Origin of the sequence: Allgaiera indica (assembly GCF_900106675.1) — a bacterium.
Taxonomy (GTDB): domain Bacteria; phylum Pseudomonadota; class Alphaproteobacteria; order Rhodobacterales; family Rhodobacteraceae; genus Acidimangrovimonas; species Acidimangrovimonas indica.
In genome coordinates this window covers 114,170-168,119 of record NZ_FNOB01000009.1, presented here as the reverse complement: position 1 = coordinate 168,119, position 53,950 = coordinate 114,170, and the positions used below count along the sequence as shown (strand labels likewise).

The following is a 53,950-nucleotide window of genomic DNA, read 5'->3' as shown; positions in this document are numbered from 1 at the left end:
TTCGACATGTTCCTCTCCCTCTTCCCTGGCTTCCCTAATCGCCGATCTCTTCGCCCGCCCGGCGCTTCGCCGCCATCAGCGCCATCAGCCGCCGGTCGCGCCAGACCTGGCGCTCGTGCAGATCCGCCTCGGGCAGCAATTCGCGCCGCGCGGCCTCGATCCGGTCCATCAGCGGGCCGGACCATTCCACCCGGCGCTGCATCTGCGGGAACATGTTCCTGTAGATCCCCTCGTAGCGCGCGGCATAGTCCCGGATGCCGCCCGGGGCGTTCAGGTCGATCGTCTCGAACGGCCCCATGAAGGCCCAGCGCAGCGCCAACCCGTCGCGAATGCCGATATCCACGTCCTCGATCGTCGCATAGCCGTCTGCGACCAGGCGAAACGCCTCTTCCAGAAGCGCGCCCTGCATCCGGTTCATCACGAAGCCGTCGAGTTCGCGCTGCATCACGATCGGCGCATGGCCCGCGCTGACCAGGAAGGCGCGGGTGCGCGCGATCACCTCTGCGTCGGTCCAGGGCGCAGGCACGACCTCGGCCGCGGGCACCAGGTAGGGCGGGTTGATCGGATGCACGACAAGGCAGCGATGCCGCCCCTTGAGACCTTCGGTGAAGGCCGAGGGCAGGATCGCCGAGGTCGAACTGGCCAGCACCGCCCCCGCGGGCGCCGCCGCGTCGAGCCGGGCGAAGACCTCGCGCTTCACCTCGACCTTCTCGGGGGTGTTCTCCTGCACATGCTCGGCCCCCTCCAGCGCCGCCTCCAGCTGCGCGCGGTGGCTGATCCGGTCCAGAAGTGCTTCGGGCGTGGAGCCGCCCATCAGGTCATTCGCCTGCAGGTCGGGCAACACGCCCGCGATATAGTCCTTGGCCTTGCCGGCGGCGGCGGGGTCGGCATCCCACAGCACCACCCTGTGGCCCGCACGGGCGTAGCTGATCGCCCAGGCCCGGCCGATGAATCCGCTTCCGATGATCGCGACTTGGGTCATGTTGCCTCACAAGGTTTCGACATTGCCGTCCACGGCCAGCGACTGGCCCGAGATATTCGCCCCCGCCCGCGACAAAAGGAACGCCACCGTGGTGGCGACGTCGTGCTGGGGGACCATGCGGCGCAGCGAGATGCGGTTCAGATAGGTCGCCTCCATCTCGGCATAGCTCACCCCGGTCTGCGCCGCGCGGTCGCGGATCACGCCCTCCATCCGGGGCCCTTCGACGATGCCGGGCAGGATCGCGTTGACGCGGATGTTCGCAGGGCCCAGTTCCTTGGCGAGGCTCTGGGTCAGGCCGATCACCCCGAATTTGGCCGCCGAATAGGGCGTGCGGTAGGCGTAGCCATGCTTGCCGGCGGCCGATGACATGCTGACGATCGCCCCGCCACCCGCGGCCTTCAGCATCGGCACCGCGCGGCGCGCGCACAGGAACTGACCAGTCAGCCCGATGTCGATGCAGCGCCGCCAGGCGGCGGGGTCGAGATCCTCGACCGCGCCGGTGGGCCCGGCGATGCCCGCGTTGTTGATCAGCGCGTCGAGCCCGCCCAGATGCGCCCCGGCGGCGTCGAAGAACGCATCCACCTCGCCCTCGTCCGACACGTCCGCGCGCTGCGCGAGCGCGTCGGGAAAGGCCTTGCGGAACGCGGCCAGCGCACCTTCGTCCACGTCGCAGACCGCAAGCCGCGCGCCATGGGCGGCAAGCTCTGCCGCGATCGCCAGGCCGATGCCGCCCGCCCCCGCCGTCACCACGACCCTCAGGCCCGCAAGGCCTGCGTTCAGATTGCCGGCCACGTCCGCGTCACTCATAATCGTCCTCCCCGGCCCAGATGGCAAAGACCGGCCCCGGCGGCGCCGATCTTGCAGGCCTCCCCCGGCCGCAATATCCCAGCCGCTACAAGAGCACATCTTCGCGGCCGGAACACAAGTCCCGTGGCGCTGCCCGCCGCGCCTTGAATGCGCCGCCGCGCACCCCAGATCGGAACCATCCGACCGATGCCGAAAGGACCGACATGACCACCCCGAACCAAGCCGCGCTCGATTTCCTGCTTTCGAGGCGTTCGCGCCCGATCCAGACGCTGGCGGCCCCGGCCCCGGATCGCGAGGCGCTGGCGCCGATCCTGACCGCGGCGCTGCGCAGCCCCGATCACGGCAAGATCGAGCCCTGGCGGCTGATGGTGCTGCAAGACGGCGCGTTGACCCGGTTGTCGAAGCTGGCAGAAACCCGCGGCAAGGCGCTGGGGCTGGAACCCGAAAAGACCGCCAAGGGGGTCGACATGTTCGCGCAGACGCCGCTTTGTGTCGCGGTGATCGCATCCCCCGAACCCTCGGACAAGGTGCCCGAAATCGAGCAGATCCTGTCGGCGGGCGCGGTCTGTACGGCGCTTCTGAACGCGGCGCTGGCCGCGGGCTGGGGGGCGCACTGGCTGACCCGCTGGGTCAGTCACGACCGTACCTTCGTGGAAGAGGGGCTTGGCCTTGCGCCGCACGAATTCGTCGCGGGCTTGATCCATATCGGCACCGAAACCGCGCCCCCGCCCGAACGCCCGCGCCCCGATCCGGCGCGCAAGGTGGCCTGGGTCGGCGAATGATACTGGGTGATTTCCTGCGCGCGCTGGGCCAGATCGGTGATCCGCGCTTCCGGCGCGTTCTGTGGCTGGGCCTTGGGCTGACGCTGCTGCTGCTGATCGGCATCTATGCCGCGACGCTGGGGGTAATCGCGTTCTTCACGCCGGATGCCGTCACCCTGCCATGGCTGGGCTGGAGCGTGCCGCTGCACATGGCCCTGGGCCTGGGCGCGGGTCTGGTGATGCTGCTGGCCTCGGTCTTTCTGATGGTGCCGGTCTCGGGGGCGTTCTCGGGGCTGTTCCTGGATCAGGTCGCGGCGGCGGTCGAGGCGCGCCACTACCCCGCGCTGCCGCCCCCGCCGCCGCTGCCCTGGTCAGAGATGCTGGTCGACGGGCTGGCCTTTTTCGCACTGACCGCGGTGGCGAACCTGCTGGCACTGGGGCTGGGGCTGTTCGCGGGGCCGCTGGCGCCGCTGCTGTTCCTGGCGGTGAACGGCTTCGTGCTGGGCCAGGGGTTCTTTCAGCTGGCCGCGATGCGGCGGCTGGGGCGCCGGGGCGCGGGGGCGCTGCGGCGCCGACATCTGGGCCAGATCTGGCTGGCCGGGGTGCTGATGGCACTGCCGCTGTGGGTGCCGATCGTGAACCTGCTGGTGCCGATCCTGGGCGCGGCCACCTTCACCCATATGTTCCACCGCCTCAGTGGCCTGCGCCCGGCCCGAAGCGCTTGACGATATCCAGATCGTCAAGCGTCACCACCCCCGAGGTGATCACCCAGGCCACCGCCGCCCAGATCACCACCGCGACCAGCGTGGTGACGCGCAACTTGCGCTTCATGTCGAAGCTTTTCGGGGCCGAGGCCGGGGTGCCGGGGGTGATCTCTCCCGCGTCATCCTGGGTGTGGGGGCGGATCTGAACCGCGACCAGGAACACCACCACCCAGATCAGCGCAAAGACCAGAACCCCCGAGGCCAGATCCATCAGACCTGTTCCAGCTCTATCAGGCAGCCGTTGAAATCCTTGGGGTGCAGGAACAGCACCGGCTTGCCATGGGCGCCGATCTTCGGCTCGGCGCCGCCCAGCACGCGCGCGCCCTCGGCCTGCAACTTGTCGCGCGCGGCAAGGATGTCCTCGACCTCGAAACACATGTGATGGATGCCGCCCGAGGGGTTCTTGTCCAGGAACCCCTTGATCGGGCTGTCCTCGCCCAACGGATGGAGCAGTTCGATCTTGGTGTTGGGCAGTTCGATGAACACCACCGTCACGCCGTGGTCGGGTTCGTCCTGCGGCGCGCCGACCCTGGCGCCCAGCGTATCGCGGTACTGGGCGCTGGCGGCGGCAAGGTCGGGCACGGCGATGGCGACGTGATTGAGGCGGCCGATCATGGGCTACTCCTGAAGCTGGATCATCGCGGTTATCCCCCGGTAGCGCCCCGCGGCGCAAGGGTCTTGGGCGGCATCGTTTACCGACGGTTAGGGTAAATCGGGCTTTGATGCGAGTCGCGGGATGGCGCGCCGCCCCGGTCCGCCCGCTCCATCGGCACAGGAGGTCATCATGCCAGAGGTCAAACTTGAACGTTCCCCCATCCCATCCGCCCCCACGCCGGAGCGGCCGCTACAGGGCTTGACGGTCCTGCTTGTCGAGGACAGCCGCTTCGCCTCCGAGGCGCTGCGCCTGATGTGCCTGCGCTCGGGCGCGCGCCTGCGCCGCGCCGATTGCCTGGCCGCCGCCTGGCGCCATCTGCGCACCTATCGCCCCGATGCACTGATCGTCGACCTCGGCCTGCCGGACGGTCCCGGGACCGGGCTGATCGCAAGCCTCGTGGACGGGCCGCTGCGTCCCGCGGTGGTGCTGGCGATCAGCGGGGAAGCCGGGCGCGGCCCCGCAGCGCTGGAGGCCGGCGCGGACGGCTTCGTCGAAAAACCGTTGCAATCGCTTGCCGCGTTCCAGTCGCTGATCCTGCGCCATCTGCCCGAGGGACAGCGCGCCGGGGTGCCGGTCGCGGTACCGGTCACCGACGCGATGATCGAGCCGGACCCGATCGCGCTGCGCGACGATCTGCAGTTCGCCGCCGAGATGCTGGCGCAGGAACCGGACGGCCCGACCCGGGCCTATCTGGCGAACTTCCTGGGTGGCATCGCACGCACCGCGCATGATCCGGCGCTGGCGCGCGCCGTCGAAGGCATCGAGGAACAGGTGCGTGGCTACGATTCCGGCCTTGGCGTCGAACCGCTGGAGCGTCTGTCGCGGCTGGTGCGACGGCGGCTGAATCGGGTGGCGAAGGGCCCCCTGGGTGCCGACGCGGCCGATCACGTCGCGTAAGGGACTCTTCGCGAGCCTGCGGCGAGGGTTTTCGGACCAGAAAGAAGATAGGCAGAACGGGAAGGTCAGCCCTTGACGACAAGCGGCGTGCCTGGGGGAAGGCTGCGCGCCAGCCAAAGCAGATCCTGCGGCGCGAAGGCCACGCAACCCGCCGTCGGGTAGCGCGGCTTGCGCCAGCGGTGAACGAAAATGGCCGACCCACGGCCCGGCGTGGCGCGGGGATAGTTCCAGCCGGTCACGAAGACCAGATCGTACAGCGGGTCGGGTCGGCGCAGCGATTCGTGGCTATGGGGATGCGGCGCGCGGACGAGGTGATTGTAGGCCGGGTCGGCGGGATCGTCCGACCACAGATCGAACGGCCCGATCGGTCGGGCCCAGCCGGGCAAGATGCTGGCGGGGATCCGATCGGGGCGGAACATCAGGCCCAAGATCAAGTGCGAGCCGATCGGCGTGGCGCCGTCGCCTTCGCGCTTCGTGCGGGTCAGCCCGCCGCGGCCGATCGCGCAGGGCAGCCAACGGCCCCGAAAGCGCGCACCCCAACGGGTGACGACCAGCGCCTGCGTCACAACAGATGCCCCGATTTTTCCGCCTTGGTGGCCAGATAGGCGGCATTCTCGGGCGTCTGGCCAACTTTGAGCGGCACCCGTTGGACCACCTCGATCCCCATCTGCCCCATCATCCGCACCTTGCGCGGGTTGTTGGTCATCAGCCGGATCCGGCCCACGCCCATTTCGCGCAAGATGCCGGCACCGATGCGGAAATCACGCTCGTCATCCTCGAATCCCAGGCGGTGGTTGGCCTCGACCGTGTCAAAGCCCTGATCCTGCAGCGAATAGGCCCGCATCTTGTTGGCCAGGCCGATCCCACGCCCTTCCTGGTTGAGGTAAAGCAAGATGCCCGCACCCTGCGTCCCCATCTGGGCCAAAGCGGCGCGAAGTTGCGGCCCGCAATCGCATTTCAGGCTGCCCAGCACATCGCCGGTGAAACAGGCCGAATGCAGCCGCACCAGCACCGGCTGGGCGCGATCGGGGCGACCGATCTCGATCGCATAGTGTTCCTCGCCTCCGTCATCGGGGCGGAAGATATGGACACGCCCCGCGGCCGAGGCCTGCATCGGCAGACGCGCCGAGACGACGGGATGCAGCGGCGCGGCGCGGAAAAGCTCGGCCTCGGCGGCTTCCAGCGCGATCAGGGTCAGCCCGTCCCGCCCCGCCAGCGCCGCGCCATCCGCGACCGGCAAAACCACCGCTGCGGGCAGCAGATGCGCCGATTTCACCAGCGTCAGTGCTGCGCGATGCAGATCGGCCGAGCCGTCGCGCCGGGTGATCAAGGGCCCTTTCATCGGCGTTTTCAGATCGTCGGCCGGGTCGGCGACTGCGCGAAGCCAGCCAAGCCCCACGTCCGGCGGCACCACGATCCGCGCCAGATCGCCGTCATAGGCCCGCGCCTTCAGCGTCTCAGCCCGCCACTGGGTAACCGCAAGGACCAGTTCCTCGCCCATCACCCGCAGCTGCGCCAGGCGGCCGGCGTCCAGCGTTTCGGCCGCCACCGCGACCGCGGCACGGCCCATGTGGCTCAACACGATAGGGACGCCGAGGCGCAAATCCGCCCGGGCGCGGGCCAGTTGCTCGACAATGGTTGGACGAAGGCTCATTTCAGGTTCCGGAAGCGGGCTGTAACCTTATCTAGGCCGCCCGGTCGGAAATTGAAACATTTGCCGTGAAAGCGACACGTCCGCGTGAACCCGGTCCGCAGTAACTTGCCGTCGGGCCTGGGCTCCCGCATCTGTTCGGCAATCAAGGAGGATATGACGATGGGAAACCTCAAGAAAATCCTGCTCGTCGATGATGACGACGACTTGCGCGAAGCGCTCAGCGAACAATTGGTGATGACCGAAGATTTCGACGTTTTCGAGGCGGCGAACGGTCACGACGCGACCGATCAGGTCAAGGCCGGTCACTACGATCTGGTGATCCTGGACGTCGGCCTGCCCGACACCGACGGGCGAGAACTGTGCCGCCGGATGCGCAAGCAGGGCGTAAAATGCCCTGTCCTGATGCTGACCGGCCACGACACCGACGCCGATACCATCCTGGGCCTCGACGCGGGCGCCAATGATTATGTCGCCAAGCCCTTCAAGTTTCCGGTCCTTCTGGCCCGCATCCGCGCCCAGCTGCGCCAGCACGAACAATCCGAGGACGCCGTGTTCCAGTTGGGGCCCTATACGTTCCGTCCTGCCCAGAAGATGCTGGTCGACGAGAAGGACAAGAAGATCCGCCTGACGGAAAAAGAGACGAACATTCTCAAGTTTCTTTACCGCGCCACCGAAGGTGTGGTGCCGCGCGACGTGCTGCTGCACGAGGTCTGGGGTTACAACGCGGGCGTCACCACCCACACGCTTGAAACCCACATCTACCGCCTGCGCCAGAAGATCGAGCCCGATCCTTCGAATGCGCGCCTTCTCGTGACGGAATCCGGCGGATATCGGCTTGTCGCCTGAACTGCCCTATTCCTGCCAGAATTGAAGACTATATTGCCTTTGGGCGCTGAATTGTTTCCTGCGCCAAAGCTTCCCTCACCGTGCGGGGTCATGCACGGTATCCTCCCTGTTGGACTTGGCCCGGGCATTGCCCGGGTCTTTTTTTGGCATGATTGGCTCACGGTGGCGTTGTTGCGCAATTCAGGTCGCGTTGTTGCGGAAGTCACCTTGGAGACGAGCCTCCCCCTTCCCCCGGTAGCCTTAGACGATGCGTTCGATTTCGACTTGGCTGAGAGAATTGAAGCGGTTCATGAATGAGCCCTGCCGCGCCACCGGTCCGAGCGCCAGTGGCGAATGATGCGGGTCTGGATTTCGGCGGTCTGGCGGTCCGGGTCTCGTGAGGCGATCCTCTCTCCGAAGGACTTGAGGCCGAGCCGGTGAACGCCACCGGTTCGAGAGAACCGGCGAGGGCATCTTCGCCTCGATCCGACTTCGGACATGATAACCCGACCAGCGCTTCCAGATCGCGCGCCCAAGTTGTCGGGTGGCGCGCAGAATGTCATTGCGGGGCGAGGAATTGTCCGCCATTGGTCCGAGGGCAATGCCGAGCGCGGCAGGGCAGTCCTCCTTCCAGAAGCGCCCATTCTTGCGGATGGGAATGATCGCCGTGCCACCCCGCGCAAGGATCGCAGTGTGGCAGCGGCGGGTGTCGAAGACCCCATCGCCGGTCACGGTGCCGATCTCCTGATCCGGCGGGATCTGGTCCAGCAGGTCCGGCAGGACGGGGCTGTCGCCCTCGCGGCTTGACGTGAATTCCACGGCCAGGTGTCGCCGGAGCCCGTGTCCATCGCTAAATGGACCTTGCGGTATTGGCGTCTGCGATGCGCGCCGTGCTTGCGGGCCAGCCATTCACCATCCCCCAGGAACTTGATCCCCGTGCCGGCGACCAACAGGTTGAGGGGACCTGCCGCCCGGCGGCTCGAGATCTCGACAGTGATGGTCTTTTGCCTGCGGCTCAGGGTGGAGAAGTCGGGGACAGGCCCATCCAGCCCCGCCATCTGCAGGATGCTGGACACCATCCCTTCTCGCCATGGTCACTCGGACCAATGGCGCGGCAATGGCTCACTGTAGGATTTCCAGTTCGTCGTGCGGTAGCGGGCAGGATCAGGCTTGCGCATGCCCGCCCTCTTAACCTACCGGATTCGCGGTGTGAATCCTTCCAGAGCTGACTTCTGCAACAACGCCCGACAAGGCGTGCGCACGCGAAATCGCCGTTTTGCGCACTCTTATGCCTCATTGGCAATAAATAATAAATGGCGATCCCGGGAGGACTCGAACCCCCAACATCCTGATTAGAAGGTCGCTGTCCTACGTCCCCAACCGCTTGTAACGTAAGCAGTTTTCGACACGATTTTCCTCACTATGCAATTGCTATGCAATTGGCGACCCCGGAAGGAATCGAACCCTCAACCTGCCGCTTAGAAGGCGGCTGCTCTATCCAGTTGAGCTACGGGGCCTGCAGCACGTCGTCTAAACGCGGCAGCGCGGTCGCGCAAGGGCGCTGCTGAGTAGCAGCGCCCGCACGCTTTCTAGACCTTGGGTGAAGTCCACCACCGCCCTTCCATGAAGATATACACCCGCCCGCAGTGCTTGAAGCGGACGTAGCTGTACTCGTCGAGGCCGCGACTGATCAGACGGAGCCGGTCACGCATCTTCCGGGTCATGCCGAGGCCTCCAACACATTGCCACCGCATGATTCTGCCCCAAGTTTCCTGAACGCAGCCAGTGCGTCACTGATGCAGGCGTGCAAGGCTTCCAGTTCAGAGCGGATGTGTGGATCGTGGACGACATACTTGAGGACGCGAGTTTCATCCTTCTCGCGCATGTCGATGGTGTGGTTCCGTACCATCAGCATCACGTTGCGGTTGGCGAAGCAGTGCACCGGATCAGTCGTGAGGATCGAAGTTACGAGTTCGGTAGTCATGAGGTAGTGCTCCTATAATGCCAGCAGAACGCCAGTGCGTTGCCGCCGTGGTTTCGCCTCTTTGGCGTGCCACTTTCTTCCTTAAGGAGATCGCGAATGTGCATGAGCCCGGAGGATGAATTGCTCAACTTGACAGACGAAGAAGAAGGCGACGCCTACGCGGCGTGGGCGATTCTCGCGACGCACCTCGACGTACTTCCGGATGATGCGCGGCGGTACTTCGAGAGGCTCTGCGCCAAGATCGACGAGTTCGATCCGCGCGAAGACGTCGAGGTGGCGCTGACGAACGATCTCGCGACGCCCGTGATCCGGTCGAAGGCACGAAAGGCGCTCGGTAAGAAGTCACCCCACGACTACGCTCACGTCTTCGACTGGGTGACTGCCTGGATGAAAACGGAAGGCGTGGGTATCGAGAAGGCCTTTTGGGACTACATCGAGGTCCATGACTTGCAACCTGATCAGTTCGACACGATTAAGTTTGCCTACCACAAGGTTCGCCGCGTCCGCCTTGCGAGCATGTAGGGGCCTGCCTGTTTAAACGCCCAAGACCCGGTGAGCCCCCGCGCTCTCGTCGCGCTCGTTGTCGATGGCCCTGCCGTCGCCAAGGGAGCGCCACGAGAGACGCGGCCAGCTAGGCAAGCGCCGGGCAACCGACGGTAAGTCTCTATCCGCGTGCCCGCTGACATTCATGCCGCCTACTGCGGGCGCCGCGCGCGTCTGCCACTATTCTCGCTAATGCGCTACCGGAAAGCCGAGCAAAGCAAGGGTGGGAATGGCTTTCTGGCCGGCCTGATCCGCAGACTATCTCCGCCATATTTTCGATACATTTTTTAAATCTACACCACAAATGTTGACCAATGGAAAAATATGTGAGACATAGTTCTCCCACATTATGGGAATGGGCGATGGAAGACGACCGAAAGCGAATCAAGTTCAAGGAGCTTGCCGAGAAGCGGACCAACAAGGCGCTGGAAGCGATCCGGCTGATCGGCAACCTGTCGAACCGGCAAAACTACCGCTACGAGGACCAAGAGGCGCGTAAGATCGTGAAGGCGCTCCGGGAAGCCGTTTCGGAGATTGAAGGGAAGTTCAACCAATCATCCAGCCGCAACGGCGGCGAGTTCAAACTCTAGTGGAGTCAACCGGTGAGCCACATCAAGCAGATTACCCCGATTACGATCCGCGACATTGATTTCACTGTCGCCCGTCAAATCGAGCAATGCCCAAAGACCATGATGCTTCGAGAGCTTGTGATGAACGCTTTGGAGGCCGCTTCACGCGGCCAAGAGCGGCGGCGGATCGTTGAGATCAAAGGCAAGACGGTCGATGAATGCGGTGACGCCCGAAAACTGGCTATCTGGAACACCGGTCCGGGCCTCAGCAGCGCTGAACTGGATCATATCTGCGACCTTGCCGCATCTCTCGGGAAAGATATGGCCCTCGAGGGCAACTTCGGAATGGGCGCAAAGGTTGCCTCGCTTCCCTCCAACACGCTCGGAATGCGGTATCGCTCCTGCCGCGACGGCGCTGTTAGCCAAGTCATTCTCGGCAAGCGAGAAGGCATCTATGGCAAGGTGTGGGTGCCTGTCGAAGACGCATTCGAAGAGGTGGTCGATGTTACGGACGCGGTAGCAGCCGAGGCTGAATACTCTCTTTCCGAGGACTGGACTGAAGTTATCCTGTACGGCAACCGGCCCGATCAGGACACCGTTGCCGATCCCTATGATGGCGACCCGAAACAAGACCGGCAGTGGATCACTACCTATTTGTATCATCGCTTCTATGGCCTGCCGGAAGGTGTTGAACTCTACCTTCATGAGGGGACTCATCCCCGGGACGGTAGACGGCAGTTCAAAACTATCCCCGACCGACTGGAAACATTCGGACAAGCGGAGACCGTCGATGTCGGTGATGGCATCCGCGTTCACTATTACTATGATCCTCCCTACCAAGACAGCTCGCACAACAGGTCGATTTCAGGGTCGCTGACTTCTTCGGTCAGCACGGCTGGAATCGTCTTTCGGGGTGAATTGTATGATGTCCGAAAGGCTCGCAAATGGGCCGCGGACGCTCCCGCCTTCGGAATCCCGTTCGGGGCAAAGCATATTTCGATCCACGTCGAACTTCCGATGAACTTTCCCGTTCGGCATGAACCCTATCGACGGTTCGTCCAGCTTTCGACTGGGGATCAGCGACAGTTGATGGTCGACGACTTTGCAGAGCTTGTTTTCCAGAACCGTCCCGCCTGGCTCGTGGAGATCATCAACTCGCTGGCGCCGAAACCGTCGGCATCAACTGATGACCTACGCAAAGAGTTGCAGGACCTGCTCAACGAACTCCGCGTCAAGGCAAAGAGTCCGCGCCTCACCAACACCGGTGCGGAACCGGTTGATGAAGGCGGTGCCCGAGGTGCCTCGCCCCGCCATGAAGGAACGGCGAAGAGTTCCGACGGTCAAGCCCCCACGACGCCGACCGAATTGATCTTCAACCCGACCGGCGCAAAGCGGGCAAACATCTCCAAGAACCTAGAACACGCCCCAGAGATCATTCCGCTCCGGGATGAGGACGAGGTTGCGGAGAAGGGGTTCTCCGGCAAGGCCGCCAAATATGTCCGGGAGAGCAATATCCTCTTCGTGAACATGACCTACTCGGCCGTTTCAGCCGCGCAGGAGCATTTGGAAGTCCGGTATGCCACATACGAAGATCCGCAGATTGTTCGTGAACTGGCGCGCCAGTGGGCCGAGCGCATTGTGATGGCGCGTGTCGGCTATGCGGTCGTCTATGCCCAGTCGAAGCAGTTGATCCGGGAATGGACACCTGACGACGTGCGCAAGGCGCTGGAGCCTGAAAGCCTTAGCCTTGCCGCTGATGGGTGGCGGGACGCAGCCAGCAGCGCATACCACAGCATATCGCGTCGCCTCGGTATTTCGATGGCCCGGAAAGATGAGGGTGATGCGCTGGCGGAGATCAGCGGCGTGATCATGCAGTCCGGTTAGCGCCAATCGACTTTCAACTCGTCGTCGTAGTCGAGCGGCATGACCATCATAACCTCATGGCCGGGGAAAAGTCGTCCTGTCTTGCTCCTTGAGGCGTCGTAGCCAATGGTCCCATCGTCCATCAGCATCTCGAATTGGGAGCGAGGCCCCTTCTCGATTAATCCCAGAACGTATTGAAAAAAGAAGTGCACATCGTGGTAGCGGCTTAGGACTCCCGGAATGTCGAAAACCGACTCCTTCTTTCTGAACAGTTCGAGGATCGGATCAGCACCTTTCTCGAAAAGCGGCGTGAACTTGTCGAAGTAAACGGTCTCGATCCCATCTTTCGTAGGGTCGATATTTCCATGCAGGTGATGATTGCGCCGATCCATGACACGTTTAAACGCCTTGTATTCCTCGCAGTCAGGATCGACGCCGCTGGTGAAGTGATTGCATTTAAGGTGCAAATCGAAGACCCGCGTATCAATCTGCTGGCGGATATATTGGTCATAATGGCGCTGATTGCGCTTCAGCTCGTCCTTGCGCATCATGAAGATAACGAGATTGATGAAAGCCTCGGCCAGAACAGGTGTTATCAAATCAAGGGACAGCGACGCGCTGAACACGCGATCTGCACGCTGCCCCATCTGCTTCACCTGTCGGTAGTATCGCTTGATACCTGCCTCCGACGTGCGCTTGTGAGGCGTAAAGTCGGGCTCGTCTGCCTCATCGGTCAGCACATCGTGGAATCCAGCGCAGGCGTCTGCGATCATCGCGAAGCGGTTCGACACAATTGTCCATTTTTCGAGTGTCGCCCCAACCTTGGCCATGTCTGCGCCGCACCGCGCGAAGTCCCCTTTTAGCGCCTTGGCAAACAGAACCCAGTCCTTGGGTTTCATTACCTTTCCGTCAATCTGCACATGAACATCGCGATTACCTCCTTGTATCCAGATCATGGTCGGCCCTGCCTTTATCAGGTAGTCCCAATGGATCAGATTGTCGCTGTCATGCTGCTTCTTGACAAAGGTCTGAAAACCATAGGGCGGGCCAAATCGTGCGGTGAGATATTTGTAGACAGCGAGTGGCGAAAGATGTTTCCGAAAGACAAGGATGCTGCCGGTTGGCTTTCCCGTCGTCGCCTTTGGGCGGTTTTTCAGATAGTCGCGCATCTCGCCCGGCGCTGGCTTCTCCCACTTCTCGGGCGTGAAAATCATTGCAAACCACCTCGCCTTTTTCATCAAGTTAGCGCCGATGAGCACCGATGGCGAGCAGGCGGCATTGTAGCCAGCAGGCACCATGGTAGGGGAATACACCGAGGCGCCCGGCGCTCGCCCGTTTTTCGGGGGTCTCTCGCGGCGCTCAACCCCAGTAGGTGCGTAGTTGGCTGCTCGTGATGATCTGCGCCTTTCGGCTTCACCTCACCAAAACCCCCGCAGCCGCGTCTCCCCGATATGCGCGCCGACCGTCCGGTGATCGGACAGCCAGTAGGCCATGGCAGCGGCCATTGCGATGTCCGCGTGCCCGAAGGCCGTGCCGCCCTCGATCCGCATCCGCCCGGCCTCGGTGATCGAGGTGTCGAAGGATTCGAGTTCCGCCCGCAGGTCATCGCGCATCGGGAAGTTGCCGATCTTCAGGTCGCCGACGTGCATCGCCGAGTTGATGGTGGACAGCAGGCGGTTCTTGCCCACGTTGTTGAACGTAGTGCCACGCTCGCGCGTCTCCCCCTCGTTCTCGCCCCCGACGATCTGCATCCGGGTGTGCTGCACGTTCTTCGTGTTCAGCAGGTCGCAGAAGGCGCGACCGGGGCCACCGGCATCGACGACGAGGTGTGCCCGGCCCGTGATCGAGGCGTCGAGCATCAGGTTGCGCGTGACGATGGCAAGCTGGGTATAGGACATCTGCGGCACCCTCTCCGCCCGAACGATCTCGCGGCGGCGCGGCGACAGTTCCTGCCGTCCGTTCTCGTCGTAGAACGGCACGCGCTCGTCGAGGATGATCGCGAAGGCGTTCTGGTCGATGCTCTGCGCGATGTCGAGGCCGACGAGGAAGCGGCGGTAGCCCGGCTTGATGACGATGGCGGGGTCCGAGTTCGGCAGGATCAGCGCCTCGCCGCGCGTGACGATGTTAGAGTCCAGCATAGATGTCTCCCAAGGCAAGGGCTGGGGTGTCCGTGTAGGCGTTCGAGATGGTCTCGGGGTCAAAGAACGGGGTGCCGCGGCCCATCCACGACAGGCCGTGCTCGACCTTGAATTCCAGCGGCGACATGTTGCGGCGCGCCCGCTCGACCGTCTTCGCCATGCGCGGCAGATCGAGGGAGCAGGCGCGGATGCGCTCGACCTCGGGAAAGTCGTCGAGGTTCGACCACATGTCATAGGCGCGGCCCGACTTGCCGCCGGGCGTCGTGATCAGGATCGTCTTCGCGTCATCCTCGGCAATCGCGAGGGTCGAGCCGAACACCTTGTCCGGGATGAACGCGGCCTCGTCGTAGATCAACGCGCCGCGCTTAATGCCGTGCCCCCGGGCACTCGTCCCCTCCTGGCCTGCGGGCATGCAGCGCGCGACCGACCCGTTTTCGAGGTGGAGTTCGAGCAGCGTGCGGCGCTTGTCCGCGATGGGCAGGCCGATAAGATCCCAAGTGAAGGCGATCTTGGCGAAAAGAAGCTGGGACTGCGCGAGCGACGGGCAGATGATGATTACCTCGTGGCGCGGCTGCGCGAGTTCCTGCGCGGCCATCACGCCGACCGTGGTCGATTTGCCGATCCGCCGCGAGGCGAGCACCATAATGGTGTCCGAGGTCGAGGTCAGAAGCTGGCGCTGCCATGCGTCAGGCTCCCCCTCGACGACACGGGCGAGCAGTTTCGTCGGATCGAGGCGTTCGTCGAGCGTCCGCAGGAAGAGGGCAACGTCACGCGACATCCAAGGTGATCCGTTTCGCCTGCATGATCTCGCGGAAGCGCAGGCCAGCCGCCGGGTTCTCGGTGAAGAGCAGGAACAGCGCGTCGAGCAGCGGGGCGGCATCCGGGTGCTCGTTGAGCGATACCATGACGGTCGTCTTGTCCTTGAGCAGCGAGTACGTTTTCAGCATCGCCTCGTGGGTCTTGGTCTGGTCTCGGAGCAATTGCGCGAGGCCGGGCAACAGGTCTTCGAGGTCGCGCCCCTCCTCCTCGACCTTGGCCTTGAGCGCGCGGTAGAGCGCCTTCTGCTCGTTGATGATCCCGAGGATGCCCTTCGACACGTCGTCCTGCGCCTCGTTGATCACGCTGTCCACGGCCCGCCGTTCCGTCAGCGTGGCCTCCGCGCGCACCACCTTCTCGACCTCGGGCGTGATGTAGTTCTTGCGGAAGGTCGCAAGGGTCTCGATGTCCACGGCGCAGCGCTTCGCGATGTCCGCGAACTGACGGCGGCGGAGGACGCAATCCACCACCACCTCAGCCACGTCGGGACGCAGCCGGATCACCGACTTCCGCCCGGGACCGGGCGGAGGCGCGGGGATCGCGGCTTTGATGCGCTCGAAGTTCATAGGGCGAGACCCCGCAGCGCGAGGAACTCTTGGAGGGGCTGCATGATCCCGCCCGCGCCGAGGTGCTTGCGCAGCCACCGCATGTCCGTCCGATAGGCCCGATTCTGTTCCGCGCGCACGAGGACATTCGGTTCGCGGTCCTTGTGGCCGATGCAGTCGAGCAGGATCATCGTCAGCAGGGTGATCCTGACGCGGTCGGACAGGCCGACCTCCTTGCGGTCGAGATAGGGCACCGCGCGCTCGTCCACGGCGATGCGGTCACAGGCGATGCCCCTTGCGCCGAGGACCGTGAAGGCCGCGACGAGGCGGGCATCGCACTTCGCCTGATCCTTAGTCATTGACGATCTCCACCGTGGTGCCGGTCTTCTCGGCCTGCGCCTTCGCGCGGCGGTAGAGCTGCGGGTCGCGCGCCTGCACGCGGGTCAGCCGGATCGGATCGGGCGTCAGGGCCGCGTTGATGTCGGCAGGGTTGGACCGCTGGCTCAGCAGCGCGCGGAACTGGTCGGCCTCGCCCTTGTCCTTCGTGGCCTGCTCGGCGGCTGCGCGCTTCTGGTCCTTGATCTCGTCGAGCATCTTCTGGCTCGCCTGTTTCAGGCCGCCGATCTGCTCTTCGATCTTCTCTGCAAGCGAGGCCTGCATGGCTTCGAGCAGCTTGGGGGTTGCCTTCTCGATGAACTGCGCCATCAGGCGGTCGTTATTGTCGTCGTCGGACATGTGCGTCTCCTTGGGTAAAAAATGAGGCGGGCCTGCACGGGACCCGCCTCTCGTTTCCAAAGGAGAAGCACGCACCCCCAGTCCGCATAACGACAATCGGTGCCAGCGCGGGATCCGCTCAACCGGGGAAAGAAGGTGTCGCTGACCTAAAGAAGGTGACGCTCACGCAGCCGTCGCAGGCAGGCGGAACAGCTTGCCGTCGCGCTCGGCCTCTAGGATGTCGAGCGCCCGGCTGATCGCGTCGGGCGCGTGGTCGCCGTCGAGCGCGAAGAACAACTCGCGGGCCGTCTTCGGGCCGGTCGCAAGTTCCGCGATGACCTTCTCGACGCAGGCCGCGAGCGCGGTCTTCGGGCCGCGAACCTGACGGTTCAGCACGGCGTCAACATGGTGGCGGTTGGCCTCGACGGTGGCCGCTGTCTCGGCATCGCGGCGGCGCGCCTTGATCGCGTCAGACGCCGCCCGCAGCCGTCGCGCATGACGGGCATCGACGGCATTCCGGTATGTCCGTGCCCGCGTGTCGCTCTCGGCCTTCAGACGCGCCCAGAGCGCCCGTGCCGTATCGACGCCCTCGGGCACCTTCATGACGCGGCCATGGGGCAGCATGGGCGTGGCCTCGCCGTCGAGCCAGGAGATCACCGTGCGGCGCACCATGCCCGGGTCGATGCCGACCTCAAGGCACAGCGCCTCGCGCGACTGCGCCCATGAACCCGTCTCGTCTGTCAGGAAGGCCAGCGCCTCACGGCGTGCAGCCTCCTCGCTCGGCGCACCCACGATCACTGTGACGAAGAGATCGCGGACGGCCTGTGCGATGACGGCGGCAATCAGGGCACGCTCGGGCGAGGCGGTCGGGTCGCCACCGAACATGGGTCAGTTCGATTTGACGAGGGAGACAGGCAGGGTCAGGTCGCCGCCTTCCTCCTCCACCATGTCCTTCTCGTCGGCCCACGACCGATCCGACCGCGCGATCTCACCCTTCTGCAGGTTCTCGTAGAGGGTCGCGCGCGAGATCATGCCGCTCTGCCACAGCTTCAGTTGCGCCTCGACCATCTTCGGGTCCATGGCGATCTCGATGAAGTCGCGCGACAGGTTTACCGACGCCTCGTCCGCAGGCGCGCCGACCCATTCGGCCGCGAGGTGCAGCAGCCGGTTCAGCGCGGCCTCGACCGAGACGACGACGCCGTGCAGCAGCGCGAGTTCCGACCGCGTGCGCTGGGTCGCCGTGTCGATGGTCTCGTTGCGGTTCATGGTGACGGACAACATGCGCGCGCCGAGCGTCGCCATCGTGTCCACCTTCTCCTGCATCAGCTCCTTCTGCGCCGCGACACCCGCGCCCGTGAACTCGAGCATTCCGACCTGACAGCCCTCGGGCAGCGTCCACACTGTGCCCGAACCGATGGTCGAGGGCACGCGGTCTTCCGGGATACTGCCCGAGATCCACGGAGTCGGGCTGGCCGTCAGGAAGATCGCATGTTCGCGGTCGCAGGAATTCTTGAAGTGCGAGAGCGCGACCTGACAGAGCGCGAGGAAGGGCGGCGTGACATTCTCGGGCCGCAGCCCCTCCTGCGAGACGAGCAGGAACGGGATGTAGTTCAGCGCCCGCCCGTTCACGGTCGGGATCACCTCGTCGCCGACATCTTCGCGGCGCTGATGCTGGTCGCGGATGAAGCGGCGGAACTTGTAGATCGAGTCGTCGAGGATCAGTTCGTAATAGACGGCGGCCTCCTCCCACGTCTCGTCCGAGGCGAGCCAGACGCGCGTCAGCACCTTTCGCCCGTCCACATAGGCCGTGTCGAAGTCCTCGATCGCTTCGGCCTTGAACGTCGCGATATGGGGCACCGTGTTCGCCGTCGCGCCGGTCGCCGGGAAGTCGAGCAGCACGCCGTAGCGCCCCATCGCCATCACCTCGCGCACCATGTCTTCGATCAGCACGGACATCGGGGCGTTCTCGTCGGTCGCGTTCAGGCGCATCGGTTCGAGGCGGGCGGGCAACTTGATCACGGGGTCTTTGCGCAGCGCGAGACCCGTCAGCGCGCGGAGGGTCATCGCGGGGGCGCCGTAGAAGCAACCCCGGTCGAGATAGTGGACGTAGTTGCCCGGGGTCATGCCTTCGGGCTTTGGGGTGTAGAGTTGGCCCGACGCCTTCACGGCATCTTCGCCTTCGAGGCAGTTGCGGATCAGACCGTATTGCTCATGCAGGCGGTCGAAGGGGATCATGGCGGTGGCTCCTGTCTGGGGTCGGGCGGTGGACCAGTCAGGATCATGCACGCGCCCACCGCCCGGAACTCCCCGCGTGCACCGTCACAATGCGGTGGAACCAAGGGCGAACAAACCGGAGAGGAAGGTAATCGGGCCGGAGAAGAAGGTGTTGCTGGGCCGGGGAAAGGTTTGGATGGTTTGAGAAATTTCCGAAGGTGGGACCGGGGGGCCAGCAGCAGAACAGGGGGTCCCTTCGACGGGCGCCGCCGGGTGCTACCTGAGGCCCACAGCGCCGCGTCAGAGACGGTCGGCATGGTCAACGGGTATGGGCGGTAGGGCCGATGCCTGAGACGCCCGCGTCTCGCCTAGCTGGCTGGGTCTGTGGGCGCGCGCTCTACTTGGCGGAGCGTGCCCCACCTTGTGGCAGATATTCAGCAGGCCAGTATGTCACCATTGTTGACGTATTTCAGCATACCTGAACGCGGTGGATCAGCGAATGCTCAATCAGACGCGCTCGGGCAGCAACCTTTTGATATTGCTTAAAGATAGATCGCCATGCAATCAGAACGATGCAATCATCAAGCCGAAACTGTGCGCTCAGGTGGAGAGAGGCGGGCGAGATCGGGAGTTCTGTGCACGAATGGCGTCAAGACGCGACTCCGGCGACGCACACTACGCAAACATCATCACTCCCAAAATTACTTACGCGAAACTATTGTATGGATGGATGTAACATTTCGTGAGCGCGATCCATCCATCCAATAAAAAACGCACGAGAGTTTCCCCTCGCGCGCCTTTTGCGTAGTGTGCGTCGCTATTGGCGCAGCTTAGACTATCCCAGCATCTCTCGCCCGTGCGTCTGCGTACTGCTTCGCGATCTCGAACACATCGTCCGCCGAGACCTCGATCTCCCACATCTTCTCGAAGACGAATTCTCGATCCGCTCCACGCGTCACGACCCAGCCCGTCGATTTTGCGAGCAGCGACAGGCACTCGGAAATCCGTGACCCCATCACGCGGGCGTTCGTCGGGATATCCGCAGCAGCGACAGGTATTGGTGCCTCTCGCAGTGTGTCCTTCAGTTCCATCAGCAGGCGACCCGCCGTGTCGCGGTGCTTCGACCCCACGCCCTTGTCGAACCCCCGCAGGTAATGAGCGAGAAACTGGTAAACGCTGTCCGCCTCACTCGACTCCAGAGCGATGGACATCCGCATCATCTCATACTGCGTCATGAACCACCCCTCCTCTCGTCCCAGCAGGCGCGCGATGCACTCCCCGACCCGCGTGAACACGCCGAAGCGCGCCGTTGTCTGCTCGATTCCGTGAACGTCGCGCAGCACGCGGGAAACGAGATCGAACAGCGCGCCGCGATACCTCGGCAGCATCTCACGACGCCGAGAAATGAACTCCTCCTCGTCGATGTAGGCCTTCGGTTTCGTCAAGGTGATGCGGATGATCCGCTCGATCAGATCTTGCTTGTAGAAGGTAGGATCAACCCCAGCGACGATCACCGGGCGCATCGCGTCGAGGGCGAAGACATCGCCGTCCGAGTACTTCTTTCGGCGGCTCATCCCGCCCCCCGTCGCCATACGGCAGAGCGCGTCCGAGAAACGCGAGAGCGACGACACGTTGTCGAAGGACAGCGCGGCGGACTGGTAGGCGGAAACGACGAGGTCTTCCTCGCTCTGCGGATCGCCCGCCTGCGCGCCCACCTTCGGATCGACGATCTGAACGATGGTGCTCAGGGTGGACGACTTGCCGGAGCCCGCGATCCCGTCGAGGATCGCGATTGGGCATTGACCGCCGGGGTGAATGATCGCAGTCGCCATCCAAGCCAGGAGGAAGATCATCGAGTCGCGGTCGACGTTGAAGAAGGCGAGCAGTTCGTCGAGCGATCCGCCGCGCTCGACGGTCATGGGCAACCCGATTCCCTTGCGGAACTGCACGGGCGCCTCGTTGTTCACGCGCCACCCCTCCTCGTCGATCTCAATGATCGTGCGGCCCTTATCCGCGAGGAAGACGTACCGCTTGCCACCGACCTTTGCGAAGCGCAGCGCGATGTCTTCAGGTTCCGTATCGCGCGCCATCGCCATCGCGATCATCTGCGCACCCTTCACCGCGCGTTCGTCGGGCAGGCTCTGTTCTTTGCGATACAGAGCGAGGGCGACCGTCTCTTTGAACTCGTTCGAGTCGATCTGAACGAAGTCGCGCTCGCGCAGTTCCGCGTAAGCCTTGTCAGCCTGATCGCGGAGGATTTTCACGTCGGTCAGGAAATCGAGGGCGAGCAGTTTACGGCGCTCTGTCTGGGTGAACGGCCACTTGCCCGAATACCCATGGTCCTTCGCGATGTACCAGAATGACAACGGCGAGTAGTTCTTCGCGCCGGTGAACTGATCCCAGTCGGCGTCGTCGCCCGCCTGATACTTGTGCGAGGTCTTTGACCATTCGGTCCAGCGGTCGCGCGCCCAATCATTCTCCTTGCCGAAGGCGACCTGAAGGCAGATGCCAGCGGCGCCCCATTGTGCGCGGTCGTCCGGGTCGAACTTCTGGATGAAGGCGTCGAAGGCTGCATCGCGATCAACGCCCGACGACTCCTCGGCTGCCTTGCGTCCTGGCTTCTTCGTCGGCACGAACTTCAATTCCAACTCGTCAAGTCCGCACTCTTCGAGCTTGATGGCCGAGCCATCTTGCACCAGCTTCATTGGCACGCTCGCCCGAGAGCAGGGGACCGCGACGTTCTGCGCACCCTTGCCCTTTGGCAGCACCTCGACGCCGTGTTCAACGTGGGTGGCCTTCCCTTTGCTGTTGACCTTCGTGCGGTTCAGGCAACCCGACGACACGGCCACGAACTTGGTCTTGTCCACCTCGACGCCTGCGAGGAGTCGCTGCGCATCTGCCTTCAAGGTGTCCACGCGACGGGCGTTCTCGAAGGCGAGCCAGATGTGATAGCCGTGACCACCACCTGAGCGGAACACGAGGAACGGAATGTTCTCGCGCTGGAGGTGCATCGCGACTTCCAGAGTGGGCTGGTAAGCGATTCCCCTCTTGTCGTGATCGTCGAAGTCCAGAACGAGGAAGTGCGATTTCTGCTGCTGCGCGTCCACGTTCAGATACATGCCGAGCGGCTGCGTTCCGTCGAGGTGCGCCGCCAGCATCTTTGGCGTGATTGCGCCTTCGACCTTGCGGTAGGTGAATTTGCCCGTTTTCTTGTCGGGATAGCCTTCGGCGTGCGCCTCTGCGCTTGCGAGGGCTGCGATTTGCTTGATCAATTCCATAATCTTGTCCTCAAGACGGACAAGCTGGTCCTCAAAGTTTGGTCGAACCGCGAAGCAACATGCGATATAACATGTTACGCGATACTAGCGTTGCTCTGCGCTACCAATACGACCGAGGCGAGGGCCAACTTGCCTCGGTCATTTCATGCGCCGACGCGCGAGCGGTTCAGCCAAGCGATCAGATCGGCGCGCATATAGCGGATGATCTTCGTCGCAGGCTGCGAATACGCTGGGCCGGAACGGGCCTTGCGGTGATCGCGCAGGTAGTCCTCGGACACACCAAGGAATTGCGCGGCTTGCGCAGGCGTCATGATTTCAGGAAAAGATTGAGCTTCGATAACATCGCGCAACTCGGCGACGAGCGGATTCAGGTCGTGCATAGGTCATCTCTCTGGATATGAGAGCCAGATGACCGTGCGCTTTCCTCCCATCCTCTCCCCAAGAGGCCTTCACCGCCCGGAGGCAAGATTAAGGTTCCTCAGCGTTCTTGGTTCGCTGTCGCGTCACGGCCTCACTCGAAGGGGGTTTCCTTAAAGTGGAGGCAAGTGAAATTAAGTTAAGCAGGCCTGAGCAACTTTGCAACGGGCAAAGAAGGTGAACATTTGAAAACGATCTGTTCCGCGATGGCGTTCGCATCCGCGTGCGACCCAAGATCGTGCATATAGCGGCCAGCCGCACCTTGCATAATGGTGATGTCCCCGCGCATCCAGTTGATCACCGGGCCAGAAAGACCTGCCTTTGCAGCCGCCGACGAAAAAAGGTGTCGGGTATCATGGGGTCTGAGAACGCCTCCACTGTTCACATCGTTGCCGTCGAGGTCGATCTGACGAAGGCCTGTAATGGGTTTGCCGTAGTGCCGGCCCTCGAAGACGATCACATCATGAGTGCGCGGCGTCTGGCGGAACACCTCGACTGCAATGTCGGAAAGCGGGAAGGTTCGTTTCAAGCCGTTTTTCATCCGCCCGAGCGTCACCATCCGCTCCTCGAAGTCGATATCCGTCCAGCGAAGCTCACGAATATTCTGCATCCGAAAGCCCGTGAACAGCAGGGCAAGCCATGCGGCGCGGCGGGTCGGGTTCGGCACCTTCGAGATGGCGTCCAGCGCTGGCCAGCGTTTCGCCTCGTCGAACAGCAGCTCGCGGGTGCGCGCCTCATACCCTTTCACCCGGTAGGTCGGGTCGTGCTCGTAGCCATCATCGCGATAGGCAAGCTGAGTGCCATAGATCGCCGAGAGCGTCCGCAGCAGCGAACTGGCCGTGGTCGGGATGTTGGACATCGTCTTGATCTTCTCGTTCACCATCTGCCGCGTGATGTCCGAGATCGGCATGTCGAGCCAGCGCGGGACGTGAAGGCGCATGACCGACGCATACCCGGCAGCCGTCTCTTCGCTGATCTTCCTCTGGCGCGGGTCGAGCGCCCGCGTGACGTGCTGCTCCAGCGCCTCCCGCAGCGTGATCTCGCCCGCACCGCGCGGGCGGGTGTCCTTGATGACGATGCCCGCATCCTCGACCTGCGTGTTGATCTCGGCCGCGGTCTGGGCCGCCTCGATCACCGTCATCTGCGGCCACGTCCCGAGGGTCTCCGTGAAGTTCTGCCCCTTCCAGAACTTGCGGTAGCGCCACGTTTTCGAGCGAGCGCCGACCTCCAAGTAGAGGTTGGGATAGCGGGCATCGCGATACCGCGTCGCCGCGCCGCTCGCGTGCGCCGCCTTGTCGAGCGCGCCCTTGGTGAAGGTCATTTCTTGCGTAGCCACGATAGGCCTCCATGCAATCAACTATGCAATTGCATGGCATCCAGCGGCGGGGATGATCAACCGAAGCGCCTGATTTTATTAGGTAATTATACCGACAGCGACCGTCAGTCAGGTCGCATGTTGGAATTAGAAGTCAGGTGCTCTATCCAGTTGAGCTACGGGACCGTGGCTCTTTGATAACGGTTCGGAAAACGGTTCGCAAGCCGTCGGCGTTTTCCCAACCCTCTGTAATTCCATATTCTTCTGGCCCCAGACCGTCAGCTTAGAAGGCGGCTGCTCTATCCAGTTGAGCTATGGGGGCTCTCCAATTCGCCATGTAGCAGCCTGACCCCAGGCCGGCAATCACCTTGAGCGTCGCCTCCGGCAGGGGCTTCGTGGCCCCACCCTTTCTCTTAGCGGCCCCTGCAGGTCGCCAGGTGGCCTATGCGCACCCGGCCCCGCGACAGCCGAAGCGGATGAACCCCCTGCCCCCCGGGGCAAGGGTGTCGGCGAGCGTCCTGCCCAGCTTTTGGGTCGACGAGGGTCGGCGTCATGTCGGCCTTTACGGCCGCTTTCTTCGCCGGGCGATACTGCACGGGGTCACGCGCTTCCGCACGGGTCAGGGCGTGTTCCGGGTGCGCCCCCTGGTTGCCCCGTCGTCGTGGCTAGAGGCGTAGTTGCCCCATGTCAGCGCGGTTATTCACCCCGCACGGCCAGGCCGCGGGGCTCGACCCGCTAAGCCTTGCCCAGACCCAGGTCATCGCGGCGGCGCCGCTCAAGTTCCTGGGCGTAGCGCTTGAGGCAATAGGCTTCGGACAGATAGCCCAGAATCTGGGGATTGCCGGCCGAAGCCACCACCGGCAGCGTCTCGGCCTGAGCTTCGGCAAACTTGTCCAGCACGGCCTGAACGTCCTCACCGGGCAATATGAAACAGCTGCGGCAGGTGGTCAGGTCTTCCGCAACGAGATGGGGCGCAAGTTCGGTGAGTTCCGGATCATGCGCGGCCGCGACGTCGATCACGCCGCTGTATCCGCCGTCGCTTCGCACCGCGAACAGGGTCTTGGTGCTGCCAAGCGGCACGCTGGCGCGCAATTCGGACAGCGGTATCGTCAAGGGCACCGTGCGCGCATCGGTGCGCATCATGCGGCCCGCAGTCAAACCGGATATCCAGCCGATGTCGAAGGCGCCGCGTACCGGCACGCCGCGCAGGTGAAAGCGCCAGGTCGAGAACGAATACCCGAAGGTCAATCGCACCGTCGTCGACGCGATCAGCACCCCGATCAGGGTGGCCAGCGTGATCATGAAATCGCCCGTCGATTCCAGCACCAGAAAGACCATGGTGAAGGGCGCGCCGATGATCGCGGCACCGGCCGCCCCCATTCCCACCAGCATGAAGGCGGTACGCTCTGGCAGCACGGCCGGATAGATCAGGCCGAGGGCATCGGCAAACACCGCGCCCAGCAAGAGCCCGATGAAGAGCGAGGAAGAAAACAGGCCGCCACGAAAGCTGGCGCCCAGCGAGATGGCCGAACCCAAGACCTTTCCGATGAGAAGCAAGAAGACCGGCACAAGGGCCCACTGGGTCTTCAGGTGGAAATCGATCGCCCCATGACCCGAGCCGAGGATCTGCGGCGACCCAAAGGCCAGAAGGCCCACCGCCAGCCCACCGATCGCGGGGCGCGCCCAGCCGGGCAGCCCGGTCGCCTTCAGCAGCCGCTCGACCGTGGTGGCAAGCCGCATGGTCAGGATGCCGACAGCCGCAGCCGCGAACCCGAGCAGCACGAACAGCATATAATATGCATGCGGCACGGCGAACGCGCCGAAGACATCGAAAAGCGGCGCGTCAGAGCGCAACTCGCGCGCCACCAACACCGAAGACAGGCAGGCGGCCAGCACCGGCGCCAGCAACTTCGTGGTGTAGCGCGAATGGATCAGTTCGAAGCCGTAGAAGGCGCCGGCCAGCGGCGCGTTGAAGGCCGCCGCGATCGCCGCCGCGGCACCGGCCGAAACCATGGTGCGCTGATCCTCTCGGCGCAGATGGAAAAATCTGCCGACCGAGGCGAAGATCCCGGCCCCGAACTGGCTGTAGCCCGCCTCCATGCCCACCGAGGCGCCGCAGGCGTTGGACACGATGGTCAGCCCGGTCAACCGCGCCGAATCGCGAAATCCAAGCTGGCCGCCATAGAGCGCGTTGGCCTCGATCGGGTCGATGATCTCTGTCGGGCGAAGCTTTTGCAATGCCAGCGTCAGAAGGCCAAGGATCAGCCCACCAACCGCGGGAACCAGCACCAGCCGCCAGTGATCGACGGCGGTCTGTGCCGACAGATGCGCCCCGAAGATCAGGCCGAAGTTCAGCGACTGCAACGCCAGGACAATGTCGCGCAGCCCGACCGTCAGAAGGCCGACGAAACTGCCGATCAGCGCAGCCAGCACAATCTGCGCGAATTCCCGGTTGCGCACCAAGCGCCGGATCTCGGCCCGTCCCAACCGCGTCGCGCGCAGAAGGCGGTTGGGACGGGCGGATCGGGTCGGCTGGGGATCTGTCGTCATGGCAAGGCCCGGGAAGACAAAATGTGGTCGGAATTATCCTCTGCGGGTCCCTCGTCGGTGACAGGGTGCCTGCGGATCCCGGATAGGTAGTCGCGCAGTTCAGTTTGGGCAAGCGCGCCGCGCGGGATGCACCAAATTGCGATCACGCCCGACGCGGCGGCGACTGGTTACAGTAGAGCTAGGTTCGGTGGGTTCGATTTCTGCGCAGCCGTGGCGAGGGATGAGCAGGTTTCCAACGGGCCCGGCACCATCGACAGTACCAGGGCCGCGCCTTGATTTCGAAACCAAGCCCCTCAGCCCGCGCGCGGCGCTTTCAATGCGGGATACAGCGCGCGGTAGCGGGCATAGATATCGTCGTAAAGGGCTGCCTCGCGCGGGCGCGGCTCGAACCGCCGGTCGGGTTTGACCATTGCGGCGATGCCGTCGTCAATGCTGGCGAAATGCCCGGCACCCATCGCCGCCAGCACCGCCGCCCCCACCGAAGGCCCATCGCGCGAGGCAGGCACGGCGACCGGCAGCCCCGCGGTATCGGCATGGATCTGGACCCAAAGATCAGACGCCGTCGCCCCGCCGCCGATGGTGATCTCTTCACTGCGGCAGCCGGCCTCGGCCATGGTGTCGAGGATCAGCCGCGTGCCGAAGCCGATCCCCTCCATGATCGCACGGAAGATGTGCTGCGGCTCATGCGCCAGGGTCAGCCCGACGATCGCGCCGCGCGACAGCGGATCGGTATAGGGGGTGCGGTTGCCCTGGAAATGGTCCTGCACGATCAGCCCATCCGCGCCCGGCTCCAGCCCTGCCGCCAGGCGGTTCAGCGCATCCAGATCCATCGTGCCGTTCATCAGCCGCCCGAGCCAGGCGATGATCGACCCGGTCGAGGTCTGGCCGCCTTCCAGCATGTAGCGCCCCGCAGCGGGCAGATCCGCATAGGCGCCCCAGATCCCCGCCGCATGGATCGGCCGGTCGGTGACGGCGTATTGCAGATGCGACGACCCGGTGATCAGCGCCAGCTGCCCGGGCCGCGCGACGCCCAGACCGATCATGCCCACGAAGGCATCCACGCCCCCCTGCACGACCTTCACCGACGCGGGCAGGCCCAGCGCCCGCGCGGCGGCCGTGGTCAGCGTGCCGATCACCTCTGCGGTCGGGACAACCCGGGCGGGCCACTTGTCGCGCAGCGCGCCAAGGCCCAGCGCCTCGATCAGCGACAGCGGCCAGCCGCCATGTTCGGCCGAATAGTGCCAGCGAAGCGAGATGTTGTTGAAACAGGCCGTGCGTTCGCCTGTCAGGCGCAGGGTCATGAAATCCTGGTATTCGCAGATCGTCGCGGCGCGATCGAAGATCTGGGGTTCGTGGCGTTGGATCCACAGCGCCTTGGGGATCATCCATTCCGCCGAAACCGGGCCATGCCCCGCGCCGTTCACCCGCAGCGCGGCGTCTTCGGTGGCCAGGGCCGCCTCGGCCTCTTCGCCGGCGCGCACATCCATCCAGATGATCGCCGGTCGCAGCGCGTTGCCCTGTCCGTCCAGCGCCACGACGGAACACGAGGTCGTCGCCAGGCTGATCGCCTCGATCGCGCGCGCGTCAACTCCGGATTCTGCGATCGCCTTGCGCGCGGCATTCACGAAGGCGCGCCACCAATCCTCGGGGTCCTGTTCGGCCCGCGCCCCGGCGCCGAAGCGCGTCTCATACGGGATTGCCGCGCTCGCCAGGCAGGTGCCCGAAAGATCATAGACCCGGGCCCGCAGGCTTTCGGTGCCGCCATCCGCGGTCAGGAAATAGGCCATGTCTCCTTCTCCCCCCATCTTGCGGGCGCGCGCGTTCAGCGCCGCGCCAGTCCTTCATCCGCCGCCGCGCCCAAGCCAGCGCCGCAGAAGCGCGGCGACCTCGCGCGGCCGGTCCCATTGCGGCATGTGGCCCGCCGCGCCGATCAAATGGATCGCGACGGCGGGCGGCAGGGCCGTGACCTGTTGCCAGGGCAGGATACGATCCTCGAGGCCGAACACCACCCGCACCGGCAGGTGCTGCGAAATTTCCGCCAGGTCTGGAAGCACGCACAGGCGCTGGCCGCTCCGCCCCGCGATGTGCCCGGCCAGCGCGGCCAGCCTGCCGCGCCCCGACGCGGCCGCGATCCGGTCCAGCGCCTCGGCCGAAAGCGCCTGATCGCGCAGCGCGACGCGGCGCAGCAGATGCGCGACCTCGCCCGGTGTGCTGGCCGCCGCCATGCCCTGCACGAAGGTGGTGTCGATCTGCAGCCCCAGCCCAACGGGGGCAAGCAGGGTCAGGCCGGCAATCCGCCCCTCCATCGTCCGGACAAGCGCGATCGCGGCCACGGCGCCAAGCGAATGGGCAACGATGTCGATCGCCCCCCCTGCCCCTGCCGCCCGCAGAAAATCCGCCAGCGGCGCGCCAAGGTCGGCGGGCGCGGCGGCCTCGATCCCGGTCGCACCATGACCGGGCAGATCCGGCGCAAGGACGCGGTGCCCGGCGCGGGCAAGGCCGTTGGCGGTTGCCGCCCAGGTCGCGTGATCGCCGGCAAAGCCATGCAGCAGCAGGGCCACCGGGCCGTCGGCGGGCCCAGCGGCGGCATAGGCCATCCGGCCCTGCGGCAGATCGGCGAAAGAGAGCACCTGTGGCGTATCCTCCGGGGCGCGACCGAGGGCAGCGGCAAGCACGTCTTCCTTCTCGATGCGCCCGCGCGGGCCGCGCCCGGCAAGCGTGTCAAGATCCACCCCCCGCTGCCGCGCAAGCCGGCGCGCAAGCGGCGTGGCGCGCCGCCGTCCTTCGCCGGGCGGCGGCGGAGGCGAAGGCCCGGTCAGATCGGCGGACGCCACAAGGGAACGACCGTCCCCCTGCCCCGGCGGGATCCGCGGCGGGATCTGCGGTGCCGGCTGCGGCTCCTCTGGGGCCGCGCCTTGGGCCTCGATCCTGGCGATCGGCGCGCCGACCGCGACCATCTCGCCCTCATCGCAAAGGATCTCGACCAGCCGCCCGGCATGGAGCGCGGGAAATTCGGCGACGGTCTTGTCGGTCTCGATCTCGAGGATCGCCTCGCCCCGTACGAAATCCTCGCCCGGACGCTTGAGCCAGCCGGCGATGCGGCCCTCGTCCATGGTTTCGCCAAGACGCGGCATGGTCAGGACGCGGCTTACCATCGCACCATCCGCTCGGCTGTTTCCGCGATGATAGCGACGCCCGGTACGCTGGCCGCTTCCAGCGTCGGGGACACGGCGATCGGCACGTCCTCTGCGGCGACCCGAACGACCGGCTGTTCGAGAAAATCAAAGCATTCCTCGGCGATCCGGCTGGCCAGTTCGGCCGCGACGCCCGCGGTCAGGGCGCCTTCGCTGATCACCATCGCCTTGCCGACGCGCGCGACTTCGGCGCGCAGGGTGTCGATATCGAGCGGGTTGAGCGTGCGCAGGTCGATCACCGTCGCCTCGATCCCCGCCGTTGCCAGAAGCGCGGCGGCGTCGAGCGCGAAATGAACCTGGCGCGAATAGGTCACGATCACCAGATCGTCGCCGCGTCGGCGCACCGCCGCCTTGCCCCAGGGCGGCACGGGCGCGGCCAGATCGACCTGTTCCTTGCGCGCATAAAGCGCCTTGTGCTCGATGAACACCACCGGATCGGGCAGGGTCAGACTATGGCGCAGCAGGTGGTAGGCGTCGGCCACCGTCGCCGGCATCGCCAGCCGCAGCCCCGGTGTGTGCATCACCCAGGCCTCGAGGCTTTGCGAATGTTGCGCGCCAGCCGAGCGGCCGGTCCCGCCCTGAGTGCGCAACACCATCGGCACGCCGATCTGACCGCCGAACATGTAGCGGATCTTGGCGGCCTGGTTGGCCAGCTGATCCATCGACAAGCCAAGGAAGTCGACATACATCAACTCGGCCACCGGCCGCAGCCCGGTCATCGCCGCACCCACCGCAACGCCGACGATCGCGGGTTCGGATATCGGCGTGTCGATCATTCGGTCCGGCCCGAAGGTCTGGATCAGATCCTTGGTCACGCCGTAAGCGCCGCCATAGCGGCCGACCTCTTCGCCGATCACGACGATGTCGGCATCTTCGGTCATGGCCTCTGCCAGCGCGCGGCGCAGGGCATCGCGGTAGGTCAGGGTCTGCATCCGCTCACCTCCGCGCCAGAACACGGTCAAGGCGGGTGCGCAGCGGCTCTGGCTGCGGCTCTCCAGCCGCGAAGACGTCGCGAAACATCGCCTCCGGCCCAGGAACCTCGGCCGCGATTGCGAAGTCGATGCTTGCGTCCATCTCGCGGCCGATCTCGGCGTCAAGCTGGTCCAGCGTCGCCGCATCGGCAAGCGCCTCGGCAAGCAGCCGGTCGCGGGCGAAGGCCACCGGATCCTTCTTGCGGCCCTCGGCCTCTTCCGCGACATCGCGATAGGGGCTTTTGTCCATCCGCGCATGGCCGAAGAACCGGTAGCAGGAGACCGTCAGAAACCCCGGCCGTCCGGCCCGCGCGGCATCGGCCATGTCGCCGGCGATCTGCCGCACAGCCTCGACATCCAGCCCGTCGACCGCCCGCCCATTCAACCCGAAGGCCTGGGCGCGTTTCTCGAAATCGGTGGCCCGGGTCGCCTGATCGACCCGCGTGCCCATGCCGTACTGGTTGTTGATGCAGACGAACAGCACCGGCAGATCCCAAAGCGCCGCCATGTTCATGCTTTCGTAAAGGACACCCTGCTGCATCGCCCCGTCGCCGAAGAAGGCCACCGAAACCGATCCAAGCGCCTTGCACTTGCTGCTTAGCCCGGCGCCGACGACCGCGGGAATTCCGCCGCCGACGATCGCATTCGCCCCCAGATGACCCAGCCCCATGTCGGCGATATGCATCGAGCCGCCCTTGCCCTGGCAATAGCCGTCTTGCTTGCCGGCGATTTCGGCCATCATGCGCCGGGGGTCGGCGCCGCGGGCCAAGAAGATACCGTGCCCGCGGTGATGGGTGGTGAAGGTATCGTGCGGCCGCATCGCCGCGCAAACCCCGGCGGCCGCGGCCTCTTCGCCGATCGACAGATGCAGCATCGAACCCGCACTTTCGCCGCGCAGGAACAATTCGCCGACCCGTTCCTCGAAGCTGCGGATGCGGCGCATGGTGCGGTAAAGATCGGCAAGCGCGCGATTGCCGCCGATGTCGCCGGCCCGCGCCTCCAAGCCCTGCCCCGCCCCTGCGTCTTGCATGTGCCGCTATCCGATCTTCCGCCCCCGGAACCCTCCGGACGCTTTCGATGGCGCCGGCCCTGAGTGGCGTTTTACATTTGTGCATCAGACGAACAGATCGTCAAGAAATATTTTCTTTTGCTCATCCGATGCACAAATGTTATTCGAGTCGGGACGCTGGAGCGAACCCGATGAGCGACCGAGAGAGATCCGAACATGACATGATGGTCCGCGCGGCCTGGCTATATTACACGGCCGAGCAGACGCAGAGCATGATCGCAACGACCCTGGGCGTTTCGCGGGTGAAGGTGGCGCGGCTGATTGCAGATGCGAAGGCCAATGGCATCGTCACGATCAACATCGACCACCGCCTGTCGACGATGTGCGCGCTGGAAGAGAAGATCCGCCGCCGCTACGGGCTTCGGTTTTGCTGTATCACGCCCGCCATGGCGACCGATGACATCGGACAGGGCCAAGCCGACACCGACCGCGAGGCCCTGGCCCGGCGCGGCGTCGGGATGACAGCGGCGCGCATCCTGCGCAACAAGCTGGCCCAAAGCCAATTCGACGGCTCGGTCATCGGCCTGGCCTGGGGGCGCACCATCAGCGCCATGGCGGATGCCTTTCAGCCGATCAATGCGCCGGCCACGCAATTCGTTTCGCTGCTTGGCTCGCTCACGCGCTCGGCTTCGGCCAACCCGTTCGACGTGGTGCAGAAATTCGCAGCGAAGACCGGGGGCGAGGCAAAGTACCTGCCTGTGCCTTTCATTGCCGACAGTGTCGAGGATCGCGACGTCTTCCTACAGCAGCGCGTCGTGCAAGAGGTGATCCGCACCGCAACCCGCGCGACGGCCTGTTTCATCAGCGTGGGCGAATGCGATTCCGGCTCTTTCCTGTCGCAATACGGATACCTGTCAGCGGACGACCTGGAGCGCCTGCAAAAGCGCGGCGCGGTCGGCGACACGCTGGGCCTCTTCTTCGACGGTGAGGGCCAGTTTATCGATTCCGAGCTTTGCCGGCGGGCACTGGCGATCGACCTTTCGACCCTGCGCGAAAGCGAGATCGTGCTGCTGTCGGCGGGACAGGCGAAGTTGAAAGCCACGCGGGCGATCCTCAGGGCCGGTTTCATTACCGGGCTGGTGATCGACGGCGACAGTGCGATGCGGCTGGAAGCGGCCGCAGATGAGGAGACCGGACACATATTTAGCACGCTTCGCTGACGCCGCGCGCATAGCGGCGCGATCGGGGATTGCAAGAACGGGAATGTTCGGTCTTTCGCAAAGGCCACCCGGTGCCCGGCGGCGATCCAGATCGGCAAGCGAGGCCTTCGGAGGGAAACGGGTTCTTGAAACCGCAAGACATTTGCCACCGCAAGTTCATGAAATCGTCCCGGGCGGGTCTCCAATACAGGTGGGCCGCAGACCGGCGTGGCCCCGCCCCGTCCAAGCACGAAGCCGGCACACTTCAGATCCATGGCACTGACGATGCGATCGATACCCGGCTGGTCCGCATGGCTGCCGGCCGGGATTGGTCGCGGCGGCGCGACCGTCGTTGCACGCGCTTAGGCCAGGCTGAAAACAGCGAGGGCACCGGTCGCCCGGGACATTGAGCTACCAGCAAGGGGGGAGTCATGGAAATCGGATTCATCGGCCTCGGCATCATGGGGCAAGGCATGGTACGCAACCTGCTGCGGGCGGGGCATTCCGTCACCGTCTGGAACCGCACCGCGCGCCCGCTGCCCGAAGACCTTGGCACAGCGCGGGTCGCCAGCTCGGTGGCCGATGCCGTAGCGGACAAGCCGCTGGTCATGATCTGCGTCACCGGACCAGAGGCGCAGCAGGCCTGCCTGCAGGGGGCCGAAGGCGCCTTCGCCAATGCCAGGGCCGGCGCGCTGATCGCGGATGCGACCACGACCGATCCAGCGGTGTCGCTAGACCTGGCCCAGGCCGCAAGCGCGCGCGGTCTGCGCTACCTGGACACCCCGGTCTTCGGATCGCGCAACGAGGCCTGGGAAGGGCGGCTCGATTTCGTGTGCGGAGGCGCGCGCGCCGACTACGACGCGTTGACGCCGATACTTGAATCGCTTGCCGCGACCACCCATTACCTTGGCGGCAATTCCAAGGGCGCCAGCGCCAAGCTGATCGGCAATCTGCTTGTCGCGGCGCAGATGGCCTCGTTGGGCGAAGCCCTGGCGCTGGCGCGCCGTGCCGGCCTCGATCCCGAAGCGCTGATGGGTTATCTGGACGTCACGGATTTCTCATCGGCGCTGATCCGCGGCGTCGGCCGGGACACGCTGGCTGACGATTACGCGCCGAACTTCTACCTCAAGCACATGCTGAAAGACGCCCGCCTGATCGGGCGTTTCGCCCGCGACAGCGGCGTCCCGGTTCCGCTAAGCGCGCTGATCGCCGAGCAATACCAAGGCGCGGTGAACCGGGGCCTGGGCGATCTCAATGCCTCGGCTCTGCACAAGATCGCGTTCGAGATGTCCGGCCTTGGCTGAACGCGTGCCCGGATGACACGCACCGATGGGAGGGGCGGCACGATGAAGAAGGGACTGAAACTTCCGTTTCGGAACGCCGGCGAATTGCAAGACATACGCCGGCATCACAGCGGGCAGGCCGCGGCGACAGGCGCGGTGAACAGGTCACGGGCCCGCCAGGAGGCCGGCCGGCGCAGGCCGCGCGCGCAACTGCCGTCAGGCGACGCGGCCGGTCGATTGGCAGGCCGCGACAAGGTCGTTTCGATGGAGGGAGGATGAAAATACTTACCGGGAATACCCAGATATAGGGCACCCACAAAAGAAAATATTCTACAGTTCCGGAAGGCACCGCTAATTCCGGAGTTGTGCCTTGTTCAATTATAAGTATTGGAATGAAATCACTTCCTTCATTCATTCACATTTTAGATAGAAATAAACGACAACTTGAAATATCAAGTATTTTAAGCTATTTTGTTGAAATTACTTTGCTAATTAATTTTATCAATTACATAGGTCGATTTGGAAGAAGCAAGAAAGAGTTGAATGTCAGGCATTTCGTCGACCGACTACATGCCTGCACGAATTCAGATGTTATGTCGTTAAAAGGTGAATGGGCACGAGAACAGGTTCAGCACCATGGAGGCGCGCTAAATGGCCGTACATCGGCACAAGCCGCAAGGGAGGAAGACGATGAAAAGAGAAATGAGACAACGGGTCGTGGGGGCGTGCATGGCGGTGGGCCTGGCGGCCGGCAGCGCACCCGCCGCTCTGGCCAAGCAGGTCGAGCCGTCGCAGATGCGTTTCGTGAACGTGATCAAGGTCACTGCCAACGCCTGGTTCCAGAACATGGACAGCGGCGTGAAGGCATTCGCCAAGGCAACCGGCGTGAAGGCAACCCAGACCGGACCCGCCCAAGCGACCGCAGAGGGGCAGGTGTCGATCATCCAGAACCTGATCCCGCAGAAGCCGACCGCGATCGGGGTGGACCCGAACTCGCAGCCGGCGCTCGAAGGTGTGTTGGCCAAGGCACAGAAGGCGGGGATCTTCGTCTTCTCGCAGGAGGCGCCGCAGCTGAAGCATACCAACCTTGATCTCGAGGCCTTCAGCAATGCCGAATACGGCAAGCAGATGATGGATGCGCTGGCGTCGTGCATGGGCGGCAAGGGCGAATATGTCTCTTTCGTCGGCCATCTGACCGCCGCCAGCCACATGGCCTGGGCCCAGGCCGAACTGAACGAGGCAAAGGCCAAGTTCCCCGGCATCAAGCGCGTGACCGGGCCGGTTGTGGCGAACGAGAACTCTGAGATTGCCTATCAGAAGACCAAGGAGCTGCTGGTCAAATACCCGCATCTCAAGGGTTTTCTTGGCAGCGCCTCGACCGACATTCCCGGCATTGCCCGGGCGGTCACCGAACTGGGGCTAAGCGGCAAGGTTTGCATCGCGGGCACCAGCGTGCCGTCGCTGACGCGCAACTACGTCAACGCGGGCACCATCCAGGATGTGTTCTTGTGGGATTCCGCGCTGACCGCCCATGCGGTGATGAACGGCGCCCTGATGATGCTTCAGGGCAAGAAGGTCGGGGTGGGCACCGATCTGGGCGTACCCGGCTATACCCACATCAAGAAATGCGAAGGCACGGATGTCAGCGCGCATTGCTTCCAGGGCAACGCGATCCTGAAGCTGACCAAGGCCAATATCGGAAAATACAATTTCTGATCTGAAGCAGGGCCTCGTCTGGCCAGGACGGGGCCCGCTTGCGCGTGGGAACGCCACGACGCATCCAAGGGGAAGGCGAGAAACCGCATGACCGGTGCTGCAATTCTCTCTGTCGACGGGATCGAGAAAAGATTCGCGGGCGTGCATGCCCTCGCCGGTGTGTCGCTTTCGCTGTATCCGGGTAAGATCCATTGCCTGGCGGGCGAAAACGGCTCGGGCAAGTCGACCCTGATCAAGACGATCAGCGGGGTCGAGGTACCCGACGCGGGCACGATCACGATTGGCGGGCAGACCTATCAGGGACTAACCCCACGCACCGGAATCCGAAATGGCATTCAGGTCATCTATCAGGACCTGTCGCTGTTTCCCAATCTCAGCATCGCGGAAAACATCGCCATCGCGCCGATCATCGCGCGGGGCCGGCTGCGCTTTAGCCCGGCCGAAGCGCGCGCCATCGCCGAACGGGTCGCCGCGCGCATCCATGTCGATCTGCCGTTTTCGGCGCTTGCCGCCGATGTCTCTGTCGCGCAGCGCCAGCTGACGGCGATCTGCAGGGCGCTGGCGCAGGACGCGCGCGTGCTGATCATGGACGAACCCACCACCGCCCTGACCCGGCGCGAAGTCGATAGCCTTTTCGCGACGGTGAAGCTGTTGCGCGCCCAGGGGGTCTCGATCGCCTTCGTCAGCCACAAGTTCGAAGAGATCCTGAGCATTTCCGACGAGATCACCGTCATCCGCAACGGCCGCGTCGTCGCCGAAGGCCCCGCATCCGGCTTCGACCATGCGTCGCTAAGCGAGGCGATGACCGGCCAGAGGGTGAACGCGCTGGGACGGCGGCGCGCGGACGAAACCGCCGCCCCCGAGGCCCTGCGCGCCGACAGGATCGGGGTCGAGGGCCTGCTTCAGGACGTATCGCTGCGCCTCAATCACGGTGAGATCCTTGGGGTGACCGGGCTTCTGGGATCCGGGCGAGAAGCGGTCGCAGAGGCGCTTTTCGGCATTCATCCGATAACTTCGGGTCAGATCAGCATCGACGGTCGGCCTTGCGAGATCCGGCAGGTGTCGGACGCGGTCGCCCAGGGCATCGGCTATGTGCCCGGCGACCGGCTGAGCGAGGGGCTGTTCCTCAATCACTCCGTCGCGCAGAACGTCATTGCCGCCAGCACCGACAAGATCCCGCGGAACATGGGGTTGGTGACGAAGCGCGCGGTCTCGGCCATCGCGCGGCGGATGATCAAGGCCTTCGGCATCAAGACGCCGTCGGATTCGGTTGCGGTGCGCACCCTGTCGGGCGGCAACCAGCAGCGCGTGGTGCTGGCGAAATGGTTCGTCGACAAGCCGCGCATCCTGATCCTGAACGGCCCCACTGTCGGCGTCGATATCGGTTCCAAGCGCGAGATCACATCGCTGTTGCGCAACCTGAGCGCCGACGGCACCGCGATCATCGTCATCTCCGACGACGTGCCGGAACTTGCCGAGATATCCGACCGCATCATCGTGATGCGCGACGGCGTGGTGGCTTCGGAACTGCACGGCGCCGACATATCCGAAAGCCGCATCCTGAAGGAGTTGGCCGCATGACCGGGCTGACGATCCATTTTCCGCATCCCTCGCCCCTGGTCCGACTGGCGGTGGCGCATGACGGCATCTGATTTCCTGTCGCGGCTTCGTGGCCGTCACAACGAGGGCATCGTCGCGCTGACGATCGTCCTGCTGGCGCTGATCGTCGGTGCCCTGAACCCGGGCTTCCTGGGCTTGGCCACGGTGTTCAATGTCCTGCGCAACTCCTACGAGCCGCTTCTCTTCGCGCTGGGGGTGATGCTGGTGCTGCTGATGGGCGGGATCGACGTCTCCTTCGACGCGGTCGGCATCTTCGCGGGCTACGGCACGTCGGTGCTGGCCGCGCATGGCCTGCTGGGCGGCCATCTATGGCTGATGTTCCTGGTCTCGACGCTGATCGGGGCGGGGCTTGGGGCGATCAACGCGCTGATCGTTTCCCTGGGCCGGCTGTCGATCCTGATCGTCACCCTGGGCACGCGCGGCATCTTCGTCGGCGTGATGCTGACCTTCGTCGGCTCGTCCTTCATCAGTGACCTGCCAATGTCGCTGCAAACCTTCAACATCGACTATCTCTACCAGACCCATACCGCGACGGGCCAATTGGCCGGCTTGCAGATCCTGGTGGTGCCGATTGCCATCACCTGCCTGCTGATCGACCTGGGCCTGCGCTTCACCGTCATCGGGCGCGGGATCTACGCCGTCGGCGGCAGCGAAGAGGCCGCGCGCCGGGCCGGTTTTCCCGTCGGCATGATCAAGACGATCGTCTTTTGCTGCGCCGGGGCGTTGGCCGGGGCCGCGGGAATGGTCCATGTCAGCCTGATCGGCTATGCCAACCCGCAGGATATCGTCGGCAACGAACTGATCGTGATCGCCGCGGTGGTCCTGGGCGGCGCGTCGATCTTCGGCGGGCGCGGCAGCGTGCTGGGCACGGTTCTGGGCGTGCTGCTGCTGGAACTGATCCAGTACTGCCTGATCATCCTTGGTGTGCAAAGCTCATGGGACAATGTCGCGATCGGCGTCATGATCTTCGTGGGCATCGCGCTGCAGGTCAAACGCGCGCCGGGCGGCAGGGCCCGGGTCTTCGCCGGCGGCGCCAAACCTAGCGAAAGCCCGTCATGAGCCAGAACACGACGCTTGTCGAAACCCTTGCCCGTGCCACCGCCGCCCTGCGCCGGGAACACAGCCCGCTGCCGATCCTGGGGGTGACGGTGCTGGTCTTCGCGATCTTCGCGGTGCTTGCGCCCGACAGTTTTCCAACCGCGGCGAACCTGTCCTCGATCGGCTTCCAGGTGCCCGAGACGGCGCTGTTGGGATTGGGGGTCATGCTGTCGATGGTGCTGGGCGGGATCGACCTGTCGGTGGTCGCGGTGGCCGACCTCGCCGGGGTGACGATGGTGCAGTATTTCACCTATGTCGGGGCGACGCGGCCGGGCCACGACGGTCCGCTGGTGATCGCCACCGGGATCGCAATCGCGCTGCTGGTCGGGGCGGTCTGCGGGGCGATCAACGGGCTGATCATCGGCCGCCTGCGGGTGCTTGCGATCCTGGCGACGATGGCGACGATGGAGGTCTTCGGCGGCCTCGCCATCGCCTGGACCGGGGGCAACACGCTGCCCGACGTGCCACAGCCGATCCTGGATATCGCCAACCTCAGCCCGGCCGGCATCCCGCTACCGGCGATCATCCTGCTGGTCTGTGCGGTTTGCGCCGCGCTTTTGCTAAACGGCAGCCGTTTCGGCATACGCGCCACCCTGGTCGGCGCGAACCCGCGCGCCGCCAACCTGTCGGGTATCCGCGAAAAGGGGGCGCAACTGGGCATCTATACCGCCAGCGGGATGCTGGCCTCGGTGGCGGGGATCATCTTCGTGGCCCGCACCGCCGGGGCGACGCCGAACTATGGCGCGGGCTCCTATGTGCTGCTTGCCGTCGTCATCGCGGTGCTTGCGGGGGTCGATCCGCTGGGCGGGTTCGGTACGGTGCTGGGGGTTTTGCTGGCCGCCTTCGCGCTTGACATGATCCGGGCGGGCTTTGTCGCGCTGCAGCTGAACCAGTTCCTCTATGAAGCCGCGCAGGGCGCGATCCTGATCGTCGTGCTGGCCCTGGGCGCGACCGCCCGCGGTGACATGCACTGGCTCGCCCGCCTCAGGCGCCATCCCAGATAGCCCTTCGGCACCGTCGGGGGCGCCAGGCCCCGCGGCGCCGGGATTTCGATCGCGAAAGGGGTGGTCGGGTGGCGGCGGCGGCGACCGTCGGCCAGGTTGGGGCGGTCGCGCCTTTAAGCCGCAGACAGCGCCAGCCAGATGCAAAGCTCTGCCGTCACCTGCGCCGCGCCCAGCACGTCACCGGTGAAGCCCGCGATCTGGCGGCGCGCGATGAGGGCGATGAGCGCGGCGCCCAGAGCGGCCGCCAGGACCGGAGCAATCACGAACGGCAAAGTCACCACCGCGATCGCCAAGGCCAGCGCGACACAGGCCCAGACCTGCCCGGCCCCGATCCGATCCGCCGCCGATCTGCCCAGCCCGACATTCCGCGCGGAGGGCATCACGCGCATGATCACCGGCAGCGGTGCCCTGCTCAGGGCCGCGACGCCTGCCGCCAATGCCACCGGATGCGCCCCGGGCAGGACCTCGGACAGCAGCGCCACGCGCAACAACAGCGCCAGCCCCAGGGCAATCGCCCCGTAGCTGCCCAATCGGCTGTCGCGCATGATCTCCAGCTTGCGGGCCGGATCGGCGCCCCCGCCGAACCCGTCCGCCAGATCGGCCAGCCCGTCTTCGTGCATGGCGCCCGTCGCCAGCACCCCCGCCGCGACCGCAAGGATCGCCGCGACAAGCGGCGCCAGCCCCAGGGCCTGGGCAATCCAGAAGACAAGCCCCACGATCGCCCCGACCGCGACGCCGGCCAGCGGATAGGCCCAGGCCGCGGCGGAAAGCGGCGGCGCCGGATCCAGCCGCCCGACCGGCAACCGCGTCAGCAACGCAAGCGCCAGCCGCAGCTCTGCCCAGCGTCGCCGCGACCATGGGGACCCGCCGGTCATGCCCCGGAGATCCCGGCCTCGGCGAAGGTCGCCATGCCGTTGTGGGCCTCCAACGCCGCCCGCAGCACCCCCAATGCCACCGCCGCACCCGAGCCCTCTCCCAGCCGCATTCCCAGATCCAGAAGCGCCCGTTTCTCGATCGCCGACAGCAGCCGCCGGTGGCCCGGCTCGGCGCTGGCATGGCCGACAAGGCAATGGTCGAGCACCCCCGTCCCCAGCGGATGCAGCACCGCCGCCGAGGCAGTGCAGATGAACCCGTCAAGGATCACCGGCACCCTGCGCGCCCGCGCCGCCAGCAACGCGCCGCAAATCGCGGCCTGTTCGCGCCCGCCGAAGGCGGCAAGCACCGCCAGCGGATCGCCCAGCACGCCCGCATGCAGCGCGACCCCGGCCTCAATCGCCTCGACCTTGCGGGCGATCCCGTCCGGATCCGATCCGGTTCCCGGCCCCACCCAATCCCAGCCGTCGCCGCCGAAACTTGCCCGCGCCAGTGCCGCCGCGACCGTCGAATTGCCGATCCCCATCTCGCCCAGCAGCAAGATGTCCGCCCGCGGGTCAAGCGCCGCCGCGCCGCGCGCCATCGCATCCAGAACCTCGGCCTCGGTCATGGCGGGCCCCTGGGTGAAATCCCCGGTCGGCCTGTCGAGATCCAGCGCGACGACGGACAATTCCGCGCCGCTCGCCCGGCACAGCTGATTGATCGCCGCGCCGCCGGCCCGGAAATTCTCTACCATCTGGGCGGTGACCTCTTGCGGGAAAGGGTTCACACGCTGCGCGCAGATGCCGTGATTGCCGGCGAAGACAACCGCCTGCGCACGGCCGATCGCGGGCCGCGCGTTCCCCTGCCAGCCGGCCATGAAGACCGCGAGTTCCTCGAGCCGACCCAGGGACCCCGGCGGCTTTGTCAGATCATCCTGGCGGCGCCGGGCCGCGGCCGCCGAGGCCGTGCTCGCCTCGGGCAGGCGCGCCAGCCGGCCGCGCAATTCCGCGAAGGAAGAGACGGGGAAGATCGTGTCGCTCATGTCATTTCATCCTAGAGTCATTTCACCTTCAGCGGCAGGCCGGAGACAAGGAAATGCACCTCGTCGGCGGCTTCGGCGACGGTCTGATTCAGCCAGCCGGCGGCATCGCGATACGCGCGTGCCAACGCGTTGTCCGGCACGATCCCCATCCCGACCTCGTTGGTCACCAGGATCACCGGGCTTTGCTGACTGCCCAGCGCCTTCGCCAGCGCTAGGCCCTCGGCGCGCCAGTCGCGCCCGGCCTCCATCAGATTGGCCAGCCACAATGTCAGGCAATCGACCAGACGCGGCCCGGCCCCATCCGTCTGCGCCAGCGCCGCGACCAGTTCAAGCGGCACTTCGTGATCCCGCCATGGCGCGCCCCGCCGGGCCTGATGGGCGGCGATTCGCGCCGACATCTCGGCATCGCGCGCCTGCGCCGTCGCGATATATTGGGGAACCCCCGGCACTGCCAGGGTGCGCGCCTCGGCATAGCCGCTCTTGCCCGAACGGGCGCCGCCTGTAATGAGTAGGATCATGCCGCCTCCGCGTTTGCGTGGCAGTAAGCATCATTCGTGCAACCTGAAAAGGGGGTAAGACCGACCGTGACGGGCCCGGAACCGACAGAAATGCTTTTGATCCGCCACGCGCCGCTGGCGGTGTCGGGCGTGCTTGCCGGCCGCAGCGACCTGCCCGCGCGGCTGCCCGACACAGCCGAGATCGAGGCCGCGCGGCGCGTGCTTGCGCAACTTGGTGCCGATGCCGCGCAGCTGGTCTCGAGCCCGGCCAAGCGCTGCCTCGCCACTGCCGAGGCGCTGTTTCCGGGCGCCGAGCCCGCGACCGACCCGCGCCTGTGGGAACAGGATTTCGGCGCCTGGGATGGGCGCCCGGTGGTCGAGATGCCGGATCTCGGCCCGCTCAACCGTGCGACGCTGGCGGCACGGCGTCCGCCGGGGATCGGGGGCGAAAGCTTCCTCGACGCCGCCGCGCGCATCCTTCCCGCCGTTGACGATATCGCGGCCACGGCCGGAACCGTCACCATCATCGCCCATGCCGGCACCATCCGCGCGGCGCTTGGTCAGGCGCTGGGCGCGCCCAAGGCCGGACTTGCCTTCGAGGTCGCGCCGCTGTCCGTCACCTGTCTGCGCGTCTTCGCCGACGGCAGCCGCGCCATCGTGTTCGTGAACCGGGGCCTGGCGTGACGCCCCACGCCCGGCCGGGCCCGGCGCCGGGCGACGTCCGTGTCGCCGCCCATTTCGGGGAATTCCTGCAAGGCCGGCTGGGCCCCGACGGACCTGTCGCGCTGGTCACCCTGCCCTGTGCGGCGCTTGCCGCCCATGCCACCCGCCGGCCTGGCCCCTTTGCGCTGCACCAGCCCGGCCCCCGCGCGCTGACGGCTATGGTCGCCGCGCGCTTTCTTGCCGCCCTGGGCCTGCCGCGCCGGGGCCGCTTCGTGTTGCGTCTGGACATGCCGCCGGGCGGCGGCGCGGGGGCCTCGACCGCGGCGCGGGTGGCGCTGGCCCGCGCCGCCGGGCAGCGCGACCCCGATGCCATCGCCCGCGCCTGCCTGGTCAGCGAAGGGGCGCTTGACCCGGTGATGTTCGCGGCCCCCGCGCAGCGCCTCTGGGCCTCGCGCGCGGCGCGGACGCTCGCGCTACTGCCGCCGCCGCCGCGCTTCGATGTGCTTGGCGGCTTTTTCGGCCCGATGCGACGCACCGATCCGCGCGACGGTGCCTTTCCCGACATCGCCGACCTCGCCGCCGCATGGCCCGCGGCCTGCGCCCAGCCCGCCCGCGCCGCCGAACTGGCCAGCGAATCGGCTCGCCGCACCCTCGCCCTGCGCCGGCCGGGCGCGGACCCGACCGAGGCGCTGGCCCGGCGCTTCGGCGCGCTCGGCTTCGCGATCGGCCATACCGGTGCCGCCCGCGCGCTGCTTTTCACGCCGGGAACGGTGCCGGAAGCGGCGCGATCGGCCATGCGCGAAGCCGGGTACCGCAACATCCTGTGCTTCCGCACTGGAGAAGGCTGATGCTCTACGCCCTGCCCATGCTGATCGCGCTCGTGATCGACGCCGGCCTTGGCTGGCCCGACCGCCTTTACCGTCGGCTCGGCCATCCCGTCGTCTGGATCGGGGCGCTGATCGGCCAGCTGGACCGGCACTGGAACCGCGACCGCGCCTCCGCCGCCCGCCGCCGCGCCGCCGGGATCGCCACGGCGCTGCTGACCATCGCCGCGACCGTCACGCTTGCGGCCGCGGTGCAGGCGCTGCTGCCGCCGGGCTGGCCGGGGGTGATCCTGACCGGGGTGCTGGCCTGGCCGCTGGTCGCCGCGCGGTCGCTTGACGACCATGTCGCCCGCGTCGCCCGGCCGCTGGCCACGGGGGATCTGGAAGGTGCGCGCGCGGCGGTCTCGATGATCGTGGGCCGTGATCCCGCGCACCTCGACACCCCCGCCACCGCCCGCGCCGCGATCGAGAGCCTGGCCGAGAACGCCTCGGACGGGGTGGTGGCGCCGCTGTTCTGGGGGCTGCTGTTCGGGCTGCCGGGGATCGCGGGCTACAAGGCGGTGAACACGCTTGATTCGATGATCGGCCACCGCACGCCCCGGCACGAGGCCTTTGGCTGGGCCGCGGCACGGATCGACGACGTGGCGAACCTGATCCCGGCGCGGATGACGGCGCTTCTGTTCGCGCTGGCGGGTCCCGCGCCGCGCCGGGCCTTCGCTACGGCGCGCCGCGACGCGCGGCTTCACCGCTCGCCCAATGCGGGCTGGCCCGAGGCCGCGATGGCGGGCAGCCTGGGCATCCGGCTGTCGGGCCCCCGTGTCTATGGCGACAGCCGGGCCGAGGAACCCTGGGTCAATGCCGCGGGCGCGGATCCGGATTCGGCTGGCATCGGGCGCGCGCTTGGGCTTTATCGTCGGGCGCTGACGGGGCTGGCGCTGATGCTGGCCCTGCTGGCGGCGATCTGAAGGGGGCGCGATGCGCGACCACGGCGGCAATCTGGACCAGGCCATCGCCCGCTTCGGCGGCGCGGCCGGGGATTGGATCGACCTTTCGACGGGCATCAACCGGCGTCCCTATCCGATACCGCCGCTGCCGCCGGAGATCTGGCACGCCCTGCCAGGGCGGGAGGCGCAGCGCACACTGATTGCCGCCGCCGCGCAGGCCTACCGCACGGATGCCGCGATCCTGCCGCTGGCCGGCGCGCAGGCCGCGATCCAGCTGATCCCGCGCCTCACCGCGCCGGGGCGGGCGCGGGTGCTGGCACCGACCTACAATGAACATGCGGCCGCGTTGCGGGCAGCCGGCTGGTCGGTGGAAGAGGTCGCCGCACCCGCCGATCTGGCCGGCGCGGATCTTGCGGTGCTGGTCAATCCCAACAACCCCGACGGGCGGCGGATCGCACCGGCGGATCTGCGCGCCCTGGCGGGCCGGGTCGGGCGGCTGGTGGTGGACGAAAGCTTCGCCGACCCCGAGCCGGACTTGTCGGTCGCGGGTGATTGCGGCGCGCTGGCCGGCCTGCTGGTGCTGCGCTCATTCGGTAAGTTCTACGGGCTCGCCGGGCTGCGGCTGGGCTTCGCGATCGGCGCCGAGGACGACATCGGCCGGCTTGCCGCGATGGCCGGTCCCTGGGCGGTCTCGGGGCCGGCGCTGGACATCGGCGCCCGCGCGCTGCGCGACGACGATTGGGCCGCCGCGACCCGCGCCCGCCTTGACACCGAGACGCCGCGCATCGACGCGCTGGCGCGGGCCGCGGGCTGGCGGCTGATCGGCGGCACGGCGCTGTTTCGGCTTTACGACACGCCCGGCGGCACGGCGGCGCAGGCCGCGCTTGCCCGCCATCGGATCTGGTCTCGTGTCTTCCCGGACAAACCGGGCTGGCTGCGCCTGGGCCTGCCGGGAGATGCCGAGGAATGGACCCGGCTTGGCCGGGCGATGAAGGAGCACCGAGATGCAGTTCACACGTGACGAGGCCGACACGCTGGACCGGATCCTGCACTGGCGCCGCGACGTGCGCCATTTCCGCCGCGATCCCGTCCCCGAAGCGGTGATGCGCCGGCTGCGCACGGCGCTCGACACCGCGCCGTCGGTCGGCAATGCCCGGCCCTGGCGGCTGATCCGGGTCGAGGATCCGGGGCTGCGCGCTGGGGTGAAGGTGGAATTCGCGCGCTGCAACACCGAGGCGAAGAAGGGCTATGACAGCGATCGCGCCCGCGCCTATGGTCGCCTGAAGCTTGCCGGTATCGACGCGGCGCCGGTGCAATTCGCCGTCTTCACCGCGACCGATCCGCAAGAGGGCCACCGTCTCGGCCGGCTGACCATGCCCGAGACGCTGCGCCAATCCACCGCGATGGCGATCTATACGCTGTGGCTGGCGGCGCGGGCCGAGAACCTGGGTCTCGGGATGGTCTCGATCCTGGATCCCCGGCGGATGGAGCGGCTGTTCGAGGTGCCCGAGGATTGGGTCTTTACCGCCTATCTCTGCCTTGGCTGGCCCGAGTTCAGCGATGACACGCCGCTGCTGCACCGCGAGGACTGGCAGCGCAACGTCGAGACCGGCTGGGAGGTGCGCTAGACCTCAGCGCGCCAGCGCCAGCAGGCCGGTCACGTCGACATGGGCCTCCATATGCGCGGCCAGCGCGTCAAGCGTCTCTTCGACGCCCGCGCGGTAACCGGCGGCCCCCACCGCGCCGCCCAGCGCGCTCAGGAAGGCCGCGCGAAAGCCGTCATCGGCGAACATGCCGTGGACATAGCTGCCCATCACCCGCCCGTCGGCCGAGACCGCGCCCTCGGGCATACCGCCCAGCCGCGCGAAGGGGCGGGCACGGTCCGGGCCCTCGGTGCGGCCGATGTGGATCTCATAGCCGTCAAAGCACCGCCCCGAGGCCACATGTTCCGCCGTCACCCGTGACAGGTGCTTGTCGCCCGACATCACCGTGGCCACATCCAGAAGCCCCAGCCCCGTGCTTTCGCCGGCCGGGCCCTCGATGCCCTCGGGATCGGCGACCGAGCGGCCCAGCATCTGGTAGCCGCCGCAGATCCCCAGCACCGCGCCGCCGCGCCGGCGGTGGGCGGCAAGGTCGATGTCCCAGCCCTGCGCACGCAGAAAGGCCAGGTCGCCGCGCGTCGACTTGCTGCCCGGCACGATCACCAGATCCAGATCGCCGGGGATCGCCTCGCCGGGGCCGATCATCCGCAGGCTGACCCCCGGCTCTGCCGCCAGCGGGTCGAGATCGTCGAAATTGGCGATGCGCGACAGCGCGAGGCAGCCGATTCGAAATTCGCCCGGGCCGCCCGTCGCCTTTTCATGCACATCCAGCGCGTCCTCTGCCGGAAGCCGCCTTGCGTCGGGAAAGAACGGCAGCACGCCGTAGCCGCGCCAGCCGGTCTTGTCCTCGATGATCCGGTAGCCCTGGTCGAAAAGCCGCGGATCGCCGCGGAACTTGTTGATCACGAAGCCCGCGACCATCGCCGCATCCTCGGGGTCGATCACCGCCCTTGTGCCGACGATCTGCGCGATCACGCCGCCGCGGTCGATATCGCCGGCCAGCACCACCGGCACCCCGGCGGCGCGGGCGAATCCCATATTGGCGATGTCGCCCGCACGCAGGTTCACCTCGGCCGGGCTGCCGGCGCCCTCGACGATCACCAGATCATGGCGCGCCGTCAGCCGCCCGAACGATTCGAGCACCGGCGCCATGAGCGAGGGCTTCATCCCCCAGTAGTCGCGCGCCTTCATGGTGCCGATCCGGCGGCCCTGCACGATGACTTGCGATCCCAGGTCGGTTTCTGGCTTCAGCAGCACCGGGTTCATGTCGACGACCGGCTCCAGCCCCGCGGCCTGGGCCTGCAGGGCCTGGGCGCGGCCGATCTCTCCTCCGTCCGCGGTGACGGCGGCGTTGTTCGACATGTTCTGCGGCTTGAACGGCGCGACCTTCAGCCCCCGCGCCCGCGCCGCGCGACACAGCCCCGCGACCAGCAGCGACTTGCCGACATTCGATCCGCAGCCCTGGATCATCAGGGCGGGCATCAGAATTCGACCCCGGCCTGCGCCTTGATGCCCGACCGGAAGGGATGCTTCACCAGCGTCATCTCGGTCACCAGATCGGCGGCCTCGATCAGCTTGTCCGAAGCGTTGCGGCCGGTCAGCACCACATGGGTCATCTCGGGCTTCTCGTCGCGCAGGAAGGCCACCACCTCGTCGATATCGAGATATTCGTAGCGCAGCGCGATGTTGATCTCGTCCAGCAGGACCATCCGGATCCGGGGATCGCGGATCAGTTCCTTGGCCTTGTCCCAGCCCGCCCGCGCCGCCGCGATGTCGCGCGCGCGGTCCTGGGTTTCCCAGGTAAAGCCCTCGCCCATGGCGTGGAACTGGCACAGATCGCCAAAATTTTCGGTCAGCAGGCGGCGTTCGCCCGTGTCCCAGGCACCCTTGATGAACTGCACCACGGCGCAGGGCATGCCATGGGCGATGCAGCGCAGGATCATCCCGAACCCCGAAGACGACTTGCCCTTGCCGGCCCCGGTATGGACGATCACCAGCCCCTTCTCGCCGGTCTTCTTCGCCATGATCTTGTCGCGCGCGGCCTTCTTCTTCGCCATCTTCGCGGCATGTTCTTCGTCGCTGCGTTCGTGGGTGACGTGTTTCCCGGCCATTCGGTCGCTTCCCTTGCTTGACATCATACCCCCTCGTGCCACAGATGAGCGCACGTTGGTGTCTGCCATACGACAGGCTAAGAGGGAATGCGACGGGGCATCGAGGCGCCCCAAAAGCAGCCGCCCCCGCGACCGTGACCGGAGAGGTCACCTGATGCCACTGGTCCAAATCGGATCGGGAAGGTGGGTGACCGCAGGGCCGATGGCCCCGACTCCGCAAGCCGGGAAACCTGCCAGCGAACAAGAAGTACCGGCGGACGGGGTGTTCCGCGGCAGGCTGTGTAGTGGTCACGTGGGCCGACTCCGCAATCTGGCGCCCCCCCAATGCCAGCAATTGGGCTGAGGAAGAATGGTCGCCACGCTTCATGTCTGCATCACCTGCAAGGCCGGACAGCCGGTGCCCGAGGGCGAAGCCTGCCCCGGCGCGCGCCTGCATGCCGCGCTGATCGCCGAGGCCTGCCCCGAAGGCGTGCGGATCGTGCCGGTGGAATGCCTGTCGGCCTGCAACAGCGGCGCCGCGGTGGCCCTGTCGCGCCCCGGGTCCTGGTCCTATGTCTACGGGCGGCTCGAACCCGCCCACGCCGGCGACATTCTCGCCGGGGCCGCCGCCTATGCGCGCTCGTCCGACGGCCTGGTGCCGTGGCGCGAACGCCCGGTGGTATTCCGCAAGCAATCCCTCGCCCGTATCCCGCCCCAGGAGGCCACGCCATGAGCGACCTGTCCAAGATCCCCGTTACCATCGTCACCGGCTTTCTCGGCGCCGGCAAGACGACGCTGATCCGCCATCTGATGCAGAACGCCGGCGGGCGCCGTCTTGCGGTACTGGTGAACGAATTCGGCACCATGGGGGTGGACGGCGACATCCTGCGCGGCTGCGCCGACGAAAACTGCCCCGCCGAGAACGTGGTGGAACTGGCCAACGGCTGCATCTGCTGCACCGTCGCGGATGAATTCATCCCGACGATGGAGGCGCTTCTGGCGCTGCCGCAGCGCCCCGATCACATCCTGATCGAAACCTCGGGCCTGGCGCTGCCCAAGCCGCTGCTGAAGGCCTTCGACTGGCCGGCGATCCGGTCGCGCATCACCGTGGACGGGGTGATCGCGCTGGCCGATGCCGAGGCCGTGGCGGCGGGCCGCTTCGCCCCCGATCCGGCGGCGGTGGATGCCCAGCGCGCGGCCGATGACAGCCTCGACCACGAAACCCCGCTGTCCGAGGTGTTCGAGGATCAGATCTCCTGTGCCGATATCGTGCTGCTGACCAAGGCCGATCTGGCCGGCGAGGAAGGCCTTGCCGCCGCCCGCGCCGCGATCGCGGCCGAGGCACCGCGCCCGCTGCCGATGGTGGCGGTGACCGACGGCGCGGTCGACGCCTCGGTGATCCTGGGGCTGAACGCGGCGGCCGAAGACGACCTGGCCGCGCGCCCGTCGCATCACGACGGCTTTGACGACCACGAACACGACGATTTCGACACGATCGTTGTGGATCTGCCCGAACAACAGGACCGCGACGGGCTGATCGCGGCCCTGGAACGGCTGGCGCGCGAACGCAACATCCTGCGCGTGAAGGGCCATGTCGCGCTGGCAGGCAAGCCGATGCGTCTGCTTGTGCAGGCGGTGGGCGCGCGGGTGCGCTGCCAGTTCGACCGGCCCTGGGGTGCGGCGCCGCGGAATTCCCAACTGGTGGTGATCGCCGAGAAAGGCGATATCGACGCGCCCGCGATCCGGGCCGCGCTGGGGGCCTGATCCGCGATGCATGTCGTCTTCCGCGAAAGCCACGGCCTGGACGAGACCGAGACCCCCTATGATCCCGGGCAGGACCCCGCGGATCTGGTGGTTCTGTCGTTCTCGGACAGCGACCTGGGCGCCTTCGCGGCGGGATGGCATCGGGCGCGGGACAGCGGCGCGGCGCTGCCCACGCTGCGGCTGTGCAACCTGGTGGCACTGCGCCATCCGCTGTCGGTCGATGCCTATGTCGAACGCACCCTGTGCGGCGCGAAGGCCGTTCTCGTGCGGCTGATCGGCGGCGAGGCCTATTGGCCCTATGGCCTTTCTTCCCTGCGCGACCTCGCCCAGCGTCGCGGCGTCGCGCTGGCGGTGCTGCCCGGCGACGGCCGCGAGGACCCGACGCTCGATGCGTTCTCGACCGTGCCGGTCTCGACGCTGCGGCGGCTGTCGGCGCTGTGCGAGGCCGGAGGCGCGGTGGCGGCGCAGGCGGCGCTGGCGCAGCTTTCGCTTGCCGCGGGCCTTTACGCAGGGCCCGTGCCCGGCCTCAAAAGCCTGCCCGAGGCCGGGATCTACCTGCCCGGCCGGGGCGTGGTGGCCGCCCCGCCCGAAGGCCCCGGCCCCCGGATCGCGGTGACCTTCTACCGCGCCTATCTTGCCGCCGCCGACACCGGGCCGGTGGATGCCCTGATCGCCGGCCTGACCGACGCAGGCTTTGCCGCCTACGGCCTGTTCGCCACGTCGCTGAAGGCCGAGGGCCCGGCGCGTTGGCTGGCCACCCATTTCACCGCACATCCGCCGGCGGCGATCGTCAACGCCACCGCCTTCTCGGCCCAGGGGGCGGACGGGATATCGCCGCTGGATGGGCCGGGCGTGCCGGTCTTTCAGGTCGCGCTCTCGACCGCGCGGCGGCGCGACTGGGCGGCCTCGGAACGTGGCCTTTCGCCCGCCGACCTGGCCATGCACGTCGTGCTGCCGGAAGTCGACGGGCGCCTGTTCGCCGGCGTCGTCAGCTTCAAGGCGCCGGCCCCGCGCGACCCGGATCTGCAATTTTCGCGCTTCGCGCATCGCGCGGCGCCGGATCTGGTGGCGCAGGCCATCGGCCGGATCCGCGGCTGGCTGCGGCTGGGTGCCACCCCGATGGGCGGGCGCGATCTGGCGATGATCCTGTCCACCTACCCCGGCCGCGCCGACCAGATGGCCCATGCGGTGGGCCTGGATACCCTGGCCTCGGCCGAAACCCTGCTGGGGGACCTTCACGCAGAGGGCTACCAGACCACCCCCGTTCCCGCCCTGGCCCGACGCTTGCGCGAAGATAGCCTGACCTGGCCGCTCGATGCCTATCGCGCGGCCCTGGCCACCCTTCCGCCTCAGATGCGGGACGCGCTGCACGCCGCCTGGGGCCCGCCCGAACACGACCCCGCCCTGCGCGACGGCGCCTTCCACTTCTCCGCCATCGAGGCCGGCCGCGTCCTGATCGCGCTGCAGCCCGAGCGCGGCCGCCGCAAGGGCCGAGAGGACGCCTATCACGACCTGGCCGCCACGCCGCGGCACGGCTATGTGGCTTTCTATCTGTGGCTTCAGTCGCGCGCGCCGCATGCGCTGATCCACATGGGCGCGCATGGCACGCTGGAATGGCTACCGGGCAAGTCGGTGGCCCTGTCGCGCGAATGCTGGCCGGCGCGGCTGACCGGAGACATCCCGGTGATCTACCCCTTCATCGTCAATGACCCGGGCGAGGCCGCGCAGGCCAAGCGCCGGATCGGGGCGCTGACGCTGGGCCACCTGCCGCCGCCGCTGGCCACCGCCGAACTGCCCGAGAACCTGGCCCCGCTGGAACGGCTGCTTGACGAATATTCCACCGCCGACGGGCTGGACCCGGCCCGCCGCACCCGGCTGATCGGCGCGATCCGCGACGAGGCCCGCGCCCGCGGGGTCGAGGACGACCTTCGCCTGCCGCCCGGCGCCAGCCCGGCCGAGGCGATCACCCGCATCGACCGCTTCGTCTGCGACCTGAAGGAAAGCCGCTTCGGCGAGGGGCTGCATATCTTCGGCCGCGGCGCCTGCGGCCCCGAGGAACGCGCGGGAATGCTGGACGCGCTTGCCGGGCGCCGCGTCGCGCCGGGTCCGGCCGGCTCTCCCGGGCGGGGGCGGTCGGACGTGCGCCCCACGGGGCGCAACCTCTTCGCCGTCGATCCGCGCGCGGTGCCCAGCCGCGCAGCCCACGCCCAGGGCGTGAAACTGGCCGAGGAACTGATCCGGCGCCACCTGCAGGACCATGGCGACTGGCCGCGGGGGCTGGTGGTCGATCTGTGGGGGTCGGCCACCATGCGCACGGCGGGCGAGGAATTCGCGATGGCCCTGCATCTGGCCGGCCTGGCGCCGCGCTGGGACGCGGACAGCGGCCGGGTAAGCGGCTTCGAGGTGATCCCGCCCGCGCTGCTGAACCGGCCCCGGATCGACGTGACGCTGCGTGTCTCGGGTCTCTTTCGCGACATCTTCCCGGGCCTCGCGCAACTGTTCGAAGCCGGCTGCGCGGCTTTGGCCGAGCGCGACGAGGCCCCGGAAGACAACCCCTATGCGACGCGCGCGCCCCGGGTGTTCGGGCCCAAGCCCGGACATTACGGCATCGGGCTGGGAACCGATGCCGCCGACCTGACCCCCGAGGCACGCACCCGCGCGGGCGAGGCCTGGCTTTCGGCCTCGGGCTGGGCGATCGGGGCGGATGGCGCGGTGCGCGAGGCCCGCGAGGCGTTGGAAAGCAGGCTTGCCGCGACCGATGCCTTCGTCCACCCCCAGGACCTGCCCGAAAGCGACCTGCTGATGGCCGAGGATTACGCCGCCCATCAGGCCGGCTTTGCCGCCGCGTTGTCGCGCCTGGGGCACCGGCCGGCGGCGCTGTATCACCTTGACGCGACCGACCCCGCGCGCCCCCGGGCCCGCGCGCTGACCGAAGAGATCGCCCGAACGGTGCGTGCCCGCGCCGCCAACCCCGCCTGGGCCGACGGCATGATGGCGCATGGCTTCCGGGGCGGGGCGGAACTGGCCGCCACGCTCGATCACATGGCCGCCTTCGCGCATCTGGCCGGCGCGGTGCCGGGCCATCTGTTCGATCTTTATCACGCCGCCACGCTGGACCGGGAAGAGGTCGTGACCTTTCTCGAACGCGAAAACCCCGCGGCCCTTGCCCGGCTGCGCGCCACCTTCCGCGCGCTGATCGAGGCCGGGCTGTGGGTCAGCCGCCGCAATTCGGTGGCGATCGGCACGGAGGCAGAGGCATGAGCGGGTTCAAGATCCGCGGCGCCTGTCCGGGCGCGCTTCGCCCGATGGCCTCGGCCGATGGGCTGGTCGTGCGCATCCGCCCACCCCTGGGCCGGCTGAGTCCCGCCCAGGCGCGCGGTCTGGCGCAGGTTGCCGCCAGTTTCGGATCGGGAGAGGTGGAACTGACCAACCGCGCCAATCTGCAGATCCGCAGCGTGGCCGAGGCGGCGCATCCCGATCTGATCGCCGCGCTCTCGCCGCTCGGCCTGATCGACCCGGACCCCGAGGCAGAGCGCGCCCGCAATCTGATCGTCACGCCTTTCCACCGCGCCGGAGACGGGACACAGGAACTTGCGCGGGCACTGACGGACGTGCTGCGCGCCGCACCACCGCTGCCCGCGAAATTCGGGTTGGCGCTTGACTGCGGCGAAGCGCCGGTGCTGGGCGGCGCCTCCGCCGATATCCGCGTCGAGCGCGGCGCCGAGGGCAGATTGCTGATCCGCCCCGACGGTTGCGACGGGGGTCAAGAGGTCCTGGCCGAAGAGGTTCCGGCGGCAGTGCTTTCGCTTCTGCGCTGGTTCGCCACCCAGGGGATCGGCGCCGACGGGCGCGGGCGGATGCGCGATGCCGCCGCCCGGCTGCCGGCCCCTCGACGCCCGGCATTCCCGGCGCGGGCCGCGCACCTTCCACCGGCAGGCCCCATCGCGGGCGGCCTGCTTGCCGCGGCGCGCTTCGGGCGCCTGCCCGCCGCCACCCTTGCCGCGCTCGCCGATTACGCGACAGAGCTTCGCCTTACGCCCTGGCGCGCGGTGTACCTGCCCGGCATCGACACTTTGCCCGACATGCCCGGCCTGATCACCGATCCGGCCGATCCGTTGCTGCGCGTCGCCGCCTGCACCGGTGCGCCCGGCTGCCCCCAGGCCCATGCCGAAACCCGCACGCTGGCCCAGGCGCTGGCCCCCCATCTGCCGCCGGGGCGGCATCTGCATGTCTCGGGCTGTGCCAAGGGCTGTGCCCATCCCGGCCCCGCCGACATCACCCTGAC

General features: G+C 66.4%; 54 protein-coding genes, 1 tRNA gene, 1 pseudogene and 1 riboswitch (2 of these 57 cut by a window edge). Of the genes and pseudogenes, 24 read left to right on the top strand and 32 right to left on the bottom strand.

The window, feature by feature from the left end:
- The 3 genes in view from kce to BLV97_RS10430 are tightly spaced (at most 26 nt apart) and all read right to left on the bottom strand, a layout consistent with a single transcriptional unit that may run on beyond the window.
- Positions 1–8, bottom strand: partial view of a 3,5-dioxohexanoate:acetyl-CoA acetone transferase gene (gene kce, locus BLV97_RS10440; RefSeq protein WP_035845483.1) — the start only. The gene continues 925 nt to the left of window position 1, outside the view; only the first 8 of its 933 coding nucleotides appear in the window; the start codon lies at positions 6–8; its stop codon lies beyond the left edge, outside the window.
- Positions 9–34: 26 nt separating this feature from the next.
- The gene (locus BLV97_RS10435) at positions 35–982 is read right to left on the bottom strand and encodes a 3-hydroxyacyl-CoA dehydrogenase (RefSeq protein WP_035845481.1); all 948 of its coding nucleotides are present in this window, start codon (positions 980–982) and stop codon (positions 35–37) included.
- A 6-nt stretch (positions 983–988) separates the two neighbouring features.
- Complete coding sequence (locus BLV97_RS10430) at positions 989–1,789, bottom strand: SDR family oxidoreductase (RefSeq protein WP_051646246.1); 801 nt, start codon at positions 1,787–1,789, stop codon at positions 989–991.
- A 203-nt stretch (positions 1,790–1,992) separates the two neighbouring features.
- Between BLV97_RS10430 and BLV97_RS10425 the strand changes: the two genes are divergently transcribed.
- Both BLV97_RS10425 and BLV97_RS10420 read left to right on the top strand, forming a co-directional pair.
- Positions 1,993–2,571, top strand: a complete 579-nt coding sequence (locus BLV97_RS10425) for a nitroreductase family protein (RefSeq protein ID WP_035845582.1) — start codon at positions 1,993–1,995, stop codon at positions 2,569–2,571.
- Positions 2,571–3,275 (top strand): EI24 domain-containing protein, encoded by a 705-nt coding sequence (locus tag BLV97_RS10420; RefSeq protein WP_035845580.1) that lies wholly within the window; start codon positions 2,571–2,573, stop codon positions 3,273–3,275. The genes BLV97_RS10425 and BLV97_RS10420 overlap by 1 nt, the downstream gene beginning before the upstream one ends.
- Here BLV97_RS10420 and BLV97_RS10415 read toward each other — a convergent pair.
- The gene (locus BLV97_RS10415) at positions 3,244–3,525 is read right to left on the bottom strand and encodes a DUF1467 family protein (RefSeq protein WP_035845478.1); all 282 of its coding nucleotides are present in this window, start codon (positions 3,523–3,525) and stop codon (positions 3,244–3,246) included. The two genes, BLV97_RS10420 and BLV97_RS10415, sit on opposite strands and share 32 nt — an antisense overlap.
- Complete coding sequence (gene mce, locus BLV97_RS10410; protein ID WP_035845475.1) at positions 3,525–3,929, bottom strand: methylmalonyl-CoA epimerase; 405 nt, start codon at positions 3,927–3,929, stop codon at positions 3,525–3,527. Before mce ends, BLV97_RS10415 begins: the two co-directional genes overlap by 1 nt.
- Before the next feature lie 169 nt (positions 3,930–4,098).
- Here mce and BLV97_RS10405 point away from each other — a divergent pair, with 169 nt between their 5' ends.
- Entirely contained in the window at positions 4,099–4,866 is a 768-nt protein-coding gene (locus tag BLV97_RS10405) for a response regulator (protein ID WP_051646245.1), read from the top strand.
- Between the two features lie 65 nt (positions 4,867–4,931).
- Here the strand turns inward: BLV97_RS10405 and BLV97_RS10400 are convergent, their stop codons facing one another.
- Entirely contained in the window at positions 4,932–5,432 is a 501-nt protein-coding gene (locus tag BLV97_RS10400; protein ID WP_035845472.1) for a L,D-transpeptidase family protein, read from the bottom strand.
- Positions 5,429–6,520, bottom strand: a complete 1,092-nt coding sequence (gene ribA, locus BLV97_RS10395; RefSeq protein WP_035845470.1) for a GTP cyclohydrolase II — start codon at positions 6,518–6,520, stop codon at positions 5,429–5,431. Before ribA ends, BLV97_RS10400 begins: the two co-directional genes overlap by 4 nt.
- 159 nt (positions 6,521–6,679) lie before the next feature.
- Here ribA and BLV97_RS10390 point away from each other — a divergent pair, with 159 nt between their 5' ends.
- Positions 6,680–7,366 carry a response regulator transcription factor gene (locus tag BLV97_RS10390; protein WP_035845575.1) on the top strand — a complete coding sequence of 229 codons (687 nt, stop codon included), beginning with the start codon at positions 6,680–6,682 and terminating at the stop codon, positions 7,364–7,366.
- 240 nt (positions 7,367–7,606) lie between these two features.
- Here the strand turns inward: BLV97_RS10390 and BLV97_RS10385 are convergent.
- From BLV97_RS10385 to BLV97_RS10375, 4 genes and pseudogenes are all read right to left on the bottom strand, one after another.
- A pseudogene (locus BLV97_RS10385) lies at positions 7,607–8,523 on the bottom strand (IS5 family transposase).
- A 262-nt stretch (positions 8,524–8,785) separates the two neighbouring features.
- Positions 8,786–8,862: transfer RNA gene (locus tag BLV97_RS10380), tRNA-Arg, on the bottom strand.
- 72 nt (positions 8,863–8,934) lie between these two features.
- On the bottom strand, positions 8,935–9,069 hold the full coding sequence (locus BLV97_RS21780) for a hypothetical protein (protein ID WP_280138181.1): 135 nt from the start codon (positions 9,067–9,069) through the stop codon (positions 8,935–8,937).
- On the bottom strand, positions 9,066–9,329 hold the full coding sequence (locus BLV97_RS10375; RefSeq protein WP_035845467.1) for a hypothetical protein: 264 nt from the start codon (positions 9,327–9,329) through the stop codon (positions 9,066–9,068). The genes BLV97_RS21780 and BLV97_RS10375 overlap by 4 nt, the downstream gene beginning before the upstream one ends.
- A gap of 102 nt (positions 9,330–9,431) precedes the next feature.
- On the opposite strand from BLV97_RS10375, the gene BLV97_RS10370 reads away from it, so the two are divergent.
- The 3 genes from BLV97_RS10370 (at position 9,432) to BLV97_RS10360 (ending at position 12,325) form a co-directional block, all read left to right on the top strand.
- Positions 9,432–9,851, top strand: coding sequence for a hypothetical protein (locus tag BLV97_RS10370; RefSeq protein WP_143037512.1), 420 nt, complete (start codon positions 9,432–9,434; stop codon positions 9,849–9,851).
- A gap of 383 nt (positions 9,852–10,234) precedes the next feature.
- Complete coding sequence (locus BLV97_RS10365; RefSeq protein ID WP_035845462.1) at positions 10,235–10,462, top strand: hypothetical protein; 228 nt, start codon at positions 10,235–10,237, stop codon at positions 10,460–10,462.
- 12 nt (positions 10,463–10,474) lie between these two features.
- Positions 10,475–12,325, top strand: coding sequence for an ATP-binding protein (locus BLV97_RS10360; protein ID WP_051646244.1), 1,851 nt, complete (start codon positions 10,475–10,477; stop codon positions 12,323–12,325).
- Here the strand turns inward: BLV97_RS10360 and BLV97_RS10355 are convergent.
- The 11 genes from BLV97_RS10355 to BLV97_RS10305 all read right to left on the bottom strand — a co-directional run bounded on the left by BLV97_RS10355 (position 12,322) and on the right by BLV97_RS10305 (position 23,747).
- The gene (locus tag BLV97_RS10355; RefSeq protein WP_035845461.1) at positions 12,322–13,518 is read right to left on the bottom strand and encodes a hypothetical protein; all 1,197 of its coding nucleotides are present in this window, start codon (positions 13,516–13,518) and stop codon (positions 12,322–12,324) included. The two genes, BLV97_RS10360 and BLV97_RS10355, sit on opposite strands and share 4 nt — an antisense overlap.
- Positions 13,519–13,722: 204 nt before the next feature.
- Complete coding sequence (locus BLV97_RS10350; protein ID WP_035845458.1) at positions 13,723–14,442, bottom strand: hypothetical protein; 720 nt, start codon at positions 14,440–14,442, stop codon at positions 13,723–13,725.
- Positions 14,429–15,220, bottom strand: coding sequence for a terminase large subunit domain-containing protein (locus tag BLV97_RS10345; protein ID WP_035845457.1), 792 nt, complete (start codon positions 15,218–15,220; stop codon positions 14,429–14,431). The genes BLV97_RS10350 and BLV97_RS10345 overlap by 14 nt, the downstream gene beginning before the upstream one ends.
- Entirely contained in the window at positions 15,210–15,824 is a 615-nt protein-coding gene (locus tag BLV97_RS10340) for a hypothetical protein (protein ID WP_035845455.1), read from the bottom strand. The genes BLV97_RS10345 and BLV97_RS10340 overlap by 11 nt, the downstream gene beginning before the upstream one ends.
- A complete protein-coding gene (locus tag BLV97_RS10335) occupies positions 15,821–16,162 on the bottom strand; it encodes a hypothetical protein (protein WP_035845454.1) in 342 nt (113 codons plus the stop codon). The genes BLV97_RS10340 and BLV97_RS10335 overlap by 4 nt, the downstream gene beginning before the upstream one ends.
- Positions 16,155–16,538, bottom strand: coding sequence for a hypothetical protein (locus tag BLV97_RS10330; protein WP_035845450.1), 384 nt, complete (start codon positions 16,536–16,538; stop codon positions 16,155–16,157). Before BLV97_RS10330 ends, BLV97_RS10335 begins: the two co-directional genes overlap by 8 nt.
- Positions 16,539–16,700: 162 nt before the next feature.
- Positions 16,701–17,402, bottom strand: a complete 702-nt coding sequence (locus BLV97_RS10325; RefSeq protein ID WP_035845448.1) for a hypothetical protein — start codon at positions 17,400–17,402, stop codon at positions 16,701–16,703.
- Positions 17,403–17,405: 3 nt separating this feature from the next.
- A complete protein-coding gene (locus tag BLV97_RS10320; RefSeq protein ID WP_035845446.1) occupies positions 17,406–18,752 on the bottom strand; it encodes a DUF4055 domain-containing protein in 1,347 nt (448 codons plus the stop codon).
- 809 nt (positions 18,753–19,561) lie between these two features.
- The gene (locus tag BLV97_RS10315) at positions 19,562–22,009 is read right to left on the bottom strand and encodes a TOTE conflict system archaeo-eukaryotic primase domain-containing protein (RefSeq protein ID WP_035845444.1); all 2,448 of its coding nucleotides are present in this window, start codon (positions 22,007–22,009) and stop codon (positions 19,562–19,564) included.
- Positions 22,010–22,152: 143 nt separating this feature from the next.
- A complete protein-coding gene (locus BLV97_RS10310) occupies positions 22,153–22,389 on the bottom strand; it encodes a helix-turn-helix transcriptional regulator (RefSeq protein ID WP_035845441.1) in 237 nt (78 codons plus the stop codon).
- A 176-nt stretch (positions 22,390–22,565) separates the two neighbouring features.
- On the bottom strand, positions 22,566–23,747 hold the full coding sequence (locus tag BLV97_RS10305) for a tyrosine-type recombinase/integrase (RefSeq protein WP_035845439.1): 1,182 nt from the start codon (positions 23,745–23,747) through the stop codon (positions 22,566–22,568).
- Positions 23,748–24,217: 470 nt separating this feature from the next.
- Between BLV97_RS10305 and BLV97_RS21185 the strand changes: the two genes are divergently transcribed.
- Complete coding sequence (locus BLV97_RS21185; protein ID WP_160169197.1) at positions 24,218–24,418, top strand: hypothetical protein; 201 nt, start codon at positions 24,218–24,220, stop codon at positions 24,416–24,418.
- Positions 24,419–24,476: 58 nt separating this feature from the next.
- Here BLV97_RS21185 and BLV97_RS10300 read toward each other — a convergent pair whose 3' ends face one another.
- The 5 genes from BLV97_RS10300 to BLV97_RS10280 form a co-directional block, all read right to left on the bottom strand.
- On the bottom strand, positions 24,477–26,291 hold the full coding sequence (locus tag BLV97_RS10300) for a chloride channel protein (RefSeq protein ID WP_051646243.1): 1,815 nt from the start codon (positions 26,289–26,291) through the stop codon (positions 24,477–24,479).
- A 293-nt stretch (positions 26,292–26,584) separates the two neighbouring features.
- Positions 26,585–28,078 carry an FGGY-family carbohydrate kinase gene (locus BLV97_RS10295; protein WP_035845436.1) on the bottom strand — a complete coding sequence of 498 codons (1,494 nt, stop codon included), beginning with the start codon at positions 28,076–28,078 and terminating at the stop codon, positions 26,585–26,587.
- Between the two features lie 54 nt (positions 28,079–28,132).
- Positions 28,133–29,446 carry an acetoin dehydrogenase dihydrolipoyllysine-residue acetyltransferase subunit gene (locus BLV97_RS10290; RefSeq protein ID WP_035845434.1) on the bottom strand — a complete coding sequence of 438 codons (1,314 nt, stop codon included), beginning with the start codon at positions 29,444–29,446 and terminating at the stop codon, positions 28,133–28,135.
- Positions 29,440–30,417, bottom strand: a complete 978-nt coding sequence (locus BLV97_RS10285) for an alpha-ketoacid dehydrogenase subunit beta (protein ID WP_035845432.1) — start codon at positions 30,415–30,417, stop codon at positions 29,440–29,442. The genes BLV97_RS10290 and BLV97_RS10285 overlap by 7 nt, the downstream gene beginning before the upstream one ends.
- A gap of 4 nt (positions 30,418–30,421) precedes the next feature.
- On the bottom strand, positions 30,422–31,486 hold the full coding sequence (locus BLV97_RS10280) for a thiamine pyrophosphate-dependent dehydrogenase E1 component subunit alpha (RefSeq protein WP_210184784.1): 1,065 nt from the start codon (positions 31,484–31,486) through the stop codon (positions 30,422–30,424).
- Between the two features lie 47 nt (positions 31,487–31,533).
- Here BLV97_RS10280 and BLV97_RS10275 point away from each other — a divergent pair, with 47 nt between their 5' ends.
- The 7 genes from BLV97_RS10275 (at position 31,534) to BLV97_RS10250 (ending at position 39,385) form a co-directional block, all read left to right on the top strand.
- On the top strand, positions 31,534–32,685 hold the full coding sequence (locus BLV97_RS10275) for a sugar-binding transcriptional regulator (RefSeq protein WP_081825155.1): 1,152 nt from the start codon (positions 31,534–31,536) through the stop codon (positions 32,683–32,685).
- A 410-nt stretch (positions 32,686–33,095) separates the two neighbouring features.
- Positions 33,096–33,968, top strand: a complete 873-nt coding sequence (locus BLV97_RS10270) for an NAD(P)-dependent oxidoreductase (protein WP_035845430.1) — start codon at positions 33,096–33,098, stop codon at positions 33,966–33,968.
- 42 nt (positions 33,969–34,010) lie between these two features.
- Positions 34,011–34,226 carry a hypothetical protein gene (locus tag BLV97_RS20725; RefSeq protein WP_143037511.1) on the top strand — a complete coding sequence of 72 codons (216 nt, stop codon included), beginning with the start codon at positions 34,011–34,013 and terminating at the stop codon, positions 34,224–34,226.
- Positions 34,227–34,649: 423 nt separating this feature from the next.
- The gene (locus BLV97_RS10265) at positions 34,650–35,663 is read left to right on the top strand and encodes an autoinducer 2 ABC transporter substrate-binding protein (RefSeq protein ID WP_160169196.1); all 1,014 of its coding nucleotides are present in this window, start codon (positions 34,650–34,652) and stop codon (positions 35,661–35,663) included.
- Between the two features lie 87 nt (positions 35,664–35,750).
- Positions 35,751–37,244: a sugar ABC transporter ATP-binding protein gene (locus BLV97_RS10260; protein ID WP_035845427.1), complete on the top strand. Its 1,494-nt coding sequence runs from the start codon at positions 35,751–35,753 to the stop codon at positions 37,242–37,244.
- A 57-nt stretch (positions 37,245–37,301) separates the two neighbouring features.
- The gene (locus BLV97_RS10255; RefSeq protein ID WP_051646240.1) at positions 37,302–38,342 is read left to right on the top strand and encodes an ABC transporter permease; all 1,041 of its coding nucleotides are present in this window, start codon (positions 37,302–37,304) and stop codon (positions 38,340–38,342) included.
- Positions 38,339–39,385: an ABC transporter permease gene (locus tag BLV97_RS10250; protein ID WP_092164052.1), complete on the top strand. Its 1,047-nt coding sequence runs from the start codon at positions 38,339–38,341 to the stop codon at positions 39,383–39,385. The genes BLV97_RS10255 and BLV97_RS10250 overlap by 4 nt, the downstream gene beginning before the upstream one ends.
- Before the next feature lie 113 nt (positions 39,386–39,498).
- Here the strand turns inward: BLV97_RS10250 and cobS are convergent, their stop codons facing one another.
- Genes cobS through cobU form a run of 3 tightly spaced genes read right to left on the bottom strand, consistent with a single transcriptional unit; the run spans position 39,499 to position 41,800 of the window.
- A complete protein-coding gene (cobS, locus tag BLV97_RS10245) occupies positions 39,499–40,260 on the bottom strand; it encodes an adenosylcobinamide-GDP ribazoletransferase (protein ID WP_035845424.1) in 762 nt (253 codons plus the stop codon).
- Complete coding sequence (gene cobT, locus BLV97_RS10240; RefSeq protein ID WP_035845421.1) at positions 40,257–41,282, bottom strand: nicotinate-nucleotide--dimethylbenzimidazole phosphoribosyltransferase; 1,026 nt, start codon at positions 41,280–41,282, stop codon at positions 40,257–40,259. The genes cobS and cobT overlap by 4 nt, the downstream gene beginning before the upstream one ends.
- Positions 41,283–41,299: 17 nt before the next feature.
- On the bottom strand, positions 41,300–41,800 hold the full coding sequence (cobU, locus tag BLV97_RS10235; RefSeq protein ID WP_035845418.1) for a bifunctional adenosylcobinamide kinase/adenosylcobinamide-phosphate guanylyltransferase: 501 nt from the start codon (positions 41,798–41,800) through the stop codon (positions 41,300–41,302).
- A 90-nt stretch (positions 41,801–41,890) separates the two neighbouring features.
- Here cobU and BLV97_RS10230 point away from each other — a divergent pair, with 90 nt between their 5' ends.
- Genes BLV97_RS10230 through bluB form a run of 5 tightly spaced genes read left to right on the top strand, consistent with a single transcriptional unit; the run spans position 41,891 to position 45,838 of the window.
- On the top strand, positions 41,891–42,463 hold the full coding sequence (locus BLV97_RS10230) for a histidine phosphatase family protein (RefSeq protein WP_051646238.1): 573 nt from the start codon (positions 41,891–41,893) through the stop codon (positions 42,461–42,463).
- The gene (locus BLV97_RS10225) at positions 42,460–43,290 is read left to right on the top strand and encodes a hypothetical protein (protein WP_051646237.1); all 831 of its coding nucleotides are present in this window, start codon (positions 42,460–42,462) and stop codon (positions 43,288–43,290) included. The genes BLV97_RS10230 and BLV97_RS10225 overlap by 4 nt, the downstream gene beginning before the upstream one ends.
- Entirely contained in the window at positions 43,290–44,231 is a 942-nt protein-coding gene (gene cbiB / locus BLV97_RS10220) for an adenosylcobinamide-phosphate synthase CbiB (protein ID WP_035845413.1), read from the top strand. The genes BLV97_RS10225 and cbiB overlap by 1 nt, the downstream gene beginning before the upstream one ends.
- A gap of 10 nt (positions 44,232–44,241) precedes the next feature.
- Positions 44,242–45,231, top strand: a complete 990-nt coding sequence (cobD, locus tag BLV97_RS10215; RefSeq protein WP_035845410.1) for a threonine-phosphate decarboxylase CobD — start codon at positions 44,242–44,244, stop codon at positions 45,229–45,231.
- Positions 45,215–45,838, top strand: coding sequence for a 5,6-dimethylbenzimidazole synthase (gene bluB / locus BLV97_RS10210; RefSeq protein WP_035845408.1), 624 nt, complete (start codon positions 45,215–45,217; stop codon positions 45,836–45,838). The genes cobD and bluB overlap by 17 nt, the downstream gene beginning before the upstream one ends.
- A 3-nt stretch (positions 45,839–45,841) precedes the next feature.
- Here bluB and BLV97_RS10205 read toward each other — a convergent pair whose 3' ends face one another.
- Positions 45,842–47,293, bottom strand: coding sequence for a cobyric acid synthase (locus tag BLV97_RS10205; protein ID WP_035845406.1), 1,452 nt, complete (start codon positions 47,291–47,293; stop codon positions 45,842–45,844).
- Positions 47,293–47,922 carry a cob(I)yrinic acid a,c-diamide adenosyltransferase gene (gene cobO / locus BLV97_RS10200; protein WP_035845404.1) on the bottom strand — a complete coding sequence of 210 codons (630 nt, stop codon included), beginning with the start codon at positions 47,920–47,922 and terminating at the stop codon, positions 47,293–47,295. The genes BLV97_RS10205 and cobO overlap by 1 nt, the downstream gene beginning before the upstream one ends.
- A 39-nt stretch (positions 47,923–47,961) precedes the next feature.
- Positions 47,962–48,174: riboswitch (cobalamin riboswitch) on the top strand.
- Between the two features lie 97 nt (positions 48,175–48,271).
- On the opposite strand from cobO, the gene BLV97_RS10195 reads away from it, so the two are divergent.
- The 4 genes in view from BLV97_RS10195 to cobG are tightly spaced (at most 6 nt apart) and all read left to right on the top strand, a layout consistent with a single transcriptional unit that may run on beyond the window.
- Entirely contained in the window at positions 48,272–48,634 is a 363-nt protein-coding gene (locus BLV97_RS10195; RefSeq protein WP_035845403.1) for a DUF1636 family protein, read from the top strand.
- On the top strand, positions 48,631–49,665 hold the full coding sequence (gene cobW / locus BLV97_RS10190; protein ID WP_092164051.1) for a cobalamin biosynthesis protein CobW: 1,035 nt from the start codon (positions 48,631–48,633) through the stop codon (positions 49,663–49,665). Before BLV97_RS10195 ends, cobW begins: the two co-directional genes overlap by 4 nt.
- 6 nt (positions 49,666–49,671) lie before the next feature.
- Complete coding sequence (gene cobN, locus BLV97_RS10185) at positions 49,672–52,926, top strand: cobaltochelatase subunit CobN (RefSeq protein WP_035845391.1); 3,255 nt, start codon at positions 49,672–49,674, stop codon at positions 52,924–52,926.
- Positions 52,923–53,950, top strand: partial view of a precorrin-3B synthase gene (gene cobG / locus BLV97_RS10180; protein ID WP_035845387.1) — the 5' portion only. 136 nt of this gene lie beyond the right edge of the window; 1,028 of the gene's 1,164 nt are visible here — the first part of the coding sequence; it begins with the start codon at positions 52,923–52,925; its stop codon lies off the right edge, out of view. The genes cobN and cobG overlap by 4 nt, the downstream gene beginning before the upstream one ends.

What these genes read in the sequence shown, in the direction of transcription:
- BLV97_RS10435 (WP_035845481.1), bottom strand. Translation starts at nt 982, where the DNA reads ATGACCCAAGTCGCGATCATCGGAAGCGGATTCATCGGCCGGGCCTGG.
- BLV97_RS10430 (WP_051646246.1), bottom strand. Translation starts at nt 1,789, where the DNA reads ATGAGTGACGCGGACGTGGCCGGCAATCTGAACGCAGGCCTTGCGGGC.
- BLV97_RS10425 (WP_035845582.1), top strand. Translation starts at nt 1,993, where the DNA reads ATGACCACCCCGAACCAAGCCGCGCTCGATTTCCTGCTTTCGAGGCGT.
- BLV97_RS10415 (WP_035845478.1), bottom strand. Translation starts at nt 3,525, where the DNA reads ATGGATCTGGCCTCGGGGGTTCTGGTCTTTGCGCTGATCTGGGTGGTG.
- mce (WP_035845475.1), bottom strand. Translation starts at nt 3,929, where the DNA reads ATGATCGGCCGCCTCAATCACGTCGCCATCGCCGTGCCCGACCTTGCC.
- BLV97_RS10405 (WP_051646245.1), top strand. Translation starts at nt 4,099, where the DNA reads ATGCCAGAGGTCAAACTTGAACGTTCCCCCATCCCATCCGCCCCCACG.
- ribA (WP_035845470.1), bottom strand. Translation starts at nt 6,520, where the DNA reads ATGAGCCTTCGTCCAACCATTGTCGAGCAACTGGCCCGCGCCCGGGCG.
- BLV97_RS10390 (WP_035845575.1), top strand. Translation starts at nt 6,680, where the DNA reads ATGGGAAACCTCAAGAAAATCCTGCTCGTCGATGATGACGACGACTTG.
- BLV97_RS21780 (WP_280138181.1), bottom strand. Translation starts at nt 9,069, where the DNA reads ATGACCCGGAAGATGCGTGACCGGCTCCGTCTGATCAGTCGCGGCCTC.
- BLV97_RS10375 (WP_035845467.1), bottom strand. Translation starts at nt 9,329, where the DNA reads ATGACTACCGAACTCGTAACTTCGATCCTCACGACTGATCCGGTGCAC.
- BLV97_RS10370 (WP_143037512.1), top strand. Translation starts at nt 9,432, where the DNA reads ATGAGCCCGGAGGATGAATTGCTCAACTTGACAGACGAAGAAGAAGGC.
- BLV97_RS10365 (WP_035845462.1), top strand. Translation starts at nt 10,235, where the DNA reads ATGGAAGACGACCGAAAGCGAATCAAGTTCAAGGAGCTTGCCGAGAAG.
- BLV97_RS10355 (WP_035845461.1), bottom strand. Translation starts at nt 13,518, where the DNA reads ATGATTTTCACGCCCGAGAAGTGGGAGAAGCCAGCGCCGGGCGAGATG.
- BLV97_RS10350 (WP_035845458.1), bottom strand. Translation starts at nt 14,442, where the DNA reads ATGCTGGACTCTAACATCGTCACGCGCGGCGAGGCGCTGATCCTGCCG.
- BLV97_RS10345 (WP_035845457.1), bottom strand. Translation starts at nt 15,220, where the DNA reads ATGTCGCGTGACGTTGCCCTCTTCCTGCGGACGCTCGACGAACGCCTC.
- BLV97_RS10340 (WP_035845455.1), bottom strand. Translation starts at nt 15,824, where the DNA reads ATGAACTTCGAGCGCATCAAAGCCGCGATCCCCGCGCCTCCGCCCGGT.
- BLV97_RS10335 (WP_035845454.1), bottom strand. Translation starts at nt 16,162, where the DNA reads ATGACTAAGGATCAGGCGAAGTGCGATGCCCGCCTCGTCGCGGCCTTC.
- BLV97_RS10330 (WP_035845450.1), bottom strand. Translation starts at nt 16,538, where the DNA reads ATGTCCGACGACGACAATAACGACCGCCTGATGGCGCAGTTCATCGAG.
- BLV97_RS10325 (WP_035845448.1), bottom strand. Translation starts at nt 17,402, where the DNA reads ATGTTCGGTGGCGACCCGACCGCCTCGCCCGAGCGTGCCCTGATTGCC.
- BLV97_RS10320 (WP_035845446.1), bottom strand. Translation starts at nt 18,752, where the DNA reads ATGATCCCCTTCGACCGCCTGCATGAGCAATACGGTCTGATCCGCAAC.
- BLV97_RS10315 (WP_035845444.1), bottom strand. Translation starts at nt 22,009, where the DNA reads ATGGAATTGATCAAGCAAATCGCAGCCCTCGCAAGCGCAGAGGCGCAC.
- BLV97_RS10310 (WP_035845441.1), bottom strand. Translation starts at nt 22,389, where the DNA reads ATGCACGACCTGAATCCGCTCGTCGCCGAGTTGCGCGATGTTATCGAA.
- BLV97_RS10305 (WP_035845439.1), bottom strand. Translation starts at nt 23,747, where the DNA reads ATGACCTTCACCAAGGGCGCGCTCGACAAGGCGGCGCACGCGAGCGGC.
- BLV97_RS21185 (WP_160169197.1), top strand. Translation starts at nt 24,218, where the DNA reads ATGAACCCCCTGCCCCCCGGGGCAAGGGTGTCGGCGAGCGTCCTGCCC.
- BLV97_RS10300 (WP_051646243.1), bottom strand. Translation starts at nt 26,291, where the DNA reads ATGACGACAGATCCCCAGCCGACCCGATCCGCCCGTCCCAACCGCCTT.
- BLV97_RS10295 (WP_035845436.1), bottom strand. Translation starts at nt 28,078, where the DNA reads ATGGCCTATTTCCTGACCGCGGATGGCGGCACCGAAAGCCTGCGGGCC.
- BLV97_RS10290 (WP_035845434.1), bottom strand. Translation starts at nt 29,446, where the DNA reads ATGGTAAGCCGCGTCCTGACCATGCCGCGTCTTGGCGAAACCATGGAC.
- BLV97_RS10285 (WP_035845432.1), bottom strand. Translation starts at nt 30,417, where the DNA reads ATGCAGACCCTGACCTACCGCGATGCCCTGCGCCGCGCGCTGGCAGAG.
- BLV97_RS10280 (WP_210184784.1), bottom strand. Translation starts at nt 31,486, where the DNA reads ATGCAAGACGCAGGGGCGGGGCAGGGCTTGGAGGCGCGGGCCGGCGAC.
- BLV97_RS10275 (WP_081825155.1), top strand. Translation starts at nt 31,534, where the DNA reads ATGGCGCCGGCCCTGAGTGGCGTTTTACATTTGTGCATCAGACGAACA.
- BLV97_RS10270 (WP_035845430.1), top strand. Translation starts at nt 33,096, where the DNA reads ATGGAAATCGGATTCATCGGCCTCGGCATCATGGGGCAAGGCATGGTA.
- BLV97_RS20725 (WP_143037511.1), top strand. Translation starts at nt 34,011, where the DNA reads ATGAAGAAGGGACTGAAACTTCCGTTTCGGAACGCCGGCGAATTGCAA.
- BLV97_RS10265 (WP_160169196.1), top strand. Translation starts at nt 34,650, where the DNA reads ATGAGACAACGGGTCGTGGGGGCGTGCATGGCGGTGGGCCTGGCGGCC.
- BLV97_RS10260 (WP_035845427.1), top strand. Translation starts at nt 35,751, where the DNA reads ATGACCGGTGCTGCAATTCTCTCTGTCGACGGGATCGAGAAAAGATTC.
- BLV97_RS10255 (WP_051646240.1), top strand. Translation starts at nt 37,302, where the DNA reads ATGACGGCATCTGATTTCCTGTCGCGGCTTCGTGGCCGTCACAACGAG.
- BLV97_RS10250 (WP_092164052.1), top strand. Translation starts at nt 38,339, where the DNA reads ATGAGCCAGAACACGACGCTTGTCGAAACCCTTGCCCGTGCCACCGCC.
- cobS (WP_035845424.1), bottom strand. Translation starts at nt 40,260, where the DNA reads ATGACCGGCGGGTCCCCATGGTCGCGGCGACGCTGGGCAGAGCTGCGG.
- cobT (WP_035845421.1), bottom strand. Translation starts at nt 41,282, where the DNA reads ATGAGCGACACGATCTTCCCCGTCTCTTCCTTCGCGGAATTGCGCGGC.
- cobU (WP_035845418.1), bottom strand. Translation starts at nt 41,800, where the DNA reads ATGATCCTACTCATTACAGGCGGCGCCCGTTCGGGCAAGAGCGGCTAT.
- BLV97_RS10230 (WP_051646238.1), top strand. Translation starts at nt 41,891, where the DNA reads ATGCTTTTGATCCGCCACGCGCCGCTGGCGGTGTCGGGCGTGCTTGCC.
- cbiB (WP_035845413.1), top strand. Translation starts at nt 43,290, where the DNA reads ATGCTCTACGCCCTGCCCATGCTGATCGCGCTCGTGATCGACGCCGGC.
- cobD (WP_035845410.1), top strand. Translation starts at nt 44,242, where the DNA reads ATGCGCGACCACGGCGGCAATCTGGACCAGGCCATCGCCCGCTTCGGC.
- bluB (WP_035845408.1), top strand. Translation starts at nt 45,215, where the DNA reads ATGCAGTTCACACGTGACGAGGCCGACACGCTGGACCGGATCCTGCAC.
- BLV97_RS10205 (WP_035845406.1), bottom strand. Translation starts at nt 47,293, where the DNA reads ATGCCCGCCCTGATGATCCAGGGCTGCGGATCGAATGTCGGCAAGTCG.
- cobO (WP_035845404.1), bottom strand. Translation starts at nt 47,922, where the DNA reads ATGGCCGGGAAACACGTCACCCACGAACGCAGCGACGAAGAACATGCC.
- BLV97_RS10195 (WP_035845403.1), top strand. Translation starts at nt 48,272, where the DNA reads ATGGTCGCCACGCTTCATGTCTGCATCACCTGCAAGGCCGGACAGCCG.
- cobW (WP_092164051.1), top strand. Translation starts at nt 48,631, where the DNA reads ATGAGCGACCTGTCCAAGATCCCCGTTACCATCGTCACCGGCTTTCTC.
- cobN (WP_035845391.1), top strand. Translation starts at nt 49,672, where the DNA reads ATGCATGTCGTCTTCCGCGAAAGCCACGGCCTGGACGAGACCGAGACC.